Here is a 57,671-nt window from a genome sequence, read left to right as displayed (position 1 = left end):
ATCTCAGGCCTGGTGCTGGGCCAGCGCTTCCTCGATCTCTCACCGGAGTACCCCACATTCTCTGTGCTGGTTACCGAGGCCAACCGCAAGCAGCTGGTGGGCAACGCACTGCGCGCACTGGCCGGCGGCACTCGGACTAAGGATGCCGTAGCCATTCTGGATGCGCTGGAATTGCTTGATGGCGACCGCGTTGACACAGCCAACTCCCGCTACGCGCAAGAGGTATTAAACCGGCTCAAAGCCAAAGGCCATGGCCAAGTGCTCAATCGCAGCGAGTTGCTGGCTGGCTCTTCCGACGTCGAGTATTTCGCGCCCATCAAGTACCGGCTAGAGCCGGATCTGCTGGTCGTCGTTCTTGGTGGTTTGGTCTACTCCGGCGACATCGTGCTGTCGATTACCGGCGATAAGATCGATTCCGGCAAGCTAGCGCAACTGGCGGCATGCTCGCTGGAGGAACTCAAGCAGTTCAAGCACGTCGAGGCTCCCAAAGAGATCAATCTCGGCCTACTGCGCGCCCTGTTCGAGTTGTTCGATCTGCCGTCCGGCCTGGCTCAGAAGGCGAGCCAGGGTGACACCGAGCCGGTAATCAAACTGCAGGAGAAAGTCAGCGCGCTGGTGTCGCGTGTGCTCAAGGCCGGGTCCGACCTGCAGCAAGGCAAGCTGGGCTTTTGGGGCCAGAACCTGCTGCGTGAGGAAGAAGCCAAGGACTGGCACTCCCGGCTGGACTCGCTGAAGAAGTTCACCGAGTCGCTAATGCCGTACAACACTATTGGAAAACTCAAGCGCTTGGCTGTCACGCAGGAAGGCGTTGCGGCTCAGAAAAAAAATCTGGAGATCCTGGCGGCCGTCGAGCGTCTGCTGGAGGTGGTGGTGGAGCTGGGGAGCGAGGCATCCTATCTCTCACAGGCCGAGATGGTGCTACCTGCCGAGCATCCGTGGGTGAAGCAGGCCGAATCTGCGCGTAAGGCATTGCAGGAAAAGCTCAGCCAGGACCGCACGGCCGAGCACGCAGCCGAATATCGGCAGACGCTCAACCAGCTCAAGAAGGGCTACATCACCGCCTACATTGCCACCCATAGCAAGGCACGGCTGGGTGTAGCCGAGGACAAGACCCGCAACGCTCTGCGCAAAGACCCCCGCCTGCTAGCTCTGCGCGTGCTAGCAGGTGTATCGCTGATGCCCACCAGCCAGCTCACTGCCTTTGAGGAAGCACTCAACGGGCTGAAGAGCTGCTCTCTGCTGGATGAGCCCACGTTGGTAACCGCGCCCATCTGTCCGCACTGCCAGTTCCGTCCGTCTGCTGAACAACTGGAACTGATCCCGGCGGCCAACCGCCTGCACAAACTGGATGACAATCTGGATGAATTGTTGGCCAACTGGCAACAGAAGCTGCTGGAAAACCTGGAAGACCCGTTCACCCAGGAAAGCCTTAGACTGCTGCCAGTGATGAGCAAGAAACTGATCGACGCTTTCCTGATCGCACGAGAACTGCCGAGCCCGATGACCGCAGAGTTCGCCGCCGCCGCGCAGGAGGCACTGTCCGGGCTAGAGAAGGTCAGCTTGACCGGGGACGCCATCAAGGCCGCTCTGCTGCACGGTGGCTCGCCAGCCAAGCCCGAGGAGCTGCGTGAACGCTTTGAATCCTTCCTACGCGAACACAGCAAGGGCAAGGACGTTACCAAGCTACGGTTTGTTGTGGAGTAAGAGGGTGAGCGGCTCAAACTCAAATCGTCATCCCCCATGCTGGATTCCCCCCAGCTTTGCTTGGTCCACAGCTGTCGACATCTTTGGTGTCAAGGTGGCGGTCAGTGATCCCGATGTGGTCGAGTTCGTCGCCACGGGCGAGCGGTGCGTCAACCTGCATCGCACCCGGGCAAAGGCGAGGATTACGGCCATATCGCTGGGCGCTGAAACCCTATGCGTTCAGCTCGAAGCGGCGGCTTGGACCGTGCTGCGTCACACCGAAGACTGGAAGAAGGGATTGGCCAGGGCGAAGGTTCATTGCCTGGGCGCATACAGCCTCCCTGACGGCAAAGAGTTGCTTGTCTTGGTCGGCGGAAGCGCTGCTCCATCCTCCGGAATATGGCTGACCGACGTCGTTCAAAGGCGGGCGGCCGAACTGCTGAAGGAGCACGAGGCAGAAGTCGCTGCGTTCGATCAAGAACTGGAGCGCGAAACACAGCAACACGAGGAGTTCCACGCACGCCACCCCGAGACGGAGAAGTACCGGGGATGGGGAGAAGCGAACATCGCGATGAAGAGCGCGCATCAGCGTCCGGTTCTGATTGCGGAACGCCTGCTGCCACACCTGCTTAAGGCGATAGCTTTCCCAGTCGCCACGACGCCCCGCGCCAGTGCCGTCGAGCGGTCAGCCACCGAGGCCATCGCCGATTCCGGTTGGCCTCCCGCCCGCGATGGTACCTACACGGGTTTGCTTGGGTTCACGGTCGATGGGCGGCGCTTGGGCCTCGTTACATGGGAGCCCAACAGCGGCCCGTCGTCTTATCCCGAAGTGAGGTGGGCCGTTCAGCGCCGTCTGCCCCAGGCTTTGTGCAAACCAAGATCTGTGCACGTCGAGCGGCCTGAGTTCGACACCGGCATGCAATCCGCGGAGCACATCGTCATAGTCGACGGGCTCGACATGGTAGGGCAGGACTGGCCTGAGTTTCTGGAGGATCTCCAACTCGACCAGAGCGACTACCGCGAACGCGTCGATGACATTCGGCGCGACAGCCAAGCCCAAGGTTTCGAAGCGATCGCGTGGTTTCAGCCTTACCATTTCTACGCCGAAGAGACCTGGGGCATCTATTTCGATGCGCGCAAACTGGATGACTTGGCGCTGAGCTTATGGGACGACTTTAGGTTGCAGCGTGTCCACGGATCGCAGAGCAATGCGGCGCGTCTTGCCTTCGGTCTAACCTACGCACATGAGCTGTTCCATGCCAGGGTCGAGGCGGCACTGTCATGGCTGGAGGTCAACGCCTTGTTGCCTCGCCATCTGCGCTACAAGCAGCGGGTCTATGACACATTGCGCGAGACGCCTGATTGGCTTGAAGAGGCACTGGCGAACTGGTCCGCTTGGGACTGGTTTCAGTCCGAGTCGGTCCAGGCCCTGTTCGCACGCCGCATAGCAAACCCGGATGGCCTGCGAAGGATCGTCGAGTCGTCACTCGATCTATCTCCACCGGGGTACCACGATTGGCGCGTCGGCAATCAACCGATCACCTGGCGAACCTTCACCACCCAGCTGAGCACTGGGCAAGCCAAGCCGTCCGTGCAGCCCATCGGTTTGCCCTTGGAGAGCACGCTGCTGGGTCCGCTCCCCTACGACTTCCGAGCCAGCGATATCCCGCTGCGGTTTATTGGCTCCGGCGTGATCGCGAACTGTCTGTTGTCGCATCCGTCCACGTTCAACGTGCCGACGCGGCGCGAGATGAAAAAAGCGCTGAAGTTCTTCAAACACATCGACGATCCGGCGGGAGGCAAGGGTGGGCACCAGAAGTGGACAGGCCCTGACAACCGTGCCTTCATCCTTCCCACACGCGACCCCGTAAGCGTGGGCGTCTTCAAGACATTCCTACAATACCTGGGCGTTAACAAGTCCACTTATGTGCGCGAAGTGCGCCCGAACCTATGATTCCTGGAGCTGCTTCGATGAACGATCTACTACCAAACCAAAAACAAGACACCGGACCAGTCGAATGCCTTGGCCAGACATTCCCAAGCGAGCAAACCCGGCGGGAGCACTTCACCAAGCTGCTGGCCGAGAAGCTGAAAGATCCGGCGTTCCGCAAGATCGAAGGGTTCCCACAGGGTACGGACGAAGCCATCCTGGCGATGTCGGACCCGCCGTACTACACTGCGTGCCCAAATCCATTCCTCGAAGACTTCATGCGCCATTATGGCAAGCCTTACGACGCGAGCGCACAGTACAGCCGTGAACCGCAAACCATCGACGTCTCGGTGGGAAAAACGGACCAGATATACCGTGCCCATTCATACCACACGAAGGTACCGCACCTCGCGATAGTGCCATCTATCCTGCATTACACAGAGCCGGGCGACATCGTCTTGGATGGCTTTGGCGGCTCGGGAATGACGGGGGTAGCCGCTCAGTGGTGCGCTGTCGCGCCGCTCGTGTACCGCGACGAGCTAGAAACGGAATGGAGAAAGCAGGGAAAGGCAACGCCACGATGGGGAGCTCGAAGAGTAGTCATCAACGACCTATCTCCAGCAGCAACCTTTATTGCCGCCAATTACAACCTGCCTTTTGATGTTCACGGGTTCTCCAAAGCAGGTCTTCGGCTATTGAAGGAAGCAGAGGATGAACTTGGGTGGATGTATGAGACTTTGCATAGCGATGGCATCACTAAAGCAAGGATCGAGTACACGGTTTGGAGTGAGGTTCTGTCCTGCTCATCCTGCGCAGGTGAGCTTGTATTTACTGATGTCGCCCTAAATGAGGACACGCAGCGAGTTGATGATGTCATTACGTGCCCGCATTGTGGGGCGAAGGGCACTAAGGAGCAAATGGACCTTACGTTCGAGAGCTTTCTCGATCCTGCCACTAAGACCCCGGAGAAGCGACCGAAACGTGTTCCGGCATTCATACAGTATCGAATTGGCAAGACCAAGTATGAGAAAAAGCCAGATGCACAAGATTTAAGTGTGTTGCAGCGGATTCAATCGTTGCATATTCCTGACGACTTTCCGATAGACAGACTTCCAGATTGTCAGATGACCCGTGTTGGTCGAATGCGAACAACCAACACTGCTGCTCTTCACTTCATGTTCTTGGATAGGCCCGCACAATCTATGGCCTTCCTTTGGCGCAAAGCAAAGCAGCATCCAGACCATCGGGTACGGCAGATGCTCATGTTCTTTATTGAGCAAGGAATCCGAGGGATGTCCGTCCTGAACCGGTACAAGCCGATTCAGCATGGGCGCATTGGCGGCTCCCAGGTCGGACTTGATCTGCCAGGCGTCTTTTATGTTCCGTCAATTATTTCAGAAGTTAGTCCGTGGGCTCAATTTGAGGGCAAGCTGGACCGACTCGCAAAGGCTTTCTCTGCATTTAAAACCACGATTGGAAACTCAGTTATTGGAACGGGAAGCGCCCATGCCATATCTCTTCCGAAGGAATCGGTGGACTATATCTTTACCGACCCGCCCTTCGGCGAGAACATTTACTACTCAGACTTGAATTTCTTGGTCGAGTCTTGGCATGGCGTAACGACCTCTCCCGCATCTGAAGCCATTATTGATCGTGTCAAAAAGAAAGGCATCAACGAATATCAGCACCTAATGCAAAAATGCTTCGCAGAATACTTCCGTGTTCTCAAGCCGGGAAGATGGATGACAGTGGTGTTTTCGAACAGTCGCGCCTCCGTATGGAACGCAATTCAAGTCTCCTTGCAGCAAGTTGGATTCGTGGTTGCCGAGGTTACGGCACTAAATAAAGTCCAAGGAAGTTTTCAGCAAGTTGTCTCTCCGAATACTGTTAAGCAGGATCTTGTTATCTCGGCTTACAAGCCTAACGGTGGCCTGGAGGAGAGGTTTGTTCGAAACGGAGCAACTGCTGATACCGTTTGGGACTTTATTCAGACTCATTTAAAGCAGCTGCCGGCCGTCAAAGTCACGTCCGGCTATCCGCAGGAGCTGCTAAACATCGTCGAGCGTGATCCGCGCCGTATTTACGACCGCATGGCATCTTGGTTTATCCGCCACGGCACAATGGTGCCGATCTCGACCCCGGAGTTTCTGACCGAATTGCCTGTCCGTTTTCGTGAGATGGATGGCATGCTGTTTCTGCCCGATCAATTGGTCGAGTACGAAAAGGCACGGTCGCGCATTCCGCAGGTGAAACAGGCAGAATTGTTCGTTTCCGATGAACGCAGTGCCATTGACTGGCTGACCAACTTCCTACTCAAGCGGCCATCGACTCGATCGGAGATTCATCCCGAGTACATACCGCAGATCGGCTCGGCCAAGCGTAAGGGCGAGATCATTCCGGAATTGGATCAGCTGCTTGAGGACAACTTCTTGAAGTACGACGGAACTGGGGAGGTGCCGAGCCAAATCCACAGCTATCTTTCGACCAACCACAAGGATCTGCGAGGTTTAGAGAAAAACAGTCCAGCATTGGTGGTCAAGGCGAAAGATCGCTGGTACGTGCCCGACCCGAACAAGGCGCAGGACCTGGAGAAGAAGCGCGAGAAGGCGCTGCTCAAGGAGTTCGACGCGTATCGAACGTTCGCTGGTCGCAAGATCAAGGAGTCGCGTCTGGAGGTGCTTCGTGCAGGCTTCCGCGCGGCGTGGGCCAGCAAGGATTACGCGACGATCATCAGCATCGCCAACAAGCTGCCTGAGGAAACGCTGCAAGAGGATGAGAAGCTGCTCACCCTCTATGACTTGGCGCTGACGCGTACCGAGGACGGGATCTGAACGTGGCGGGTAGCAGGTTCACCATCGGGGATTGGTGCTGGTTCACCCGGCAGGCATCGCCCTGCCGCGTAATCGAGCGGCAGGACGTGTGGGGAGAGGTCGCCTACAGAGTCTGGCTACCGGCCAAGGACGCGGTGGTGCGTGCCCGAGCGGCGGACCTTGCTGTGCTGGAAAGCGTTCGCCCGAGCGTGGATCAGATTCTGCACACCACGTCCGCAGCCAAGCTGCTGGATGCGCTGGAAGACAATCTGTTGCTGGCTCCGATCCAGTCCAGCGTAGTGCCGCTGCCGCACCAGTTATATGCTTTGAACCGCGCGGTCAGCCGCGACCGCATTCGCTACCTGCTGGCCGATGAGGTGGGCCTCGGCAAGACCATCGAGGCCGGTTTGGTGCTGCGTGAATTGAAGTTGCGTGGCCGGGTGAAGCGTATCCTGGTGGTGGCGCCCAAGGGGCTGGTACGCCAGTGGCAGACGGAAATGCGCCTGCACTTCGGCGAGAAGTTTCAGTTCATCGAGCCATCCGAGCTGGCGGCCTTCCGCCAGTGGCGCAGCGGGGGCGCGGGCGAGGAAGAGAACCTGTGGCGCATGCACGACCAGGTGATCTGCTCGCTGGATTCAGTGAAGCCGCTGGAGGGCCGTCGCGGCTGGAGCCTGGAACAACTGAACACCTACAACCGCGAACGCTTTGAGGACCTGATCTCGGCGTCGTGGGATTTGGTCATCATCGACGAAGCGCACCGTATGGGCGGCAGCACCGAGCAGGTGGCCCGCTACAAACTCGGTGCCGCACTGGCGGAGGCATCGCCCTATCTCTTGTTGCTGTCGGCCACGCCGCACCAAGGCAAGACCGATCAGTTCATGCGGCTGATGCAGTTGCTGGACCGTGAAGCCTTCCCGGATGAGAGCAGCGTCAGCCGGGACCGGGTGCGGTCCTACGTGATTCGCACAGAAAAGCGTGTGTCCATCAACGCCGAAGGCCAGCCGCTGTTCAAACCGCGTGTCACCCGGTTGCAGGCCGTTGCCTGGCAGGCCCGACATGGCGCGCAACAACGCCTGTATGAGGCGGTGACCGACTATGTGCGCCACGGCTACAACCAGGCTATGGCGGCCAAACAGCGCCACATCGGCTTTTTGATGATTCTGATGCAGCGGTTGGTGACGTCCAGCACGGCGGCCATTCGCACTACGCTGGAAAAGCGCCAGGCCCTGCTCGATGCTCCGCAGCCGCAGGCCAACCTGTTCGAGAACACCAGCTTTGAAGAGTGGACGGATCTTGACGGCCAGTCCCAGGTGGATTTGGCCATGCAGTCCAGCGGCTGGGAGTTGGAGAAATCCGAAGTCGAGATGCTGCTGAACCTAGCGCGCGAAACTGAAGCCGCTGGCACCGATGCCAAGGCTGAGTCACTGCTGGAGCTGATCTACAAGCTGCAGCAGGAGGAAGGCGACCCGGCCCTGAAGATGCTGATCTTCACCGAGTTCGTACCCACGCAAATGATGCTGGCCGATTACCTGGAGAGCCGTGGTTTCTCGGTGACGACGCTTAACGGCAGCATGGATCTGGAAACCCGCACGCGAGCGCAGCAGGCGTTCTCCAAGGATGTGCGCGTGCTGATTTCGACGGATGCCGGCGGTGAAGGTTTGAACCTGCAGTTCTGCCACGTCATCGTCAACTTCGACATGCCATGGAACCCGATGCGGATTGAGCAGCGCATTGGCCGTGTGGACCGTATCGGGCAGAAGCACGTGGTGCGTGCCATCAACTTCGTGCTTGAAGACACGGTGGAGCACCGGGTGCGCCAGGTGCTGGAGGAAAAGCTGGAGGTCATCGCGCAGGAATTTGGTGTCGACAAGGCGGGCGACGTCATGGATTCGGTCGAGGCTGATCCGATCTTCGACGAACTGTTCGTGCATGGCCTGCAGAACCCGGACGCCATTGAGCAGGAGTGCGACTCAGTGGTTTCGCAACTGCGATCCACACTCGCGGAGTCGAAAAAGAACAGCGGCCTGCTCACCACCCAACACGATCTGAACGCCGACGATGCCCGCAAGTGGCGCGATCACCCGGCGCAGTTCTGGTTGGAGCGCGCCATCACCAGCGGGCTGGCCGCCCGTGGCGGCTCGGCCACCAAGGTGGGCAATGCATGGCGGATGAAATGGGCAGACGGCAGTGAGTCGGCGCAGGCCTGTTTTGACGCCCGCACTGCGGATGAAAACCCGGAGTTGGAATGGGTCACGATGGAAGACCCGCGCGCCCGAGCTGTGATCAGTGAGCTACCGCGTTTTGTTGCTGGCCAACCACTGCCGGTGATCCGCGTGACCGGTTTGCCGGATTCGGTGCGCGGCATCTGGTCGCTGTGGGAGATTAGCTTGGCGGCTGAGGGGCTGAGTCGAAAGCGCTTCCTGCCGGTGTTCGTCAACGATGAAGGACGCCCATTCGTGCCGACCGCCAAACGTGTATGGGATCTGCTGCTGACTGAAACCGTGGATGTGCACGACGTGACTGGTGCCGAGGAATCGATGAAGTGGTTCGAGGCATCACATGCGGCTGCCAGTACCCAAGGTGAACGGGTCTTCACCGAACTGCTGACTGACCACGGCGTCCGGTTGAAGGAAGAACGCGAACGTGCGGTGTATGCCTTTGAGGCCCGAGGTCAGGTGATCGGGCGAATCGGTTTGCCCTCCGTGCGTGAGCATCGGCGCAAGCGACTGCAACAGGAACACGATGCTCGCATGGTCGCTTTGGATGACATGGAGGCCAGCGGGCCGGATTTGAATGCCGTAATGATGGTGCGCGTCTCCCGCGGCGTGCCCGGAGGACAGTTGGGATGAGTTTGTGGACGGCACGCATTCTCAGTCACTTCACGGCCGACCTTACCCGGCTGTGGGTGGCGTGCGACCCCGACGAGGTGCTACTCGATGAGAAGCTGCTAACCGAGCTGCGCAGCCGTGGTTTCGAGCTGATGCTGTATGAAGACCCTTTCGCGTTTCGAGCGGAGTATGAAGAGCGATACCGAGCCGCGTGGGATCGCAGTGAGCAAGGACCCGCCCTCTCACTGGTGCTGCATCTACGCAGCGCCGACGCAAATGAGTTGCCGTGGGACATCGTGCACCACGGTCGGGTGGTACAGCTCAGCCTTGCAGAGCTATTCCCCAGGCTGGCTTACAGCGCGGTGCAGCAAGTCGAGCCGGAGCATTTCGCAGACATGTTTCATGCCCACCAGACCGAGTTGCAGTCGGCCCGTGGGGAGAACGAGTCGAAGGACTTTATTCTCGAACACGTCTATCAACTGACGCCGCGTTCCATTCGCAACCCGGTGGACTTCTGGCGCGAGCTGCTGCGGATGCACTTTGCCAACCGCTCGTTGCCGCCGCTGTTCGCCCAGCACGCGGCAGACATCATTCAAGGCAAGGGGCTATTCGCGGGCCTGCCCGTCGCAACGTGGCTGGCGTCCAAGAGTGCGATGCTGCGCGTGGTCCAGGATGCCTGGTACCGCTATCTGTCGAAATTGGGGCTGGACGGTACCCGTACTGAGGAACCACCGCCACCTGATTACGTCGCCAAGCTCGAGATTCCGTTCGACCACTCCGATGTGCGGGTGCTGGTCGATTCCATGTTCCTCGACGGCAGCTTGCATCCGCTGCCGGTCCACAGTGTACCGGCGGGGATGCCGAACTGGATCAAGGCCGGGATCGTCCAGGACCCGGCAGCATTGGAGGCCTTGGTGCTCAAAGGCATCGATGGTCTGATCAAGGCAACTCCGACGGCTGCCTCTTCGTACAAGGAGTGGAGCGAGTTCGCCAAGCGCTACGGCGAGATCCTCGCGCGCACCCATGGTCTGCCCAGCACGGAAGGTAGCGAACACCTGCCGGTGATTCGGGATCGCATCAAGACTTTGCAGACGCAGGCAGACGAGCAACTTCAGGCCTGGGTCGCAGTCAAGCAATATGCCAATCTGATCCTGCAGCCGGTGACCAAAGGGCCGGTGATGGTGCACCACGTGCCTCGCTTCTTGCGCCATCGGCGATCCGCAGGGGAAACCAAGGTGGCTCTGCTGGTATTCGACGGGCTGGCCTTCGACCAGTGGGTGCAAATCCGTGAACGCCTGATTGCCACCACGAAACGTTTCGCGTTCGATGAGGGAACCGCATTTGCATGGCTGCCCACCGTGACATCGGTGTCGCGCCAGGCGCTGTTCTCAGGCCTAAAGCCACGTGAGTTCGACGACTCCATTGACCGGACCGACAAGGAGGAATCCTTGTGGAAGACGTTCTGGCAGAACGAAGGCGTCCACTCGAATGAGGTAATGTACCGACGCGCGTTGCGCCAGACTGATCAACTGGACGCGCTTGAAGCGGACTTGATCGACCGGCGCCCGAAGGTGGTTGGCCTGGTGATTGATGAGGTGGATGACCGGCTCCACAAGGAGCGGTCCAAGAAAGACGTGGCGATGTGGATCGGGAACTGGTTGACGACCGGTTTCGTTGCCCGGCTGTTCTCGCTGCTGCTGGACAAGGGATACCACATCTACCTCACGGCGGACCACGGCAACGTTGAGTCCACTGGCGTCGGCAGGCCCAACCAGGGCGTCAGTGCAGAGACCCGCGGCGAGCGCGTGCGGGTCTATCGGAGCGAACCGTTGCTAGCCGATTCTGCTGCGGCCTATCCCACCACAGTTAGGTTGGACATCGCTGGACTACCCGCGAACTTCATGCCCCTATTCGCAGGCGGACGAACCGCCTTTGTGCCGGAGGGCGAGCAGGTGGTGGTCCACGGCGGGGTGTCGATCGAAGAGTTGATCGTGCCCTTTGTGAAAGTCAGTTATGTGATTGGTACCGAATGAATTTATCAGCCCCAAAGATAGGCTTTGATCGGTTCATTCAGCTTGATTGGGCGGCTGCGGCACTGAATATTCGTGCAGGCGTGGCTGGGCTAGATGATCTGAATGCACTGCTCGATGCAGCCGAACTTAGCGTGGAAGCCAAAAAGAAGACACGCACCGTATTGAATCGGCTGTGGCTAGAGCCGCGTGCCGAACTGGTTGATTACGCGGATCGCGGCGTGGCCATCCACAAGACTCAGCCGGACATACCGGTCGCGGCACTGTGCTGGAGCATGTCCGTGGCGACGTACCCGTTCTTTGGCAAGGTGGCCGAGCTGGTGGGCCGGCTGTCCGCCATCCAAGGCGACTGCGCAGCCGCTGAAGTGCATCGCCGCATGAGCGAAACCTACGGAGAGCGCGAAGGCACCCGGCGCATGACCAACATGGTCATCCAGAGCCAGGCGAGCTGGGGCGCCGTTGAGCGTGTGGAAAAAGGCAAGCGGGTTATCCGGCTTGCCCCAATAGTGATCGATAACGACGAACTCTCAGCATGGCTGATTGAAGCTGCTGTGCGCTACGCCAGCAAGCCCGTTTCCGTGCCCAACCTGCAGTCGCTGCCCGTGCTGTTTCCGTTCAACTTGACGCGACCACTGGCCTACGTAGTGTCGACCAGTCCGAATCTTGAGCTCAGATCGGAAGGCCCTAGTAACCAGTTTGTCGCTTTGCGGACCACCTTTTGAGGATTGCGTCCGCCCCTAAACTTTCGAGGTTTAAAAGACTGGCATGGGCGGAGGCGCACTCAAGCCGGTCGGACTTTTACATTTCCTCGGCCATTTTGCTCACGGTTGCCGCAAGCGTATCTGGATCGATTTCGCCGATGGCGGCACTTCCGAAGCACGTCACAAAAGGAACCTATTTACTGATGAGCACGGAACACGAAATCGCGGATTTCGGACAGCAGCGGGAAGGTGACAATTGGCAGGGGGATGTCAGTGCACTAGCACATTCGTACCAATCGAGTTGATGCTCAGCGAGACTTTGTAGGAGTGTTCGGTCAGTTTTACCTGCGCTAGGACGAGACCGAGATGTGACGCACATGCTGAGGACACCAAGGGACTTAGCATGGTAGCCATGCGAGCCATTACGAAGGATCGAACAGGTGAATTGCGAGCGGCACTCTCTTCTTTGGCACTCTCTTCTTTTTTTGGCGGCAATAGCGCGTTATTTTGGACATTGCATTCGTCAATCTGGCTGATCTTCAATCAGCCAAGTGGACACGCGATGATGAAGAAGTTAAACGATTTAGATTATGACAACTTTGCTGAACTGGAGACGTCGTGGCAGTATGTTTCTGAGGGTTGGGGCGAACAAGCTGACGATTGACGAGCGCTGTCGCACGATTTATTCCCTCAGACCTGTACCGTTGTTTAAGGTGGAGAATCGTATTACTGGGACTATAAAACCATCCATCAGATACTCTTATCTGAATATGGAAAATCTGTGCCTATCCTTCTATTGTCGTGGAGGATAAAGTAGCAATATGGTAGCAACGAAAGAAGAACGATAGCTAAATGCTAACCTAACTCCTTGATTGATAGGCCGTGGCAGATTCGAACTGCCGACCAACGGATTAAAAGTCCTATCACTATTTTCTTGAAACAGTCGATGCCAAGTCTTGAACCACCAGATAGACGAATGCTAGGAAAAAGAAATTGCAAAAAGCTATATTGGATACAAATGGAAATGAGGGGAAGCCAAGAACAAGACCGATCTTTGACTACCACAAGCGTTTCGATTTAATAGATGCCCTCTTTAAAACACCGTCCTCTCGCTCTTTAATTTTTTGCTGAATTAGCAGAACATAGAATACGAGACCGCTTCGAGTTATAACAGCTATTAGAACGGGTAAAAATACGGGTAAAAAATGTTTATGAAAAGTAGGAGACAATCTTCCCTACTAGCTTTCAGAAGATTTTTAGATTCCGGCTCGGGGATTAAAGTTTGCGGAAGCTCTTTGTGAAGACCTGATTGAAAAAACGCGATAATTCTTCGGTCAGCGGGAGGTTGTACCTCCACCGCAGTTCGCCACCTGTTCGATCAACCTTTCACTCATGCCATTAGAATTTCTGGTATCAGCTTAAGAGATAATTGAGATTCCTGGTCCCCTGGATTATGGGTATCACAGAGGCTCCCGCCTTCAACTGATCCAGATAGTCAGCCCATTGCTGCATCATCATTCTGCGTTCTTTGAGGAATTTTGTACGGTTGTAAGCCGTACCCAAAGTGTCAGGAACGCGATGAGCTAGTTGATGCTCGATTATTTCCGGTGCAAAGCCCATTTCCTGATGAAGGATTGTTCGCGCCATCGCCCTAAACCCGTGGCCTGTCATCTCATCTCGGGTGTCATACCCCATGCGTTTTAGAGCCGCATTAACTGCTCCATCACTCATCGCCCTCTCATTACTGCGTGCACCAGGAAAGACAAATTCAGTATGACCGGTGAGGGGGTACAATTCGTGTAGGATGTTCACGGCTTGTGACGCAAGTGGAACAATATGATCATTTTTCGTCTTGGTGACCCAAAATTTCCACTCAGCTTTGTCCAAGTCAAATTCTCGCCAGCGTGCGTGCCGAAGTTCACCCGGGCGAACGAAAAGCATGGGGGCCAGTTTCAAGGCGCATTGCACGATAAATGTACCTTTGAACGCGTCTATGGCGCGTAATAGGGCACCAACCTCAAGCGGTTCAGTGATGGCCGCAAAATGACCTCCTTTTGCTGGGGGCAGGGCGCCCCGCAAGTCCGGAGTGGGATCGCGTTCAGCGCGGCCAGTTGCAATTGCATAGCGGAACACTTGGCTACAATTCTGATGGGCGCGGTGTGCGGTATCCAACGTTCCTCGCCCTTCAATACGCCTTAGCAAAGCCAAAATTTCCGGTGCGGCAATTTCTGCTATCGGTCGCGTACCTATCCAAGGAAATACATCGTTCTCTAGACGCCTAAGCGTTCGATGAGCATGACTTTTTGACCAGCCTGGGCGGTATTTCGAGTGCCATTCACGCGCGATAACTTCAAAACTGTTTCCTGCCCGTTCCACTCGCGCTGTCTTCTGCGCTTTGCGGTTTACAGAAGGATCAACTCCTTGTGCATGCAGCTTGCGTGCTTCATCACGACGGGCGCGAGCGTCCTTTAGACCGACCTCAGGATAGGCGCCTAACGACAGCAACTTTTCTTTGCCATCAACGCGGTATTTTAAACGCCATAATTTACCACCCGCAGGGGTTATGTAAAGAAACATTCCCTTCTCGTCAGCCATCTTGTATGGCTTGTTACGCGGCTTCGCAGTTCGAATCGCAGTGTCTGTAAGGGGCATTGGGGGTATCCTTTTGCATTCTGGCAGGAATACCCCCAACTATACCCCCTTTCTGGCTAAGTTTGTAGTGAATATCTATGGAGTTCTTTGGACAAATTAAAAGCAAAGATCATTGTATTTATTGAATATATTGGATGTGTTTGGATTTTGCTGGACTATCTTTTGGTGGGCGGTACTGGGATCGAACCAGTGGCTTCCACCGTGTGAAGGTGGCACTCTACCGCTGAGTTAACCGCCCGTTACTTGACGTTATCCTGAAGTTGATAACGGTTGAGGGAGGCGCAATTAGAGCATAAATCGAGGATTTCGGTCAATTCGCATGTTCTGAGAACTGCCTCGAAATTATAGGAGGAGTTTTCCCGGACTTTGCTGTTGCGTCGAACATCAAAAGGTCTATGGGTTTCCCACTTTCGTGGGAACGACGAGACTCGAAGTCAAATAATCCGCGAAGGCAGCGTCACGACGAAGCGGTGAAGGCAACGTCAGGACGTAATCAGCGAAGCCAACGTTAAAAAGCTATAACTCGGCAACACGTCCATGGCTCGCGTAAAATAGCACTTTTCCAATTATACAGTCGGCATTTGAAGCCGGCATCCACTTCATGATTCGCACCCGTTTCGCTCCTAGTCCCACAGGTTATCTTCACATTGGCGGCGCTCGTACGGCGCTGTTTTCCTGGGCTTATGCCCGCAAGCATGGCGGCAAGTTCGTCCTTCGGATCGAGGATACGGATCTGGAGCGTTCCACCGCTCAATCAACTCAAGCGATTCTGGATGGTATGGCGTGGCTGGGGTTGGACTACGACGAGGGGCCGTTTTACCAGATGCAGCGGCTGGCGCGCTACCATGAAGTAGCGGAGCAGTTGTTGCGCACGGGCCATGCCTTTTACTGCTATTGCAGCAGGGAAGAGTTGGATGCAATGCGGGAGCAACAGCGCGCAGCGGGCTTGAAGCCCCGCTATGATGGTCGCTGGCGTGATTCCAGAGAAACGCCTCCTGCCGGTGTTAAGCCCGTCGTGCGGCTGAAGAATCCGCTGGATGGGGAGGTAACATTCAAGGACTTGATAAAGGGTGAAATCACCGTTGCCAATAGCGAGCTGGATGATCTCGTCCTGCTGCGCGGGGATGGAGTGCCGACTTATAACTTTGGCGTGGTGATAGACGATCTTGATATGAACATTACGCATGTGATTCGGGGTGACGATCACGTGAACAACACGCCGCGCCAGATCAATATACTGAAAGCGTTGGGTGCGCCTCTGCCGCAATACGCGCATGTGCCGATGATTCTCGGTGCGGATGGTGAACGCTTGTCGAAGCGGCATGGTGCGGTTTCGGTGATGCAATACCGTGAAGATGGTTACCTGCCAGAGGCGTTGGTGAATTATCTGGCCCGGTTGGGCTGGTCGCATGGCGATGAGGAAATATTCAGCCGGGAGCAGTTGGTGGAGTGGTTCGATTTATCCAATATCAATCGCTCACCGGGGAAGTTCAATCCGGAGAAGTTGCAATGGCTCAACCAGCAGTACCTGAAAACGGCGGATAACGAGCGGCTGGCGGAATTGGTAAAGCCTTTTCTTGCTGCGGATGGCTGTGACGTTACTGGCGGAAGTGTCCCCGATTTGCGCAAGGTCGTGAATCTGCTCAAGGAGCGCGTCAATACCGTTGCGGAACTGGCGGATGCAGCCGTTTATTTCTTCCACCCGCTGGAGCCTGCGGAGGAACTGAAGGCGCAGTACTTCACCGCCGAGGCTAAAGTTCCGATTCTCGATTTGCGGACAAAACTTGCAACGGTCGAATGGGAAGGCCATGCCATCAACGACGCAATCAAGGCCAGGGCTACGGCACACGGCGTGAAGATGCCGAAGGTGGCAATGCCGCTGCGTGTCATGGTTACAGGGGAGGCGCAGACCCCGGCGATCAATGTGGTGCTGGAATTGCTGGGCAGGGAGGAAACGCTGCGGAGAATGGACAAGCAACTTGAGTACTTCCCGAACTGATATATGACGCGGTTTCAGCTTAGCCAGGACCAAACGCCGGGAATATTCGATGAGCTCATCCTGCCCCGTCCCCTTCGACAAGGCCTAGGGCGAATGGGTGCCTGTCAGGGGATGATGAGGATGATATACTTCATCTGTACATTGACGGGAAAAATAGCGGTCAGTATAATTCGCCTTCTTTTGCCGGGGGTATAGCTCAGCTGGGAGAGCGCTTGCATGGCATGCAAGAGGTCAGCGGTTCGATCCCGCTTACCTCCACCAGTTTATGGCAATATCACAAACTGACGGCAAACGGCTTTTAAGCATTTCAAAGTCCTCTGGTCCCCATCGTCTAGAGGCCTAGGACATCACCCTTTCACGGTGAGTACGGGGGTTCGAATCCCCCTGGGGACGCCACTAATTTCCAAGGTGAAATCCCGGACTGTGTGATAAATACAACAGTCCGGGATTTGCCAGTTGAATCCGAATCAGCCTTGCTTCAGCTCTTTCTGACATAGGGGCTTCTTTCCTGAAGTCGTGGCAAGAAATCCGGAAACTGGAAAATAATAAATCCAAGTTGCTGATTGATAGGGAATTCTATTTCCTTTTCATGGTAATGGGTGACAAGGGAGATTTCGGATAATCGTGATTTCGTTGAAACGAGGGTTAAAATTTTTCCCCCAGGCCAGGAGTTGATGAGAAAGTGGCTCTTGACATTCAGCGTCATCCCATACAAAGTATTGGTTCCAGAAATGCCATTTAATTAAAACCAACTAAACTTTGAAAGGAAACTAATGATGAAAATAAACAAGGCAATGTTTGCAGGTCTGGCTTTTGGCATGCTGTTGACGGGTGCGGTGCACGCAGCAGAACAAAAATTCACGGTGGTTATCAATGCCTATGACACCACGATTCCTGAACTCAATGTTGAAGGTGTTACGGTCAAGAATATCCGGGCCTTTAATGTTCTCAACGAGCCGGAAGCACTGACGGTCAAGAAAGGTAATACCGTAAAGGTCACCATTGAGAACAAATCGCCCATCAGCGAAGGATTTTCCATTGACGCATTTAAAGTCTCCGAAGTAATCAAGGCAGGGGAAACCAAGACCATCAGCTTCAAAGCGGACAAGTCCGGCGCCTTCACCATCTGGTGCCAGCTTCATCCCAAGAACATCCACCTGCCCGGTTCTCTGAACGTCATCGATTAATTCGATTGATCTGATGCTGCTGAGGGAGCAGCATGGGCGGTGAAAGATAGTCAGTTGCAGTTAAATTAAAAACCCGCCATTTGGCGGGTTTTTAATTTATGCCTTTAACCCAAAATGAAGTGTTTTTGACGGTGGGTGCAAGTCAGTAAGACACATAGGGAAACGAAAAGCCGAAGTGCTTTCAGCCCGTCACGTTTCTCCAAATGTCTTCATTACTTGGCTACACATATCCCTTTGCAGTCAAGCCCATCCTTGGTGGGGTCGCAGTTATCCGATGGGTCGTCGATGCAAATCATGCCGCCTGCGCATTTGATTCTGCTGGGGCCAGCGCAAGGTTGCTTGACTGTTGATTCTTTCCCCCCACCCATTGCACACTTGCCCGGACAGTTCAGACCGTCTTTAGTGGGATCGCACTTGTCAGACGGATCATCTACACAGGACATACCCCTTGGGCATTTAATTACGCTAGGCCCGCCGCAAGGCAGCTCTTTTGGCAGTTCTTTTTTATCCATATGGTGGGATTCCGAATCGGATTTATGGCCTTCATGCATCCCATCCTGTGCCTGAACATTTCCTCCCAAACCCATAGCTAAGCCCAGAGTCAACGCAAGCAATGTTGTGAATCTGGCAGCCACGCTAAAAACAGAATAATTTTTCATGTCAACTCCCTTTGAAATGAAGAAAAAAAGCAAATGACCGAGAACTCCCTCTTGCTGATACTATTTATTGTTTATTAGTGGTGATCGGGTTTCTTATAAAAGAAATGAAGCACAAAAAATCACGACAATTTTAGGAGCGGAAAACTGTCGCGTTCTGTGCGGTGACGCACCTATTGCAGAGGTCGAATTTGCACAGGTGTGAGTGCCGCGTCATAATCCTGACTATGGCTCGTTAACTGGCAGAAAAGCATGGATGACGTTTCCTGGAGCGATGAAGAACTGAGGGCTTCCGTTGAAGCTTACGTTGAGATGCAGCGCAATGAGCGCACGGGACAACTCATTGTAAAGAAGCAGTATTACAGAAAGCTGGTGGAAATGTTCGGCCGCAGCGAAAAGGTTTTTGAATCCCGCATGCAGAACATTTCCTATGTCCTTTCGCTGATGGGACGCGGATGGATGTCCGGACTGAAGCCGGCAAAAGATATCGAGCCTCTGGTTGCTGCGCGGATCGAACAATTACTGGAGCAGACCAGCGGACAAAAGGGGACTCCAGTAGCCGCCTTTGAAATTGCAGTGCGCGAGGCAGCAGAACAGAAAGGTCTTCCCAAGCCCAGCGGTAATGCCCATCCTAAACGCAGACGCATATCTGTGGCGCAATTGCAGCGTGATCCCGGCGTGAAGGCATGGGTGTTGCAGCAGGCGGCAGGAACATGCGAATCATGCGAAAAACCCGCTCCATTCCAGGGGTTGGATGGATTACCTTATCTTGAATTGCATTACGTTCAGGGCTTGGCCGATGGAGGAGCCGATGCTGTTTCCAATGCAGTGGCGCTATGCCCCAATTGTCATCGCGAGATACATCATGGCGCCAATGCTCACGCGGTGGAGGCGTGGTTGTATGACACCGTCCAGAGACTGGAGCGGGATTAAATAAAGAAGGTCGGGTCGAAATCATGAATTCGGAGGATAGCTGATGCTCTGGCAGGCCATGACCGCAGCGCGCGATCTCGGACGCCTGCATGAGATTGCCTCAATCCTCATACGGCATGGTTTCGGGGATGTGGTGCGCCGGCTCGGGTTTGCCCATGTGCTGGAGCGTGCTGGACGCGCGTTGCACTGGAGTGAGGCCACCGAACTGGCGCAGCTTGAGCCTCAAGCGAGTGTGCGGCGGGCGATGGAGGAGATGGGACCCACCTTCGTCAAGCTTGGCCAGATTCTGGCAACACGCGTCGATCTTTTCGATCCCGAATGGATCGCTGAATTCAGCAAGCTGCAGGACAGTACACCTGCTTCCCCTTATTCCGAGGTCCATCAGCAGCTCACTGAAGATCTGGGGGCTCCCCCGGAGGAAATATTTGCCGCCTTTGAGCCGGAGCCGTTTGCCGCTGGCTCTATTGCTCAGGTGCATCTTGCACGCCTGGAAGATGGCACCGAAGTTGTGGTCAAGGTGCGGCGACCCGGCATTCGAGCGGTGGTTGAAGCTGACTTGCGCTGGCTCTCAAGGCTTGCCGAGCTCATCGAAACCAGCAACTCAGAACTGCGCCACTTCCACTGGCAGGAAGTGGTTGCGCAATTTACGCAGTCGCTCCGGCGTGAGCTCGATTTTGGCGCGGAGTGCCGCCATGCAGAACGTGTTGCTTCGAACTTCGCCGGCTACTCCGACGAGGCCTCACCCGTTTTGCCCCTGGCACATCCTTCTGCCGACGAGGATGAATCTTCTTCATTACTTCCCCTCATTGTCATTCCCAAGGTCTATTGGCAATGGACGGGTGAACGCGTGTGTGTGCAGGAGTATATTCGAGGCATCCCTGGTCGCGATGTTGCGGCGGTCGATCGGGCTGGCCTCGACCGCAAGGTCCTCGCCCGCCGCGGGGTGGGAGCGGTGATAAAAATGATCCTGGTGGATGGGTTGTTCCACGCGGACCCCCATCCCGGCAACCTGTTTTATCTTCCGGGCAACCGGATTGCCTTCATCGATTTTGGCATGATCGGCCTGCTGGGGGAGGCACGGCGCGGAGAACTGATCCATCTTTTACTCGGGTTGGTTCAGTCTGATTCCGCTGCGGTGGCCGATGTATTGCTCGACTGGACCGGGGAGGGTGATGTCAACGAAGAAGCGCTTAAGACTGAAATCCAGCTGTTTGTCGATCAATATCTGGGTGTCCCTCTAAAGCAGCTCAAGCTTGGCTCCATGCTTGCAGACCTTGTTGCCATCCTGCGCGCGCATCGGCTGCACCTGCCGCCTGATCTTGCGCTCTTTTTCAAGGCATTCATTACGCTTGAGGGTACGGGAAGAGAGCTCGATCCGGAGCTGGATATTGCAGGCGAAGCACTGCCCCTGTTGCGGGATGCAATGGCAATCCGTTACGCGCCGGCCGCAATGGCAAAGCGTGGATGGCGTACAGCCATCGAGCTGGCAAGTCTACTAAGCAATCTGCCTCGCGATCTCTCGCGATTGTTGCGTTCTGCCCGTCGGGGCAAAGTGGATATTCATATCGAGGTGGCGCATCTCAAGCACGTGGGTGATCAACTGGACGGCGCGGTCAATCGTCTGGTCGTGGGTATCGTGGTTGCCGCTGTCATTGTGGGTTCCTCGGTCGTGATGGCAGTCTCCACTGGGCCAACTCTATGGGGCCTTCCTTTTTTCAGTCTGCTGGGTTTTGCCTGTGCAACGATCGGCGCAATATGGCTGCTTTCGGCGATTTCCCGCGCCAACAAGGCCGATCGCGAGAGAAGGCCCCGCGGCGACTGATTGCGAACACAGGACTGTACTTCTTCCTTTGAGTGATTTTATTGCTTCCTTCCAGTTGCAGAAACCAGAATAGAACAATGAGAACAATCAATTTCTTACAAACCCTCACTTTGACAGCCGCCATCGTACTGGTGGGCGGTTGCTCGACAACGCAGCGCAACACTCAGTCATCAAGAACAGCTGTTGAACAGCTCCTCCTGAGTGAAGCAGTAAAAAGAAGCTTTCCCAATGATTCAGGTGAATTTCTGTCCATTCCCCGCGGAGCGAGCGTGTCGATCAATACGGTAGGGATGACGGGCGATCAGGCTTTTCTGCAGCAGGTTTTAGCCGGATGGCTTGGACAGCAAGGCTATCTGGTACAGAAGGACGGCAAGGATGCCACCCACCGGGTCGACGTGGTCGTGGAGGCCCTGGGAACAGAATTGTCCGGGACATTCATGGGAATGCCCCCGGTCCAGAGTCAGTTCATTCCATTTTCGCTGCCGGAATTGGCGCTCTATAAATCCCAGTATCAGACGGGATATGCGAAATTTCACCTGAATGTCTTTGGCTTGCCGACCGGGAATTTTCTTGGATCGACCTCTTTCGTGGCGGATGCCTATTACAATGACTACACGGTTCTCTTCGTGTTGTCGCATACCTTTACAGATCTTCCATCCGTTCCGGAATTCGGCTCCTTCAAGCGCAGACCTGCCCGTTCCCGGACGGAGAACTAGGCAGAGTAAGCAGGAGCATTGCGCGCAGTTCTTGTACAATCTCATGCAGCGCATTCCGGAAGTCGGCATCAAGCAGGTGGCGAATTTTCAACGCCACGATAAGCTTATGCCCGTTTCGCGTCCGGCTCCAGTTTTCCATCTGGAGGCTTTTTTCGATTGCTTCCGCCCGTCTGGCATCGGAAAGATAGAAAAAATCGCAGCAGCACCTTCGTTCTGAGCCTGGGGCGGGAGGCGTCCGGCAGGAAGCACAGGCGTTGAACAGCGCCGGTGGAGGTGTCAGGAGATATTCGAAGCCAAGCTGTTCGGTATTGGCAGCAGAATGTTCATTGGCCGGCTTTACTCCGGTGATCAACGCCGCAAAGCTTTTTGTGGTGGTGTCGTCCCCGCTTTTATCCGGAACCTGACCGAGTGTTGCAGCGCAAACTCTGATTTGCAAAAGGAGGATCTGCAACCCGTAGCCTCTCCATTCCTTCTTTACGTAACACATCCCCAGTTCTTTTTCGGCAGAGCCCGGCAGGTCGAACACACCAGCGCCTGCCATGAAACTACCCACGGCATTCTCTATGACAAAAAACAGACCGTTCTCGACTGCGGTCTTGAATTCATCATAAGGGCGCCACAGAAGGTTTGCGGATTCTTCCAGTGGCAGTTCTGCGACAGCTTGCCGATATTCCGCCAATATGTGCTCAACATCCCTAAGGCCTGCTGCCCGGATGGTTGCATGAGTAGTGCCTGACATCTCGCTCTCCTGTCGCGCTTGTCGAATTCCCGATGACAAAAAGGAAAAAAGGAGGAGTTACGGTAGACACCAACACACACCGGAACACCCCTCCTGGAATAGCGCTGTTAGATGGGATCTATTCCACAGAATTCAACCCCGATGGCCAAATCCGTGGACATCAGCCGATTTTTGAACAAGCCATTGCATGACTTGAGATAATGGTTTGACACAAAACAGAAAAGAATATATAAATAATTGCATGGGTGCATGTTGAGTGCTTTGGATTTTTGGCAATGGGGTATGGAAAGTAATGGTTACGGTAGAGCAGTATCGGCAGCTTTGCGCGGAATGGAGGGGGGATGCGGCGGAATTTTCCTGGCTGGTCCAGCATGGCGATATTGCGGGAGTCTCGCAGCGTGCCATTGCAGCCGAGTTCGAATTTGCTCCGTCCACGGTTTCGCGATGGGCAACGGGTGAGGCGCTTCCTCACAGGCGTGTCCAGAAGCTGGTAGTGGGCGCACTGGAAAAAAAGGCGCGGCGGCTCGAACAGGCTTGCGCCAGCGCGTTTCTTCCAGTTAAAAAAGAAGTAGACGCCGCGCAATCCCGGCCACGGGTATAAGACTCTTCAATCGACATAAGTACGTCCTGACACTCCATTTGCAAAGCGATGAACGCTTACGAAGTCAATTTTGACGGATTGGTAGGCCTTACGCACAATTATGGCGGACTGGCGGTAGGAAACATCGCCTCTGCGGAGAGTGCCCTGACAAGTTCCAATCCCCGCGAAGCCGCATTGCAGGGGCTGGAAAAAATGAAACGGCTTTCTGATCTCGGCATCAGGCAGGGCGTTCTGCCGCCACAAGACCGTCCAGCTGTCTCAGTGCTCCGAAAGCTGGGATTTGTCGGGGAGGACGCAGCCGTCATCCGGTGCGTGGCAACGGTTGCCCCTGGGCTTCTGCGCGCGTGCTCGTCGGCATCCAGCATGTGGGTGGCCAACGCCGCCACTGTTTCGCCAAGCGCCGATACCGAGGATGGCAAGGTACACCTTACGGCTGCCAATCTGCCCTCGCAACTTCATCGAAGCATCGAGGCGTCTGTTACCAGTGCCGTTTTGAAGCGGGTGTTCAGCGATGAGCGCTATTTCGTGCACCACGATCCCTTGCCATCCAATCTTTATTTTGGCGATGAGGGCGCCGCTAACCATATGCGCTTCTGCCCGAATCACGGTGAAGCCGGAGTGGAGGTTTTTGTCTTTGGCCGCTCTGCCAGCCGCGATATTCCCAAGCCTCTGCGATTTCCAGCACGCCAGTCGCTGGAGGCCAGCGAAGCGATTGCGAGGTTGCATCGAATCAAGCGTGGAAAGGAACTGTTTGTGCAGCAAAATCCTGCGGCCGTTGATGCAGGGGCGTTTCATAACGACGTGCTGGCGGTGACAAACTGCAATGTCCTGTTTTATCACCATGCGGCATACCCGGAGTGGGAGGAGACCGAAGCTAAAATTACAAAGGCATGCGGCTGGCCCGTTCACTTCATCAGGGCTGGGGAAGAAGATATTACGCTTGCGGAGGCGATCAGGACTTATCTCTTTAACAGCCAACTCCTTACTCTTCGTGGTAACGAAATGATGATCCTCGCGCCTGCGGAATGTCAGGAATCTGACTTCGCCAGAACCTTTCTCGAACGAATTGTGCAGGATGGGGCTAATCCCATTGCGCATGTCGAGTACGTAAATTTGCGCCAAAGCATGAAAAACGGGGGAGGGCCTGCCTGCCTGCGACTTCGTGTCGTGCTAACCGAACCGGAACTCGATGCTGTGCAAAAAAACAGCCGTGTGGTTTTTGACGAGTGCCTCTACAATGAACTCAAGGCATGGATCGAAAAGCATTACCGCGAGCGCCTCTCACCAACTGATCTGGATGATCCGGCTCTCCTGCGGGAAAGCCGCGCTGCACTGGATGAACTGACGACTATACTGGGACTTGGCTCGCTGTACGATTTCCAGAGGCCTTAAACCTTGTCAGCATTTTTAGCAGCAATCGGCATTGGAATTCGGAAGCGCTGCCAAATCTCAACAAACACCTCTGCCAACCATTCCCGGAGGAATTCATGGCAATTACGCTCAATCACACCATCGTACCGGCGCGCGACAAGGAGGAATCCGCGCAGTTCTATTCGAGAATATTCGGTTTCAGATATGTCGGCCCGTTTTCCCGCTTCATCGTGGTAAAAGTGAACGATACACTTTCTCTGGATTTCGATAGCCGGGAAAAATTCGATTCGAACCATTATGCATTCAAGGTAACAGAGCGGGAGTTCGACGAAATCTTCGCCAGGTTGAAAGCAGAGAATATCAAGTATGGCAGTGGCCCCTTCGATCCGGAAAACATGAGCATCAATCACAACGATGGTGGGCGTGGTGTCTATTTCTGGGACCCGGCAGGCCACCTGCTGGAAATGTTGACGGTTGATTACAAGATTTCTTGAAGCATAAGTTGTCCGGATATATTCCACCTTGCCGATATCTTTTGATGACAGAAGAAGCGGTCAATCTTCTATATTGATGAGCTTGCCAACGATGGCTTAGAATTCTATGCCAACCTTGCAGAATATCGCATGGGAAACAATAACCTGAAATTGGGGGGGTGCTATGAAAAAAAGCATCTGGTTGATGGTTGTTCCTCTGACCATCGGATTGGTCGGATGCAGCAGCGTACCGGAAAAGGGTACAAAAATTACTCATGCACCCAGAGTTACTCATGCACCCGGGGCCATGGTAAACCTGGAAAATACCTCGCTGGTGAAGAAAATGCTATATGAGCAGTACAATCAGTGGAAACATACCCGATATCGGATGGGTGGCATGAGCAGGAGTGGCGTCGACTGCTCCGGTTTTATTCAGGTGACATTCAAGACAAAGCTGGGTGTGGTATTGCCGCGCTCGACCGAGTTCCAGGCGCAACTGGGAGAGAGTGTCAGTAAAAGCGAACTGAGGGCGGGAGATCTTGTTTTTTTCAAGACCCGCTGGAGTGGCCGGCATGTAGGTGTCTATATCGAGGACGGCAGATTTCTCCATGCTTCGAGCACCTACGGCGTGACTATTTCAAAATTGAACGAGAGCTACTGGAAATCTGCCTACTGGAAAGCGAAGCGGCTGGATATGTAAGGAACTCTTCCTGTTGTTTCCGCTGTTATATTACGGTTTCATTATTGTCCCTGGAAAATCCAGGGCCTCGAGATAGAGGCAGGTGGAAGCACCGGCCTTATTTTTAATATTGATCCAGCCCAAACCAATAATGGCGTGCTTTGAACGTTACTGGATACCGGCTTCCGCCGGTGTGATGTCTGTACTGTCTGCTCGCCGAATTAATAACAAATCGTCAAAAGATTCTATCCGATGGTATTATTCAAGCAGGCAGTCTGATACGTGCCTGAGTTCTATCTGCACTTGAGCATTTTCTTAACAGTTCTCCTCCTGGGCATGAGGATACTGCCTATGCCCGATCCATCCGCATCTCATCTTGAGAACTTCCGGACAAGTCCTTACAGGGTGTTTGCCCAGAGGTTCCTGGCTGCTCGCGCTCTTGTATCCTTCTCCGGAAAGTGCCGATCGGCACGGGTGGGGCTTGTTCGCAGTAAATCATATCGATAGTTCATGTCGTTGATCTGGATAGTTATCCTGCCCTTCATCGGTAGCCTCTGTGCCGCATTTCTGCCATCCCACGCGCGCAACGTCGCCGCCTGGCTTGCGGGTACCGTTGCGGTAACGTGCGTCATTCTCACTGTCCGGTTGTATCCGCCAATAGCTGAAGGGGAGGTGATACGGGAAGCGGTGCACTGGATTCCACAATTGGGTCTCGACTTCACGTTTCGCCTGGATGGCTTTGCCTGGCTGTTCGCAATGCTGGTTACAGTGATGGGAGCCCTGGTTGTACTGTATGCGCGCTATTACATGGCAGCGCAAGACCCGGTTCCCCGTTTTTTCTCGTTCTTTCTCGCTTTCATGGGCGCGATGCTGGGTGTCGTGCTGTCCGGCAACCTGATTCAACTGGTGGTGTTCTGGGAATTGACCAGTTTGACGTCTTTCATGTTGATAGCATACTGGTATCACCGGCCGGATGCCCGCCATGGCGCGCGCATGGCATTGACCGTGACAGCGGCCGGTGGGCTTTGCCTGCTTGCCGGAGTCCTGATGCTCGGATGGGTAGCGGGGAGCTACGATCTGGATCGTGTGCTTGCCTCGGGCGATCTGATCCGCGCACACTCCTGGTATGTGCCCATGCTGATCCTGATCGGGCTGGGAGCATTGACTAAAAGCGCACAATTTCCATTTCATTTCTGGTTGCCGCATGCCATGGCGGCGCCTACACCCGTATCTGTCTATCTCCATTCGGCAACGATGGTCAAAGCCGGGGTTTTCCTGCTTGTCCGGCTCTGGCCTGTGCTTGCGGGTACCGACGAATGGTTCTGGATGATCGGCACGGCAGGTCTCCTGTCGCTCGTGCTGGGTGCATACGCGGCGGTATTTCAGCAGGATATGAAGGGTGTGCTGGCCTATTCCACCATCAGCCATCTGGGTCTGATTACGCTGCTGCTTGGGTTGAATAGTCCTCTCGCGTTGATAGCCGCAATTTTTCATATCATGAACCACGCTACATTCAAGGCATCGCTTTTCATGGCGGCAGGCATGGTCGACCATGAAACCGGCACGCGCGATTTATCGCGCTTGAGCGGTTTGCGGCGTGCCATGCCCATCACCGCTACGCTGGCCGGGGTGGGTGCTGCGTCGATGGCGGGTGTGCCATTGTTCAATGGTTTTCTTTCAAAAGAGATGTTTTTTACCGAGACTGTGTTTGTCATCGGGCACCCGATCACACGTATCGGCCTGCCGGCAATGGCTGTGGTGTGGGGAATACTCAGCGTTGCCTATTCGCTGCGTTTTATTCTGCAGGTGTTTTTCGGGCCTCCGGCGGAAGATCTGCCGAAAAAACCCCATGAGCCGCCACGCTGGATGCTGTTTCCCAGCGCGCTGCTTGTCACGGCCTGCCTTGTAGTTGGAATGTTCCCCGCCAGGACCGTGGGGTCGTATCTGAACATGGCTTCGCGGTCCGTACTTGGAGAAAACACCCCGTTCCATAGCCTCGCGGTGTGGCATGGCTTCAATCTCCCTCTCATGATGAGTCTGGCCGCGATGGTAGGCGGAATCCTCCTGTATCGGGCGCTAGGAGAATATCAGCAGGGCACGACAGTGGTACCGCTGATCGAGCGTTTCGACGGCAAGCGTATTTTCGAATTCATGCTCGAAAAGCTTGACAGGCTGGCAATGCGCCTTTTGCGATGGTTTTCCACCGAGCATCTGCAGGTCCAGATGCTGCTGCTTATCATCGCCGTGTTTGCCAGCGCGCTGATACCGCTCTCCAGCGGTGGCTTGCCCGAGGGCGATAAAACGCCGCTTCCGGTTGAACCGGCTTTTGCGGTGTTGTGGCTGATCGGTGCGGTCTGTGCAATCGCGGCTGCTGCACAGGCAAAATATCACCGGCTTGCTGCATTGACCCTGTCAGGCGTGGCGGGGCTCGCAACCTGCATGACCTTCGTCTGGTTTTCCGCGCCTGACCTGGCGCTGACGCAGCTTATCGTAGAGGTCGTCACACTTGTCCTGCTTCTGTTGGGTCTGCGCTGGCTGCCGCCGCGCGATAAATCGCTGGACCATGAAACAGTGCCGCTTCCGGTGCGTATGCGAGCCGAGGGTCGCCGGTCGCGGGATCTGGTGATCGCGATTTGTGCGGGTATCGGTATCACCGGATTGAGCTACGCAATTCTGACCCGGTCTGCCGGGGAAGGCATCTCGCCTTTTTTTATCGAAAACTCACTGCCTCTGGCAGGTGGATCGAACGTCATCAATGTGATACTGGTTGATTTCCGGGGCTTCGATACGATGGGTGAGATTACTGTGCTGGGCATCGTGGCATTGACTGTGTTCGCGCTGTTGCGGAGGTTCCGCCCTGCTGCCGAGGCCATGGCAGTGCCTGCAAAACAGCAGGAGCAGGATGCACAGAGCGGAGCATTGCCGTCAGATCCGCATGCGTTGTTGCCTGCTGGGCCAATGATGGTGCCGGCGGTGTTCGTGCAGTTGCTGCTGCCTGTTTCGGGCATGGTGGCAATTTATTTTTTATTGCGCGGGCACAACGAACCGGGCGGTGGCTTCGTGGCGGGGCTGATCGTTACGACAGCGGTCATTCTGCAATACCTCGTGGGAGGCACTGCCTGGGCGGAATCCCGTACCCGTATTTTCCCCCAATACTGGCTTGCAGCGGGGTTGTTGTGTGCTGCCGGCGCAGGTATGTCAGCGTGGCTGGCGGCGCGTCCATTTCTTTCTGCATTGGCGTGGCATGGCACTTTGCCAATAATCGGCGAAATGCACCTTTCAACGGTGTTGCTGTTCGATCTGGGAGTCTTTTTTCTGGTGATTGGCGCAGCGGTGTTGATCCTGGTGGCGCTTGCCCACCAGTCACGGCGCGCGCACCGCAAGCAGGAGGTTGCAGAAGTTGAGACGCCGGTGGAGGTGCCGGATTCGCCGGCAGGGCAAGGCGCTAGCGGTCATGCATCCGCCTCGCTATTTGCCCCCGTCGTTCCAATGGCTCCAACTGACTATCCGCCTGTGGAAGCCGAAAGGCAAAAGCTTCCCCATGTTTTGCCCCCGAAGGAAAGGGAGGATTGATGGAGGCAATCTATGCGCTTGCTATTGGTGTTCTGACGGCTTCGGGTGTCTGGCTGGTGCTGCGCCCCCGCACCTTCCAGGTCATCATGGGACTTTCTCTGCTGTCGTACGCGGTCAATCTGTTCATCTTCGGGATGGGGCGACTGATGATAGGAGGCGCGCCAATCATCGAAACCATGGCACAGGCAGATCCTTCCTTGTATGACGACCCCGTGCCACAGGCGCTTGTGCTCACCGCAATCGTCATTGGTTTTGCCATGACTGCGCTCTTTCTGGTTGTGTTGCTGGCTTCACGTGGTTTGACGGGCAATGATCACGTCGATGGGGATCCGGAAGCATGAATGGCTGGGTGAATCATCTTCCGATATTTCCGATAGTGATCCCATTGGTTGCGGGAGCAGTCATGCTGCTGTTCGCCGAAGCCCGGCGTGCCCCGCGTACCATTATCGCTCTTGTTGCCACCCTGGTGAATTTACTCGTGGCACTCGCGCTCGCCTATATTGCAAGCGATGCTGTTCCGAGCATCTGGCCGGATGGAATCGCGGTATATCTGCTCGGTGGGTGGCAGGCGCCCTTCGGCATCGTGCTGGTGCTGGATCGATTGTCTGCTCTGATGCTGGTGCTCAATGCGGTGCTGGCATTGACTTCCCTGATCTACGCGCTGGCGCGCTGGCGCAAGGCTGGTCCTCATTTCCAGTCGTTGTTCCAGTTCCTGATCATGGGGGTAAACGGCGCTTTTCTGACCGGCGATCTCTTCAACCTGTTTGTATTTGTGGAGGTGCTGCTGGCGGCGTCATACGGTCTCCTGCTGCACGGTCTGGGCGAACCTCGGGTCAAGGCCGGCCTGCACTACATCGCGATCAATCTTGCAGGTTCGTTTGTCTTTCTGATTGGTGTTTCGCTGATCTATGGAGTAACCGGAACGCTCAATATGGCAGATGTGGCTGCGCGAGCCTCACTGCTCACCGAGGACGAGCGCATACTTTTCGAAACCGGTATCGCCATTCTCGGCAGCGCTTTTCTGCTCAAGGCAGGAGCATGGCCTCTGAACTTCTGGTTGCCGTCTGCTTATGGTACGGCTGCCCCGCCAGTGGCAGCGGTTTTTTCGATTATGACCAAGGTGGGAATTTACGCGCTGCTGCGGCTGGGGTCACTGCTGTCCGGTGCTTCGGGGGCGAGTGTCCCGGCGCCATTCAATGACGGCTGGCTGTTCGGCATTGGCATCGTTACACTCGTGCTGGGGACAGCGGGCATACTCACTGCCAGCCAGCCACAGCGGCTGGTTGCCTATTGTGTCATCGCTTCCGCCGGCACGTTGCTTGCGGCGCTCGGATTTGGTGGTACGGCAATGAAAGGGGCGGCTCTGTATTACTTGACAAGCTCAGTGTTGGCGACAGGCGCTTTCTTCATGCTTTGTGAGATGATCGAACGCACACGGCAAGCCGGCGAGGACATGCCGCTGGAGATGATGGAGTCCGTCGGGCAGGAGCCGGTTGATGCCGATTTTACAGATGAAGTGGTAGGTATCGTCATTCCCGCGGCGATGGCATTTCTGGGCATGGGCTTTCTCGCATGCGCGCTGCTCGTGGCGGGATTGCCGCCACTATCGGGTTTTATCGCCAAATTTCTGATCCTCTCCGCCACACTGACCGATACTGCGCCGGGGCCAGGGCCGGTTACGGTCTGGGTACTGTGGGCGGGGATGCTGGGTTCGAGTCTGATTGCAATCATTGCTCTTTGCCGGATGGGGATACTTTTGTTCTGGACTTCCGAGGAGATCATGATCCCAAGGTTGCGCCTCGGGGAAGCGGCTCCAGTTGCGGTGCTGCTGCTGCTCAGCGTTGCACTCACGGTAGAGACGGGGCCCGCGATGGATTACCTGAGCCTTGCGGGTAATTCGCTATCTTCACCCCAGATTTATATCGATGCGGTATTGTCGGGCAGTCGGCCACCCGGGCCTTCGCCGGCGCCTTCAATCCCAATGGAGGGAATCAGGCAGTGAAACGCTGGCCGTCGCTGACTTTGTTTACTGTCATTCTGTTCGCCTTGTGGCTTCTGCTGAATGATTCCCTGGCGCCGGGCCAGCTTTTGCTGGGTCTGATCCTCACAGTGATTATTGCTGCCTCGACTGCGGCAATACGGCCACTGCGCGCACACCCGCACCATCTGCTCACTGCTGTCGGACTACTTTTTGTGGTGCTGATCGATATTATCCGCTCCAACATTGCCGTGGCCGGGATCATTCTCGGTCCGGCGAAGAGACGTTTCAGTTCAGGTTTCATGAAAATTCCGCTGGACCTGCGTGACCCGTATGGCCTTGCCGCGCTCGCCTGTATAATCACGGCCACGCCCGGTACCATCTGGGCCGGCCTTTCGGCTGATGGAGGCACGCTCACGATTCACGTCCTGGATCTGCAGGATGAGGAAGCGTGGGTTCGCACCATCAAGCAGCGTTACGAGCGGCGACTGATGGAGATATTCGAATGAATGGAATGCTGCCGTGGGCAATATCCTTTGTCCTGATTGCTGTCGCACTTGCCATGATCTTTGCGGTGATCCGTCTTCTGCGCGGGCCTGCCGCGGAAGACCGCGTACTGGCGTTGGATACCCTGTATGTAAATAGCATGATCCTGGTGCTCACGCTGGGAATTCAGTTCGGATCCCGGTTTTATTTCGACATCGCTCTGTTGATTGCGCTATTCGGGTTTGTCGGTTCAGCCGCAATGGCTAAATTCCTTTTGCGTGGCGAGGTGATCGAGCCATGACAATGGATGAGATTCCCTTCTGGGCTGATCTGCTCGGCTCGCTGCTGCTGATCTCAGGCGGTCTGCTGACGCTGATCGGATCCCTCGGCTTGCTTCGGCTGCCCAATCTGTTTGCGCGCATGCATGGCGTTACATTGGGAAATACACTCGGCCTTGGGTGTGTGCTGCTAGCGTCAATACTGATTGCTTCGATACACGCTGAGCGGTTCGTGTTTCAGGAAGTATTGATCACACTGTTCATGATATCGACCTCACCCGTCACCACGATCCTGCTCATGCGCTCAGGGATATACCGCAAGCGCGCGGATACCGAAAAAGAACCGGTGTCTGGCCAGGATACGAACTAAGCGTAATCCGCTCTCTCATCTGTCCATCTGTTTTACCACTTCCCCTTTTTCCATTGCAACTGAATAGGTGTCCGTCAATCATGCTGCCATCCATTGAACAACGTCTTTCCCTTGAACTCGGCGCGAAGCCTGTACAGGTTAACGCTGCCATTGCCTTGCTGGATGAAGGTGCCACCGTGCCCTTTATCGCACGTTACCGCAAGGAGGTGACTGGAGGGCTGGACGATACACAGTTGCGCCTGCTGGAAGAACGGCTGCGTTATCTGCGCGAACTGGAAGACAGGCGTGCCGCGATCATCGCATCGATAGAGGAGCAGGGGAAAATGACGCCCGCGCTGCTTGCTTCCATTCTGCAGGCCGAGGACAAGACACGCCTGGAAGATCTGTATCTCCCTTTCAAGAAAAAGCGGCGCACCAAGGCGCAGATCGCGCTGGAAGCGGGGCTGGAGCCACTGGCAGATGCGCTGCTTGCTGACCCGATGCTGCAACCCGAGGAAGAGGCTATCAAGTACTTGAAGCCAGCCTTCACCACCGAGCAGGGAGATAATCCCGGGGTGCCGGATGTGAAAGCTGCGCTCGAGGGAGCACGCCAGATACTGATGGAACGTTTCGCGGAAGATGCCGAGTTGCTTCAGTGGCTGCGCGAGTATCTGCTGGACCATGGGGTGGTGGAGTCGAAAGTCGCGAGCGACAAGAATGGTGGTAAGGGTAAGGAAGAGGAGGGCGCAAAATATTCCGATTATTTCGACTATTCCGAACCGCTCAGCACTATTCCTTCACACCGGGCGCTGGCCCTCTTTCGGGGGCGGCGTGAAGAAATTTTACGCGTTGTCCTGCGCCTGGATTCCGAGACGGAGAAACCGAAATGGGATGCGCCGCACAACCCGTGCGAAGCGCGCATTGCTGTCCGGTTCGGCATTGTGAACAAAGAGCGGCCTGCCGATGCGTGGCTGATGGATACGGTGCGCTGGACCTGGCGCGTAAAGAGTTTTCCGCATCTGGAAATCGATCTTATGGGCACGTTGCGCACGCGTGCCGAGACTGAAGCGATCCACGTCTTTGCCCGCAACCTGAAAGCCCTGCTCATGGCCGCTCCCGCGGGGCCTCGTGTGACGATAGGTCTCGACCCCGGCCTCCGTACCGGTGTAAAGGTCGCAGTAGTGGATGTGACTGGCAGAGTCATGGAAACGGCCACCATTTATCCACATCAGCCAAGGAATGATTGGGACGGGTCGCTTCATGTTGTAGGCGCGCTTGCGGAAAAATACCGGGTGTCGCTGATAGCGATAGGCAATGGCACCGCTTCGCGCGAGACCGACAAGCTGGCAAAAGACCTGATCAAGCGTCGCTCCGACCTCAAGCTCACCTCTATTGTGGTTTCGGAAGCGGGTGCTTCGGTTTACTCCGCCTCCGATCTGGCATCCAGAGAGTTCCCCGATATGGATGTGTCGCTGAGAGGCGCTGTTTCCATTGCGCGCCGTCTGCAGGACCCGCTGGCGGAACTGGTCAAAGTCGATCCGAAATCGATTGGCGTAGGTCAATACCAGCATGATGTCGGGCAAACCCAGCTTGCGCGCTCGCTCGATGCCGTAGTCGAAGACTGCGTGAACGCGGTAGGCGTGGATGTCAATACGGCCTCTGCGCCGCTGCTCGAACGCGTTTCGGGGCTTAACGCGGCTGTCGCGCAAAGCATTGTTGTCTATCGTGAGGCAAACGGAACGTTCACCTCGCGCGAAGCTTTACACCAGGTGCCGCGCCTGGGTGAAAAAACCTTCGAGCAGGCGGCAGGTTTCCTGCGCGTGATGAATGGCGAGAACCCGCTCGACGCCTCGGCAGTACATCCCGAATCGTATCCTATAGTGCAAAGAATACTTTCCGACCTGAAGCAGGAAATCAGGTCTGTCATCGGCAATAACAAATTATTGAAATCGCTCAATCCAGCAAGGTATGCGGATGAGCGATTCGGCGTGCCGACCGTAACCGATATCGTGAAGGAGCTGGAAAAGCCAGGCCGTGATCCCCGGCCGGAATTCATCACTGCCGCATTCAAGGAAGGCGTGAACCAGATTTCCGATCTGCAACCGGGAATGCTGCTGGAAGGCGTGGTAACTAACGTGGCCGCCTTCGGCGCATTCATCGATATCGGAGTGCATCAGGATGGACTGGTGCACATCTCCGCGCTCGCTGACAAATTCGTCAAAGACCCGCACACCGTGGTCAAGGTGGGGCAGGTGGTCAAGGTCAAGGTGCTGGAAGTCGATGAAAAGCGCAAGCGCATTGCCCTTACGATGAGACTGACAGATGCGCCAGCACAACAAACACAGGAGGCCCGAGGGACCGGCAAGCGTGAGCAGCAAAGGGATAGGAAGGATCGCTCAGCCAAGCCCCAGCAGAAACGGGAAGTCAAGCCGGATACCGCAATGGCAGCGGCGTTTGCGAGGTTGAGGAGCTGAATGACGTTTTGACGTTCAATGTAAAGCGCTCGCCTCCGTCAACTCTGAGCATTAATTTTGTTTCTGGAACAACCTCTACTGGATCTGCCCCTCAGGCAAGGAAAACCCTTGCCCGGAAAGGCAGCATGCAGCCCAACTCCCTTCCATAGCAGTCGCCGTGACATTGGGAAGGAAAGTCAGGAGAGGGTTTCGCACGAAGAGTAGACTAGTCTCATTTCTTGCAACGAGTAATGGAGCCTGCCAAAAGACCAAGCCCTAGAAGAGCCAGTGTCCCCGGTTCGGGAATCTCCTGGCTTGGAGTTCCTGTGTTAGCCAAGGCCACGTTATCGAATTCAAAGGAATATTGCGAGCTTGAGGCTATCACCCTGTCAAACTTCACATCCGAAGTAATGTTTACATAAAAAGTGCCGTTTACCCCCTGATCGCCATTTGCCAGACGGGTGACATCCAGGCCGGTGAAGTCGAAAAGGAGTGTATTGCCGTCGTAGAAAGACAAGGTGTTGTAGCTGTCTACTGACCCCCACAGAAGGCCAAAATATTGATGATATGAGTTTAGGTCGAGCGTAACCGAACCGATACCGGTGACCAGATATTGTGTAAGATTTGGTCCGTCTTCCTGGGGAATATCATTAAACAGATGATCGCTAGCACTGATCACATAAGGGGCGGCGTATTTTCCGGAAACGTCTGGAAGGGCTGCCGTACCCGAGTCTATTCCACTGAACGTAACGTAAATACCCTTACTGGAAAGTCCCCCCGAGGAGGAGAGGTTGTTGAAATTTTCATAAACTGCATCACTGATAGGAATTCCCCCGACGGAAGCGCTGATAAGAGCCGCAACGCTGGTGGAAGAGGTCAGGCTCATGGCAGTGAGAAAAACTCCTGTCGTTACATGGATTATGGCTTTTTTTGTTGGCATTTTTTGCTTCCTCTTGTATGTTCATTAAAAATATAAGTGAGCTGATTGATAACGGCCTCACAGCTCTATTTAATGAAAAGCAAAAACCATGCCTTTTTTAAAAAAACCGAATTTTCACCTACTTGCCAGATGAGCTTCTTTCTTCATTCGATCATCTGAAAAGTCTTCCGACATCGAGGGAAAACAACCATCTCCTTCTAAAACGACATCTCCGCATTTTTGACAAGTTTGTGAAAGACCCACACACGGTAGGCAAAGTGGGGCAGGTGCCCAAGGTCAAGGTGCTGGAAGTCGATGAAAAGCGTAAGCGAATTGCGCTGACCATGAGACTGACAGATGCCCCAGCATCCCAAATACAGGAGGCGCGGGGGATCGGCAAGCGTGAGCAGTCAAGGGATAGGAAGGATCGCTCAGCAGATTCCAGCAGAAACGGGAAGCCGGACCTGATACAGCGATGGGGCGCGTTTGCGAGGTTAGGAAGGGAATAGGGGACTGACTACGGTGACTACAGTTTTTGTTAGATTCTATTCGAGTGTATTACGGAAGATTCGAAAACTATAGCCTATTCTTATTCTTGTCTTATTCTTGAATAGCTTAATCTTTTATATTAGCCTACTCCTTTCTTGTTAAGAAAGGAGTAGGCAATGCAGCTCATCGAAGTCGACAACGACGTTTTTGCATATTTGCAGAAACATGCGCAACCCTTTATTGATACACCCAGTTCGACTCTTCGCCGTTTATTGGGTATCGATAGTATTAATCCGCAGATCGCTATTACTCTCACAACTCACAAAGAGTTTGAAGATACTGATTCCAAAGTAAAACAAAAGCTGACCGAGTTTTCTGATGCTAGAGGAACATCAGGCAAGTTTAAGGAATCGTTGACGGAAAACTCTCGAACTGCTTGGCGTCTAAAAGAACCGAAGACCGATTTAAGTAAATTGATTCAAGCGAATTTTCTTCGGGACGGGCAGAAGCTATATCTAGTCGACTACCAAGGAAATCGAGTTCAGCAATTCTCTGCCACTCTTTCTGTTAATAGTTTGATCTACAACAATCGCAAGTATTCCATGAGCAATCTTGCTCAGAAGCTACTTACTGAGGTGGGCTTTCAGAGCTCTTCCGTACGTGGTCCAGCTCGTTGGGTAACGGAGGAGGGAAAGTCTATCCAAGACCTTTGGAAACGATATCTTGAGGTAAATCAGCCAAATTGAGACTTATGATGGCAATGGTTAAATGTTAAAGAGATAAATGTCTAATTGGTGCAATCATCATCGAATTATTCAGGGCAGATTAAGTGGGATTTAACGAATCGATAGGGTAAATTTCGGTTGATCATCAAAAAGAGCTGGAAGGACCATTTTGATCAATCGAGTCTGACCCTATTGGTTCCTACGGCCTGCCCATTATATTACTGAACCACTGGAACCGCGACCGTGCTACCTGCTGCCCCGCCTCATCATCCGGGGTAAGCCGATCCATTGCGATACGAAGCCCGGCAAGATTATCCCGGGTTATCCGCGAGGTAGGATGGTCGGCGCCCAGAGACTTTTCACAGATTGCCAATGCCCGTTTGTAAAGGGGTTCCGCCTGTGCATACTGCCCCTGCTTGTGATGGATGAACGCGAGGTTGTTCAGGATAGTGGCGATATCAAGATGATACTTTCCGGCAACTTTTTCAAGGATTGCCAGGGAACGTTCATAAAGGGGTTGAGCCAGTGCATAGCGGCCTTGCATGCGATAAAGTTCTGCAAGAATGCTCAAATCCTGCGCCACGTCGGGATGATTCCGGCCCAAGGCCTTCTCCCGGATCGCCAGCACGCGTTTGTAGAGCGGTTCGGCCTGGGCATGTCGGCCTTCGTTCTCGTGGATCAATGCAAGATTGTGCAGACCTGCTGCCAGACCAGGGTGGTCGGAACCGAGCGCTTTTTCCCGTATTGGAAGCAAGCGCTCGTAAAGCGCTTTAGCCGGCGCGTACCGTTCGTGGACGCAATACAGTTCCGCGAGATTGCTCAGCGTCTGGGCTATATCCGGATGATCAGGGCGATGGGATTTTTCCCGGATGGCCAGCGCCCGCTTGTAAAGCGGCTCGGCGTCCCCGAAACGGTTCTGGGCGCGGTAGAGCTCAGCCTGTCCATTCAGGGTTCTTGCAACCAGGGAATGGTTTGGTCCAAAGTGCTTTTCCCGGATTGCCGCAGCCCGCTTATAGAGCGGCTCCGCCTGGGCAAACTTTTTATGGTCGCGGTACAGTTCCGCCAGGTTGTTCAGACTGGTGGCAGTATCGGGATGGTTAGGGCCATATTCTTTTTCCGCAACCGCGAGCGATTTCTTGACGGCTTCTACCGCTTTGTCATATTCGCCCTTCTTGTAAAGTGATATCGCCTCTTCGCTGAACATCCGCCACTTTGTCTCCTGGGCATAAGCAACGTGCACTGTGCCCAACAAGAGGGATAAAAAGAAAGCGGTAGAGAGCGTTTTCATTCAGTTTCCTCTCATATTTAGCGGCGGGCACCAGGTTAAGGGTTAGGAGATGGGAAAGAGCAGATGTTAAACCGATATCGTCTTTAAGATTCAAACATTTTTTCACGACTTTTAAACGATCTGAGGTGGAGACTGTTTCGCCATCCCTTGGCACATACCATCTGACACCAGCATCCGGCATATTAAGGATAAATACCGTAAGACTAGCGCAATCTCGCCGGGCAGAGCTTCTGCTGTTAAATATAGCCCTCATTCCGAAAACTACAAGAAAAATACGGGGAAATACAGGTAGACTCGACTGCGTCATTCATTAAACGGGAGGAATGTGGCGAGGATTTGCAATCGACTGAATTAACCATTGGCAACACTTCTTCTATCAATATTCGGTTGAACCTTGCCGGTTCCTCGAAGGGCGGATTATGCGCAGAGTTTTCAAACCACACCAGCCGCTTGCAGGGTGCCTCGATGGTTTCGAAATATCGCTCTGCCAAGGTCGCAGGAACATGCTTGTCATAACGCCCAAGCAGGAAGAATATGGGTACCTTGAATGAGCGGTAGGGCTCGCTCAGATTGAGCTGAGAGATTTCATTCTCCAGCTGCACGAGAGAAAAGCGATTGCCTTGACCAAACCTGATAAGGTCAATCAGGTTCGCCTCATCGGTATTAAGTGCTGTCCATATCAGCTTACCTGTCGACAGATTGGTATGGAATATGCCGCCGAACCGCTCCACCCATCTGGCAGTTATCAATCTTTCATCGACAGAGGCGTAGGGCGGGGGGCCGATGGCTTCCAGCTCCGAGACCGCCTTGGCATTTCCCCTATTTTTCGCTTCGGACAGGGCAAAACCGTAGGATAAGCGGCGACCTTCCGGCACATTGGCCACTTGGGCAATGCCTACATAAGCGGAGACTTTTTCGGGATGCTGCGAAGCATAGATTATTCCCGGCACCGTACCCCACGAGTGGCCGGCCAATACGACTTTTTTCTTGTGGAACCGTTGCCTTACGTATTCCACGACCTCGTCCAGATCGCGCACGAACTGTGCAATGGACATGGATTCAGGAGGTATATCGGAATGGAATGATCGGCCTGTTCCTCGCTGCTCCCAATACACGACGGTGAAATGCTGTTCAAGCGGGGAATCATAGTGGCGAAAGAGCGTCGACTCGCTGGCGCCCGGACCGCCGTGCAGGAGAATCAGGGGAGGATTGGAAGTGGATATTCCGCGAAACCAGATGCTTTGAGGAATGCCGCCAATGGTAATCGTTTCCATGCTGGCGATACTGCCGGAAATGATATTTCCGGTTGCGTCCCGGAATGGCACGGTATGAACGCAACCGCTGCATAGGAGGAGCAACACTGCTGTAGCAGTATGACGAAGAAAAGCGGAGCCCGGCACCGATGTCTCTGCTCAGAACATTATTCTGTCGATATGATGTGGCATATGTTAGCTTAAAAACGACCGGTATTCGGCCGCGGTGAAACCTGCCCGAAAAAAGGGTGACAAACCCGCCAGAGCCGGACGAAAAACAGGAGAGAGGATAATCATGCCAAAAGTATACAACTCCATTGTCGTTGATGCTCCAATCGAGCGGGTCTGGTCCAGGATACGGAACTTCCACGACTTCTCCTGGGCGCCTTCGCTGATCAGGTCATGCAAAAAGGTGGGTGGGGGCGGTGGATATTCGGTGGGGGCAAGGCGGCTGTTAAACGGGGAATTCCTGGATACGCTGATCGCCTACAGCGAGATCGAGCGTCGGATGATGTATTCCATGGACGAAGGGCCTTCTCCGGTTTCATCAGGGGAGATTCGCGATTACGTGGGCAGCCTGCATCTGCTCCCGGTGACGACGGATGACAGGACCTTCGTGGAATGGTCCGGCTCATGGGAATCCGCGAACACAGAAGCAGTGGAATACATGAACAAGGTTTACCGTTCACTTCTTGCCGATCTGGCGGGCGAGTTTCGCCGGCGACTTCAGCCACGATAGAACGAGCAGGCCAAGGTGGGGGAGTTACACTTTCCTCACAGTTCGGGAGGCGCGCAATGAAGAATTCGTGCTACCGGAAGTGTCGGCGCGGCCAAGTTATGCATACCAGCGCAAGAATGCGGCGGCGGACAGCGCCGTTACACCCAGCAGGCTGAGCAGCCCCCAGGCACTACGGCGTCGTTTAGGCGTCCATGCGGCTGACTGACGCAAATACTTCGCTGCAATGACTACTCCGCCTGCGGCACAGAGAATCTTGACCAGCAATGCAGCAAAGGCGACGCCGTGCAGATCGGGGAATGTCTGATAATAGTAGTAACTCACTGCACCAAACCCTGCACCGCTCATCGCCTGAACTGCCCAACTCAACCCGACTATCCAGGCAAACTTACGTAGCACAGGGCTGGCCTGCCCCGAAATGTACCACCCAAGGACTGGAAAACCCACCACGGCAGCGGCGCCGAAATTATGCACCAACTGCACTATGGCATAGTTGAGATTTTCAAACACTTATGCTTCTACATTGACGTTGACGCACTTTTGCGGGCCGATGGGCGTATGCGCCTTGTTTACCACCTTGACGCATATTTCGTGTTTTCCCGCTGCAAGCGTTCCCAGGGATTGGCTTCCCTTCAGATTACGCAGCGTCAGGATTTCCTTTTCATCGATATAGAGATGGGTGTGGTCGCCCTTATCTCCCAGAGAGATGTCATAGACCAGCTCGATGTCCGTCTTCGGGCTGAATTTGGCGCCTTCCGCAGGTGAAGAAATTGCAACGGTTCCTTCGGCGGCAAGTGCCAGCGGAATGGAGCAGGTGAAAGCGAGTGAAGCTGCAAGGGCCTGGAATTTACGCATAATCATTTTCCTTGAAATGTTGGTATCGATATTTGTATAGGACTTGAAGAAGCGACTGAGTCATGTCACTCGGTAGACTGCAAAACCTGGTATAGCCAGTCTTCCGGATTCTACCATCCGAAATTATACAACAGCTTCGCCTCATCTCTGACTCATGGGAAATGGAACAAAGCTGTTATCCGCTTTCTTGAGGAGTTGAGGCCGCCTGAATCGCACCGGTTGCCGCAGCCTGGTTTTCCTTTCCGCAGTTCCGCACCCTTTATACGGACAAACACGGAAGAAAAGGGCCGATGTTTTCGCTATTGTCGCGCTATAGTTTGATATGATAGCGCGTTTGTTCAAATCGAATGGATCAGCTGAAGATGGAGTTCAATCAGAATAAAAGAGCCATTTCCTGGGCTCATCTCATGCCGCTTGCATTGGCGTTGAGCGTCGCCGCCTGCGGTAATGGAAGCGGACCGGCAACAGGCGGCAGCAGCAGCAACGGTGGGGGGAAAACCGGAACAGGCCCGACTACCGGCAGGCTGCTGGACACTGCGGTAAGCGGCGTGGGTTATGCCGCGTCTTCGGGTGCTGCCGCCAATACGGATGAAAACGGAATCTTCAAATACAGCCATGGTGATACGGTGGAGTTCAAGCTGGGTGGTCTGGCTCTGGGGAAAGTAAAGGGAGCAGGTATCATCACTCCCATGGAACTGGCGGGAGAAAGCGCGAATAAACTGCAAAACCTGCTTATTCTGCTGCAATCGCTCGATATCGATGGCGATCCCGATAATGGTATCTCCATTCCTCCCAGTGCCGCGGCTGCTGTCACGGCTTCCATCAATCTGGATAGCGATCCGGCTGCGTTTGCAGCTTCTGCTGAATTGCAGAAGGCCAGGGAGGCGGGGGGCGTGAGCGGTACCGTGAAGACAGCGGAGCAGGCCAGGGCACATTTTCTTTCACAGGGCATTCCCATGCTGAGTTCCAACATCTGGATCAAGCATGATGATACGTCCGCCTCTGTAATCCGTATTTCCACCAGCGGAGGGGGTGAGTACCTGAACGGTGAAGCCACGCCGGATGATTCCTGCGATGCCAACCGCGTTTGTGGCGGTAAACTGGTCAGCAAGGCCGGTGTGGAGTACGGTGTGGCAGGTGTATCAGAATTTGATACCAGGGGATTCAAATTCGTGAGCAAACCGGTGATCGATACCAACCTTCAGGCTGGTTTATCCAATCCCCGGCCGACAGTGCGGGTACGCACGGACGGTTCCGACCTGATTAATTCGGATATCGTGACGGTTCAAAGAGAGAAGAAACAGGCGAGTCTGTTTGGAGAGCTTTTCCACATCGCGGGAACTCTGGAGATCAGTTCGGACAAAGAGCCGATCAAGACGGAAATCAAGGAGAGCCGCTATTCAGCCATGGAAAATGAACCGAAGGGCATCGTGGGGACGTGGGCGGCGGACCGGACGAATATCAAGACCCAGACTTACTTTTTCTTTTCCAACGGAAAGTTCATGATGGTTGATCCGATCGGCAACCCGGAGCACGCTGAAAATTGCGGACCTGGTGTCGAGTTCGCCTCGTACACGTACGATGCCGGGAGCAAGGCTTTGAGCATCAAAGGGTTTACCTATGACACCAATGGGTGTGCCGGCTTTTCGGAAACCGGTGCTAGCTCCTTTAGCCTGAATGCCGATGGCGACACGGCTATCTTGGAAAAACAGGATAAAAGCAAGATTTCCCTATACCGCGTATCGAAATAGCGAGACTCGATAGGGGAGATAGGAAAGCGATTTCCCGGATGATGGTTGAGTTCCGCAAACCGGGAGATCGACCGCCGGACAGAAGCGCGTCTCGCCGGTTACGCCCTTGGCTATTGGACGAGCTTTGCTTCCCGCTCGCAGGCAAAAAAGTGAGCCATGTGAACTGCGTTCTCAAACCGCTTTGATGCCATGCCGCGCTGCATCGCGCAGATGACGGACGCGATCATGATTTCTTTTAACACCTTCGTATTGCCTGTCAAGCAGCGCACGCAGATCGAACGGCATTTCTTCTCTGAGCGCGTTGTCATAGGCCATCACGGCAGCGGCTTCGCCCCGCTCGCATTCTTCAAGCACTGCCAGATTATCGTTGCTGGTGACTGCCGTCTTCAAGTCAACCCACATGCGATGCAATGTGCCGGTAGCGGTGCCGCTTGTATCGGGATCTCCACCGTAACGTCTGACTTCTACACTTAAATCACGCACCGCCTCCTCGCAGCTCTGTGCCCTGTTTCGAAGATACATCTTCAACTCGGGATCGTTGATATCATCCGCGCACGTTTTGAAGCCTTCTGCGCCATCACGCGAAATCTCGATGAGACCGTTCAACATGCTTATGATTCGCTCGTTATCCATCTTTATCTCCTGATGAAAACCTGAATATTGCCTTTAAAAACAGAATAGAGAAATCCTTCCTGCCGTTCTGTACGCTGAGGCACATTCGATCATTTACAGGCGGCTCGAATGAAGGGAAACGAAGATTTACAGCGCTTCGATAGTTATTGATCCGGCCAGAAATACTATGAATCCCGTCATTCCGGGCTTGATCCCGAATCCAGCGCGGGATTCGGGGATTGTGGGAGATGGTCGGTGTTTACAGTTGCAGCCAGTAAATCACACTGGCGAAATCGACCGGGGCGAAGCGGGCCGCTTCCGTATTTGTCGCTTCCAGCACTTTTCTATAATCTTCGAAGTAGCTGCTGCGAATGAGGTTCGACCCTTTGTCGTAGGTTGAAACGGAGGCAGCGGCATCAACGTTTTTGGCAAATGCCTGCAACGTCTTCAGTTCTTCAGAGTATGCATCGGAGCATCGGTAATTGAGTTCCTGCTCGAGCCAGTTGATGCGGGTGAATAAATCTTTCGAGCTAATTATGTTGATCGTATTGCTGATCGGTTTTGAGTCCATGAATTATTCCCTTGTTCATTAGAAGAAACGGGCTCGGCACTTAGTAATCGTAAGAAAACCGGAATCTCTGTGGCGAAGAAACTCTGGCTACAATAGGGTGTTAATGGTTATTTTGTCCGGAATCAAGTATATATACTAAACATTCTTTTGGACTCAACCAACGCACGTTTCGAATGAGAGGCAAGCGATGACCAACAAGGCAATCTATGTGCAACCGGGCGGTGGATTTGATCGTGTAACGCTGGGCACATGCGAATCAATGGCGCCGGAAGCAGGCGAGATTACCGTCAGGATTCGAGCAAGCTCATTGAACTACCATGATTACGCAGTGGTAAGCGGGAGGTGGCCACCTGCAGTGCCGCGTATTCCAATGTCCGACGGAGCGGGAGAGGTTGTTGCCATGGGGGAAGGCGTTAACGAATTTGCAATAGGTGACCATGTTGTCAGTACCTTCTTTCCAGGTTGGCAGGAAGGACAACCCGAGATTGATGACATGGGCACCGTTCCGGGGGATGGCGTCGATGGTTTTGCGTGCCAGCAGGTGACAATGGCCGCTATCGGTTTTACTCACGCCCCGAAGGGTTATAGCCATGCGGAGGCAGCTACTCTTACATGCGCGGGTTTAACAGCGTGGCGGGCACTAATGGTAGACGGTCCATTGAAGCCAGGCGAAACGGTACTGATACAGGGAACCGGCGGAGTTTCAGTATTCGCCTTGCAATTCGCGAAAGTAGCGGGAGCAACGGTAATAGCCACCTCTTCCAGTGATGCGAAACTTGCCCGCCTGGAAACGCTTGGCGCAGACCACCTCATCAATTACCGGAAACATGAAAACTGGGGTGATCTGGTACGTGAATTGACAGCGGGACGCGGGTCGACCATGTGATTGAAGTGGGAGGACCTGCCACGCTGGCTCAGTCGATGGTGGCGGCGCGCATCGGCGGCCACATCGCCGTAGTCGGCATTCTCTCGGGTATGACTGGAACGCTGCCGTTGCTCTCTGTGTTGACACGGCAATTGCGCCTTCAGGGGCTGGTCGTTGGCAGCCGCCGTCACCAGATCGAGATGATCCGGGCAATCGAAGCTACCGGACTGCGGCCGATAATCGATCGTCACTTCCCGCTGGAAGAGCTTGTGGAGGCTTTTCGCTATCAGGAAACCAACCGGCACTTTGGCAAGATATGTCTCGATATCTGAATGTAACCATCATTCCCGGTAAGGAATGAAAAAGGAAACTGCCATAATCAGGCGGCGTGCCTTTTCACCCAATCGACATAGCGGTTCATCCAGTTCTGCAGGAATTTCCTGCTGTCTTCATTGCCGATGTTCCCATCCTTGTCAAACAGCCCTTCTTTTACATGTATGAACGCTTCTGGCTGGCCCAGAGCGGGAACGTCCAGGTAAGCCAGGGAGTTGCGCAAGTGCTGCTGCGCTATGGCTGTGCCGATAGAGCCAATGGAAGCGCCGATCACTCCCCCTGGTTTGCCTGCCCAGGCATTCTGCCCATACGGACGGGAGGCATGATCGAGTGCGTTCTTGAGCACGCCCGGCATGGACCGGTTGTATTCGGGTGTGACGAATAGCAGGCCTTGGGCTCCGGCAATTTCAGCCTTCAACCGTTTGACCGACTCGGCCTGATTTTCGTCGTCATCCTGGTTGTATAGCGGCAGGTCGCCGATGTTCAGGTATTTGAATGTAAAGTCAGGCGGGGCCAGCTTTATCAGGGCATCAGCCAGTTTGCGGTTGAATGAGTCGCGGCGGAGACTGCCCACCACTACAGCAATTTGATACTGGCCCATGTCATATCTCCTTATAAAAGATCGTAATGTGACGGGTTTGGTTACTCGTATAGCCGAGCAGGCTGAAGATCATGCCGTTTTGATTAAGTGCCCGCAAATTACGGTCTCATAACTAAAAAACAGGCAGGCCCTAAAAATATCGTCTATATCGATAAATATAGCAGCAAAAGTCCACACGTTTCGAGCCCCGGAGATAAGGAGCTTGAAGAGTTCAGGCGGCCATCAGTATTATCAGGAGGGGAAACATGCTCGGTGACGGAAAACGGATAGCCCTTTCTTTTGACGATGGGCCGGGGCCTGTGAGTGAGCTGGAAAGCATTCTGGAAACGCTGCGCGAAAATGATATCAAGGCAGAGTTTTACGTTCTTGGCGATGAAGTCAGGCAATTTCCAGAGGCAACAAGGATGATCGTAGGTCAGGGGCACGATATCCAGAATCACTCCTGGAGCCATCCCAATCTCGCGCAGGAGACGGAGGAGGAAGTGCGTCGCGAACTTGAACGAACACAGGATATTATCGAAGAAGTCAGTGGGCTCCGGCCTACCAAAATCCGGCCACCTTATGGTGCGGGCGGTTTTCGTGGTCACCTCGATCCGGAGCTTGTCCGGGTTGCCGAGGGGTTGTCACTCACTATCGTCACCTGGGATATCGATACAGAGGACTGGAAAGCTCCCCAGGGATTGGGTGAGGAAAAAATAGCCTACATCGAGGAGCAGTTTACCCAGATGCCCCGCAAGGTTTCATTCAATGTCCTCATGCATGTACTTGCCGGAACCGCGAGAGACCTGCCATTTTTTATCTCCCAGTTGCGGGAATGGGGATTCGCCATTGCAGAGCCGTGATTGCTGCTCCCATTCCTGCGCCAGGTATCTTGCACCGTTTGCGTGCTCGACGCTGCTGGTATCGTTGCTGTTCTCTCCGGGGATTTTAGCCCAGCAAAAGGGAGAGTTCGATTGCAGAGCGAGTGTCAAGTATGAATGTACCGCGGATCAGTGCGAGCCGGTGACGGAGGATTTTCAGCACGAGGAGTCGTTTCTTTATAACGCAAAAACCAGTGAGTTGTCCGCCTGTCTCTGGACCAACTGCTACTCGGCCAAAACGAAAGCTTTTACCGTGAAAGCGGGGGGCGCGATTACTGCTATCGGCAGGCTGGTCCCGGTCGTTCATCCGAAAAACAAACCGCTTGTCGTCTCCCTGACCATCAAAACCAGCGCAATAGAGGGTAGCGCAGATGAAGAGAAGGCCCCCTTTACCGCTATCTGGAATTACGGGGGTGACAGGCTCACTTTCGATATGGGCGAGTGTGTACTCAAACTTCCCGTCAAGGGAGCAGGGGATAGATCGGGATAAACCGGGGAAAGGAGGATTGTCATGACTATGGGCGCCAGGACCAATTGTGAGATCAAGAGCAGCGGCCAGCAGAGATTCATCTCTTCATCGGTTGTCCGAACGGGTGCAACCAGCATTTTACTTGCCCTTGCAACGCCAGTATTTTCGGATACCGACGTGTCTTTAACCGGCAGTGTCACCCAGACCGACATTTCCGGTTTTGCGGGCACGCCGTTCACTGTGGGCCATTCAGAGGGCACCCAGGCTGTTTATGGCATCTGGTCAGTGGAGCGGAACGACAAGCCCTGCTATGTGGGTGCGTTGACGGAAAATGTCAACAATTCCAAGGATATTACCGGTGAGATCAAAACCCTGTGCGGCAACAATCCAACCAGCAAGGAGATGAAGGTGCAATTCGGCGGAATAAAATTTGCCGAACGCACTTTTGTGCGTGCATTACGTGTCTGCATGAATAAAGACAACACGCGCATCAAGGGGCTGCAGATTCGCGGCCGCATGATCGACGAGAACGGGAATGTAGCCGATCTGCCTGCCAGGTATCCGGATTCCTCCAGTTCGTCCGGTCTTACCCCATTGGTGGATTTAAACGCACCCAGCGATCAACGTCCCAATTGCGATGGCTGGAAAAAATGGGTGGAATGCTCTCAGAATCAGATTGCAACTGCGATCACTGCTCATTTCAGTGCCGGATCGAATCCCCGCAGTGTTACGGGTATCGCCCTGCAATGCCGTGCAGCGAGTAAAGGGGGGTGAAGGAAAGCCATTTCTTGCGAGTCTTCGTAATCCCGTTCATCCTTTGATCCTTCGGCAGGGATCAGGGGCGAACAGAGTGTGCTTACGCCAGAGCAAATGGATAAGCTGGATAAAAAAATGCGTGAGCAAGCTCGTAAAAATGGTGCGCCGAAAAAGTAGACATTCCCATGCGGGCAACAGGATCAGCTCAGATAAAGGCCGATTTCTATTCCCGTCAAGCCGTAGGCCGGTAACTTTGCCAGGAGCGGTATCCGCTGAAGATAGCGGCGCGAGAGGATCAGCAACGCTTCCCGTATCATCTGATTAGAGCTATCAAAGCTACTGTTCTCCCGCCGCTTTCTTGGCGAGATAGGCTGCCTGACCCTCGCGCAGCACCATCCAGTCGTTGATCCACACCGTCCCGGCCTGAATTGAGCGTGCTATTCGCAAGGGGCGGTCGGCATCGCGTGACCAAACGCTGGCGGCGAGACCGTATTCGCTGTCGTTTGCGAGCGCGACCGCCTGGGTCTCGGTGTCGAACACCTACAGTGTTAGCACTGGTCCGAAAACCTCCTCCTGGACGATTACCCTCTTTAGATTTGAGGCCTCGAGGAGTGTTTGACAGCTATGGTCCCTATCTACCCGTAGTTTCATTGCCTGCATAGCAGCCAAGAATAGGTAGATAGCTTCTATAGGCCGCCCGCCAAACTTCGATTCCCTGATCCTGTAAGCCTGAAATCCCTCCTGTTTCTTCGCTGTTGTTGGAAATGTCATGCAGTAAATGAAAAGCGGGAGGAAGGCCTCTCTTTCGCTCGCTTTGCACGTTCTGCCAGGGCTGTAGCATGCAGTCCTTCTTTTCCTCGGGTATGGGCGAGCCTGATATGGGCGAGCCTGTGTCCGCATTGCTTCAAATACCGGCTGGAGCGTTTATGCGATTCGCCTCAGACAGTGGAACAGCTTCAGGAGAATGAGTTTCAGGGTACATCATCTATAGGGCATTATGAAAAAAAAACCAGGCTTCACGTTATTCGATTTGCAGCTCGTGATTTTAGGCACTGCGCTATCAGCTGTTTCTCCACAACCATACGCGCAGACGCTACCATGGGACCCAAACAGCAATCTCGTATTTAATGGTTCCCTCGGCAGTGGTGAGGTCGTCGAACTCACCAGTGTTACCGGCGATTTTACCGGCAGTCTCGGCACAGGTCCGGGACAAGTGCAATGGACCGGCAGTGGAGGGTTTCTTTCGAATGGCTCGAATCGTATTGTCAATATCGGCGGCAGCGGCGGCACTCTGACCTGGGGGAGCGGAAACTTTGTCCCCAGCGGAGAGGCCCTCATTCTCGGCACATCCAGCGCAAATATGCTGGATTTCCAGAATGGAATCGACCTCGGCGGGATAACCCCTGTCATTCGAGTCCAGGGGGGCTCCATTGGCGGACATGCACGGATTAACGGTATTTTGTCCGGCATGGGAGGGCTTCAGGTGATTGGTACCGGGAACGACATGCTGGAGCTGACAGGGGCCAATACATACTTGGGTGCTACCTTCATCAGCTCCAGCACCCTGGTTGTAAATGCCGACAACAACATGGGGACTTCCACGGGGCCGCTTATACTCTTTAATGGCACGCTGCGAAATACCGCAAGCTTTGCCATGACACGGAACATTTTCCTTAATTTTGGTTCGGGTACATTCCATACCGATGCGAATCTTGAAGTGGCTGGTATCATCAACGGCATAGGTGGCAGCCTCATCAAAACCGGCTCCGCGCAGCTGACCCTGACTAATACTTATTTCGGTGACACCGTGATCAGTGCCGGAACACTCCAGGTTGGCAACGGCGGCACCACGGGCAGTATCACCGGGAACGTGATCAACAATGGCACGCTCGCGTTCAACCGCTCCGATGACACGAGCTATGGCGGTGCGGTTTCCGGAGCTGGGGGGTTAACCAAGCTGGGCCCGGGAAGATTGACATTGACCGGGGAAAACACCTATATCGGCGGCACGACCATTACTGCCGGCGCCCTGCAAATCGGCAACGGCGGCACCACGGGCAGCATAGCCGGGAACGTGACCAATAACGGCACGCTCGCGTTCAACCGCTCCGATGACATGAGCTATGGCGGCGTGGTCTCCGGAACTGGCGCGCTGAACAAGCTGGGGGCGGGAAGGCTGACATTGACAGGGGAAAACACCTATACCGGCGGCACGACAATTGATGCCGGGGCCCTGCAAATCGGCAACGGCGGTACCACGGGCAGTATCACCGGGAACGTGACCAATAACGGCACGCTCGCGTTCAACCGCTCCGATGACATTGGCTACGCGGGAGTGATTTCCGGAACCGGCGGCCTGGATAAGCAGGGTGCCGGAAGGCTAATATTGGCCGGGGAGAACGCCTACACGGGCCCCACTCATATCTATAGTGGAACCCTGCAAATCGGCAATGGCGGCACCACCGGCAGTATGGTCGGAGATGTGAGTAATTTCGGCGGCACGCTCGCGTTCAACCGTTCGAATGACCTGGGCTATTCAGGAGCGATTTCGGGTTTTGGCACGATCGTCAAAGATGGGACAGGGACGCTGGCACTGACAGGGAATTCAGGAGGGTTTGTGGGCTCGATTCTCGTCAATTCCGGCACGCTTGCCGTCAATGGCGTCCTGGGTGGCGTGGTGAATGTGGATGCGGATGCCCGCCTTCAGGGCAACGGGATGATCGGTACGGGAATTGTTGCTGGCACGATTGCGCCTGGAAATTCCATCGGCACGCTTGGAGTAAGCGGCAATTACACGCAGCTTCCCGGCTCCGTCTATGAGGTTGAAATCGACCCTGCCGGAAACAGCGACCGGATCGCTGTCGCGGGCACGGCGAACCTCCACGGCGGCACGGTCGCGGTCACTCCAGGGACGGGTACTTATTCCGCCGGCACGCGCTACACTATCCTGACAGCGGCAGGTGGACGGACAGGAGCATTCGATGCGCTCAACCTTACCCGGACGCTGCCCTTTCTGGATGTGGTATTGAGCTACGACCCGAACAATGTTTACCTCGATGCCAACCCCCTCGCATTTTGCGCTGTCACTGTTACAGCCAACCAGTGTGCGGCGGGCCAGGCCGTGGAGAGCCTGGGCTCCGGGCGTTCACTGTATGACATAATCACGGGTCTTCCTGATCGGGATGCCGCGCGGCGGGCTTTCGACAGCCTTTCAGGGGAACTTCATGCCAGCGCAAAGGGCGTCATGATCGAGGATAGCCGTTTCCTGCGCGAAGCGGTCAATGATCGCTTGCGCCAGTCCTTTAGCGGGTCTGGCATCCCTGTTTCCCGGGCATCGGGGCAAACACTGCAAGAAAACAGAGCGGCCGGCCATGCATTCTGGACTCGCGCATTCGGTTCTTTCGGGCACCGTGGCGGAGACATGAACGCGGCGCGCATCAATCGGAACATCGGGGGCTTTTTCATGGGGGGCGACACCCTTATTGCCGATCTCCTGCGTCTGGGGATCGCCGGGGGGTACAGCAATTCGTCCTTCAATGTGAACGACCGTTTTTCAACAGGTTCAAGCGACAATTATCACGTGACGGCTTATGGGGGCACTCGCTGGCACGCGCTCGCCCTGCGTTTTGGCGGCGGTTATACCTGGCATGACTTCGAAACGAACCGCAATATTCTTTTCCCGGGTTTCAACAACCAGGTGAAAGGGGATTATCGCGGCCGCACAGGGCAGGTGTTTGGCGAACTGGGCTACGAGCTGCCGTTCAAGAACGTTTCACTGGAGCCCTTCGCGGGAGTGGCGTATGTCAATCTCGCCACCAAGGGCTTCCAGGAGCGGGGGAGCATCGCAGCGTTGAGTAGCTCCAGGGATAACGAAGGGGTCACCTACAGCACGGTGGGCATGAATGCGGCGAGCATGTTTTCCACAGCAGGGGGAACGACCACAAGGCTGCGGGGCAGTCTGGGATGGCGTCATGCCTTTGACAGCGTTCCAACCCGCTCGGCCCTGGCTTTCAGTGGAGGCTCGACATTTGGCATTGCAGGCACCCCCATCGCGAAAGAGGCAATGATCATGGCAGCGGGTCTCGACGCAAACGTTGGCAAGAACGCGATCCTGGGCATTGCCTATACCGGACAAGTATTTGGCAACGTCGTGGATAACGGTGTCCGGGCAAATCTCGACTGGAGGTTTTAGCCCGCGTTTCTCACAAATGGCAGGTGCATCGCGGCCGAAATCATGAGTAAGTTGTTTTACGAGAACGACTTGAATCATGAAAAGGAAGGGCCGCGATGCAGCACCGTGTAGCGCAAAAGCAATCCGCGCAGGACGTATTATTGAGCCGGCGAGCAAAAAGTACAAACGTCATACCCGCGGAAGCCGGTATCCAGTGACGTGCAAAGTGCGCCATTATTGGTTTGGGCTGGATTCCGAGTCAGGTCAGAATGACCAATTCATAGTATTTTCTGACCGGATCAATAGGGCTATCAAGCTACTGTTCGCCGGCTGCTTTCTTGCCGAGATAGGCTGCCTGGCCCAAGCCGAATATTGACAGCAGGGTGGCATCGACATCCGGCATGGTAACCACCCGGCGAAATTCGATGTTCTCCATGAATTCGACTGCGGATATGGCATAAATGATTACCGTGAGGATGGTGATCGCCACCATCTGGAAATCCCCAAGATCCGGCTTATTGTTGTCGTCGCAGATGAGGTCAATCGCTCTTGGTTTGGAGGCAGGTGGTTTCAGGTCAGGTTTTTCATCCACTTTGCCCGTTGTAATCGCTTTTGCTCCGGCAAATGTCAGGACGCTGATCCCGGAAAGAATGAGCAGGTGTGGCGGAATATCCACGCCGCCTACATAGCTCCAGCCTGCCGCTGTAATTCTGTGAGATACGATGGCGATATAGGCGCTGATGACCAGCCAGAACCAGAGGAAGGTCTGGAACTTGGAGCTGCTGTAGCGGTTATCACGCCCGAGGTAAAGGTAAGTGGGGTGTCCGCGGGTGAAAATGTACGCAAGGATGAAAAGCACAAAGATCGCAATGAGTAGCGATGCCCAGCGAGCAACGCGCCCGACGGGCTCACTCTGCCATTCGAGCGATCTGACGTGATTGATTTTAACCTGAGCAGTTTCGTCGGATGAGTTTATGCCGCCTTCGAGTACGTACGTGGCCCTGATTCCATCGCCCTGCCGCATGGCGGACACCAGAGGCTTGAAATCGGCGCCTGTCTGGAGCGGTATGTTCACCTCGTACTCCCGCTTCTCCGGCAGTTGCGTGCGTACAACGATCCAGGAGTCATCCTCCGCGATTTCCTTGATTGTGCCGACAATGGTTTTACCCACTATCTCGATATCGGTGAGCGCATGGCCTCTCGCACGCGGTACGTAGGTAAGTAAAACCAGGTCGCCTGGATTGGGCCAGGCAGCCCGGAGCTCAGCCGACGCTTCCTGGCGCGACGGAATAAATGTCTGCACATCCCCGTTAACCGATTTCACCGCCAACGGGTCGGCCTGAACGACAATGCCCTCGAACTTTACAGGAACGGGGTTGAGCGGAGGCTCCTCTTGCCTCCTTGCCGGTTGAGCCTGGGCTTGATTCAGGAACTGGCGCTGGGGCTGAGGGTGTAGTTGAGGATGAGTCTGTGCTTTTGGATCGGCATTGGCGTTCATGCTTTGGTTCTGGCCAATGCTGGAGGGTGGAACAGCCTCCTGACCATGAACTAGCGGCGTAAGCAGAAGAAGAGCGAGGATAAGCAAGAGTTTTTTGTTATTCAAATTGTTAACCATTTTGTCGCTGCGAAAGTGGATTCTATTTTCCCGGCAGTTCCGGTAATGTTGCCGTGGAATCTCATCTCATCCCTCCCACTCTCGGGGCTATTACTGCCCGGTCGCAAAATATTCCAGCAGGAGTAGAAGTCCGTAGCCGCCGGACGGCAATGCGATTGCCGCCCCGAATATCGGGTGCTGGGTGAAGGGGAGGAAGGCTCCTCTTTTGTTATTTTTGATCGTGTGAGTTGCCCATTCGATCTGCTGCCTCTGCTTTATTTCTTCCGGTGTCTGGCCAGATAGCTGGATCAGCCTGCTCTCCAGACGCCTGATGGCCTCGTGCCGGGCTTTTTCGGCCGATCTTCGCAACGCCAGCGCATTCCCGACAACGAGTATCGCATTGAGGGAGAAGATAATGACCAGCGAGGCGGGAAAACTCCAGTTATCGATATAGCCATGGCGTCCGATGATTAGCAGAACAATGATGATAAATGGGAAATAGATGAAATTGCCGATGACAGTCGTACGCTCGGCAATCAGTTCGATGCCCAGCCATTCATCCAGGTTCTCCTTGTTGATGCCGCTCTTGCTGGCTATTCTCCCGAGCGTGCCGGCAGGCCAATGGATTTTATTCATGGCAATGCAATTGACCCAGCGCCGGCACAACCTTGTGGCATCCACCACATAAAATATCAGTATCATCATCGCCGTGCCGCTCATGATGATGAGGCTATTGCTTATCAGGAAGCAGCCGGAACCCCGGCAGGGCGTATTTGGAAAGCCGAACAGCATCATCATCAGCCAGGCGAAACTTAATGCGACTGCCAGTTGCGGCAGGCCGCGGATTGCGAAATTTTTCAGGGCTCCAAGGGAGATGTACTCCCGCCAGAGGCGAACAGCATCGATCTCTTCAGTGCTTTGTGGACGCCAGACATGCAGCCCCAGGATACGCCGAATGGCGTGGGAAAAGATTCTGAATGGAAGCCTCTTGTGACTGACGTCTTTTTCGGGATCACATAGGGAAGTATCGGTAAAACTTGTACCTTTATCTTCGAGATCCAGTTCGTGCGTCAGGACGTTTTCGTTATTTTTCATCTTCCGCCACGAATACCATAAAAAGAGCAGGCTCATGAGCAGTGCAAGCAGGCGGATCGCTGCTGTTGGCCATGCGCTGATCCCTTCGGTGAACACGAAGGGCTCGCTTCCTGCGACATCCAGCGCCTTCCAGGGTACCCATTTGACCAGACCGTAGCATGCACCGACTGCGACAATCAAACTTGCCCAGAACAATTTAGTCATGGCAAGGTTGTAAAAAAAATCGGCTAACCTAGTACTGATCAGTATGATGCCCAGAACGAGAATGATGATGGCGGCGAATGCTTCCGCCATCCACCTGAGGTTTCGTTGCGTGTCGGAATAGGCGTCCAGGTCCGGGCGGGTCGGATGGATGCTCGCATAATGCGGCGACTCCAGGCGAGGATCGATGCTGATATCGAAAGCTCCGGTCCTTCCGATCTCGTACAACCTCGTTCCGGTATTTGCAAAAAAATTATCCGGCTTGCTATCCCAGTTCCCTTTATTCATTTCTGTGTTCAGTCTGACGCAATCGGAGCAGTTCGTTTCATCTGCATCAACAGGGGCGAGATGTCCGAGCGCCATCAAAGCTGCATAGAACAGGGATGTCTGGTAGCTATCTCTAAACGGGGGAATGGGTATTTGCAGCCCGGGTTGCAGTTCCAGCCCGAAGTGTGAGGCGATGACAAGATTGTGGGTAAATTCCCACTGGGCAGGATAGGCGAGCCTGGCATTGAGGTCGGTCGTGAAAAATATGGCGCTTGGAAACTGCTGGCGAAGCGCTTGAAGAATCAGAAGCTTGTCATAGACATCACTTCCCAGCACCCCAATTGCCTTGAATTTCCCATCCCTCATTTCCTCCTGTTTCAGCGCTGCCGCCAGTCTGACGAGGTAATCGATCTGGCTGCGGCCCTCAGGTCTTTGGCTCGCATCTCCCTTGCTCGGCGCCGATCGTCCTTCGTACCATGCCTTGCCCTTGGCCAGAATACCCTCGGTATCTTTATCGCTGCTCCTGCCTTCCGTTTTGCTGCTTTGCGTTGCCGGCAGTTCACCGTCAAGCCCTGCAAGATACGAGTGGTGCGACACCCATTCTGGCCATTCGTCTCTACGCAGCTTGTTCATTTCCGCCTCCAGCTCAGGGCCGGACTTGCCAGAGCCGGTTTCACTTGACGCTACTGCCACAAAGGTGCGTGGAAGGGCCCGTCCATACAGGGTATCCCACTCTGAAATCAGCGCCACCTTGAATTCGCAGGATTCTTTTGTATCTTTCCCGAATTTGCTTCCCGAACAATTCTTCAACCTGAGCTGGCGGCGGTTCAGTTCCTGAACCAGGTGCTCGGCCAGTACTGCGTCTGTACCGATCGTCCTGCGAAAGTTTTTAATACCTGCGCACGAAAACAGGCGCTCCACTATCGGGGGATTCTCCACGGCTTCCGTTCGTTCGCCACCGCCATTGCCGGCGAGTGTTCTGCCGGGACAGCTGCAGAGCTTGTCGATTGCTTCCGCTGCTTCTTTTTCCGCTTTGCTTTTATCTGGGTAGGGCGAATCATCAAGCAGAAACGTGTCTTCCGCCGTCGCCCAGGGTGAATAAAACTGAACGTTCCTCAATGCATCGAGTGGTGGATGGGAGGAAGGGCATTGCCCCCCGGATTGCCTTGTCTCCTCGCCTAATTTGTCTTTTACCTCCTGCACCATTGCGCGCAGGGCAGTGGAGAATCTGGGACCTAAAACGTCATATGTCAGATTTATTCGATATTTACCGAATTTGCTGTCGAGGTGCGTCATCAACTCGCTCAAGGAGGTGAACGGATTGCGGCCGAAATCCTGCGCCTTCAGCCATATGACGAATACATGTTTTTTGTTTTCCAGTTTTTCCCTGGGAATGAATAGCTCGGCAGGAATTACGACAGCCCTGGTTGCTGCCATCTCTTGCTGACCGTTCTGCTTTTTCTCTTCTGCGCGATTCCAGATGAAAAAGCGGATGTATTCACCCGATTCCGGCGTATACCCCGCCGCGCCCAAGGCCGATATCATCGCGTAACGATCGTTGAGCCTGGTTTCCGCGCCACTAGAGTACGGGCTTCCATCCACGAACACCGGCAGGACCCGGAGTTGGGAGGAGACGCCGGATTTTGCGAGAACTTCGACAAGCGGGGCTAGTTGATGCGCGCCATCGGTTTCTTCGCCCGTCTCCTTCGGTATTTTCGTTTCACCGGACTGATATGCTTCTACCGCCTCGAATGGGTCCTGCCAGAGCCGCGACTGGACAATTCCCTCTTCCACGAAAACATGGGAACTGACTCCCTTGCTGATGGGCCGGGAGGTCTGGAGTGAGATTTCCTGGTAGATGAGAAAACTGCTGACCATCGCCAGTAGCGCAAAGATTCCGGCGAGTGGCAGTTTTGGCTTCTCATCCTGTTGTTCCGCCATGTGATGAGCCTTTCAGTTGGCGGGGCAAGCGGCGGTTGGCCGGTTTCAAGGCTTGCGGGAGTCGGCAGTTGCAATTATGTATAGCACAAATGCCCGTAAATGCTGAATGTATGCAGCCATCCAGCTATCGATGCCTGGGCTTGGAACGTTGCGGCCCGAATATATAAACGTGGCTATATCCCCGGGTTGTACTTTGGTCCAATAGGCAAAGCTGTTCAAGCTGGTAGTATGCAAACCGGGGAAGCAAGGGTGGATCGGAATCAGACAGCTTCTCCAGTAGCAGTAAACGAGGTAGAAGTAAAAGTCATGTACATGTAATTAGTAGTAGAAGCAAACGCCACCGCGCCCGGCAGCAGGCCTCCTGCGCCGGGCTTTTTTGGACAACTTTATCA

The 57,671-nt window shown here is 54.6% G+C and carries 44 protein-coding genes, 3 tRNA genes and 2 pseudogenes (1 of these 49 cut by a window edge); 34 read left to right on the top strand and 15 right to left on the bottom strand.

Annotated features, from left to right (window positions below; genetic code table 11):
* From AC52W5_RS15010 to AC52W5_RS14980, 7 genes are all read left to right on the top strand, one after another.
* A protein-coding gene (locus tag AC52W5_RS15010; protein WP_495671587.1) for a DUF6079 family protein crosses the window boundary here: on the top strand, positions 1 to 1,704 show its end. Its footprint begins 2,031 nt before the window's first position; only the last 1,704 of its 3,735 coding nucleotides appear in the window; its start codon lies off the left edge, out of view; it ends in the stop codon at positions 1,702 to 1,704.
* A 94-nt stretch (positions 1,705 to 1,798) separates the two neighbouring features.
* A complete protein-coding gene (locus AC52W5_RS15005) occupies positions 1,799 to 3,637 on the top strand; it encodes a hypothetical protein (RefSeq protein ID WP_495671586.1) in 1,839 nt (612 codons plus the stop codon).
* A gap of 17 nt (positions 3,638 to 3,654) precedes the next feature.
* Positions 3,655 to 6,444 (top strand): DNA methyltransferase, encoded by a 2,790-nt coding sequence (locus tag AC52W5_RS15000; protein ID WP_495671585.1) that lies wholly within the window; start codon positions 3,655 to 3,657, stop codon positions 6,442 to 6,444.
* 2 nt (positions 6,445 to 6,446) lie between these two features.
* The gene (locus tag AC52W5_RS14995; protein WP_495671584.1) at positions 6,447 to 9,272 is read left to right on the top strand and encodes a DEAD/DEAH box helicase; all 2,826 of its coding nucleotides are present in this window, start codon (positions 6,447 to 6,449) and stop codon (positions 9,270 to 9,272) included.
* Entirely contained in the window at positions 9,269 to 11,284 is a 2,016-nt protein-coding gene (gene pglZ, locus AC52W5_RS14990; protein WP_495671583.1) for a BREX-3 system phosphatase PglZ, read from the top strand. The genes AC52W5_RS14995 and pglZ overlap by 4 nt, the downstream gene beginning before the upstream one ends.
* Entirely contained in the window at positions 11,281 to 12,003 is a 723-nt protein-coding gene (locus tag AC52W5_RS14985; RefSeq protein WP_495671582.1) for a hypothetical protein, read from the top strand. Before pglZ ends, AC52W5_RS14985 begins: the two co-directional genes overlap by 4 nt.
* Before the next feature lie 382 nt (positions 12,004 to 12,385).
* The gene (locus AC52W5_RS14980) at positions 12,386 to 12,646 is read left to right on the top strand and encodes a hypothetical protein (RefSeq protein WP_495671581.1); all 261 of its coding nucleotides are present in this window, start codon (positions 12,386 to 12,388) and stop codon (positions 12,644 to 12,646) included.
* Positions 12,647 to 13,395: 749 nt separating this feature from the next.
* Here the strand turns inward: AC52W5_RS14980 and AC52W5_RS14975 are convergent.
* Positions 13,396 to 14,634, bottom strand: a complete 1,239-nt coding sequence (locus tag AC52W5_RS14975; RefSeq protein WP_495671580.1) for a tyrosine-type recombinase/integrase — start codon at positions 14,632 to 14,634, stop codon at positions 13,396 to 13,398.
* Positions 14,635 to 14,797: 163 nt separating this feature from the next.
* Positions 14,798 to 14,872 (bottom strand) — tRNA-Val (locus AC52W5_RS14970).
* Positions 14,873 to 15,235: 363 nt separating this feature from the next.
* On the opposite strand from AC52W5_RS14970, the gene gltX reads away from it, so the two are divergent.
* From gltX to AC52W5_RS14950, 4 genes are all read left to right on the top strand, one after another.
* Complete coding sequence (gene gltX / locus AC52W5_RS14965; protein ID WP_495671579.1) at positions 15,236 to 16,633, top strand: glutamate--tRNA ligase; 1,398 nt, start codon at positions 15,236 to 15,238, stop codon at positions 16,631 to 16,633.
* A gap of 185 nt (positions 16,634 to 16,818) precedes the next feature.
* Positions 16,819 to 16,894 (top strand) — tRNA-Ala (locus tag AC52W5_RS14960).
* A 59-nt stretch (positions 16,895 to 16,953) separates the two neighbouring features.
* Positions 16,954 to 17,029, top strand: a tRNA-Glu gene (locus AC52W5_RS14955).
* A gap of 377 nt (positions 17,030 to 17,406) precedes the next feature.
* Positions 17,407 to 17,820, top strand: a complete 414-nt coding sequence (locus AC52W5_RS14950) for a nitrosocyanin (protein WP_256210409.1) — start codon at positions 17,407 to 17,409, stop codon at positions 17,818 to 17,820.
* A gap of 212 nt (positions 17,821 to 18,032) precedes the next feature.
* On the opposite strand, the gene AC52W5_RS14945 is transcribed toward AC52W5_RS14950, so the two are convergent.
* On the bottom strand, positions 18,033 to 18,479 hold the full coding sequence (locus tag AC52W5_RS14945) for a hypothetical protein (protein WP_495671578.1): 447 nt from the start codon (positions 18,477 to 18,479) through the stop codon (positions 18,033 to 18,035).
* A gap of 249 nt (positions 18,480 to 18,728) precedes the next feature.
* On the opposite strand from AC52W5_RS14945, the gene AC52W5_RS14940 reads away from it, so the two are divergent.
* The 3 genes from AC52W5_RS14940 to AC52W5_RS14930 all read left to right on the top strand — a co-directional run bounded on the left by AC52W5_RS14940 (position 18,729) and on the right by AC52W5_RS14930 (position 21,947).
* Positions 18,729 to 19,409: an HNH endonuclease gene (locus AC52W5_RS14940; RefSeq protein WP_495671577.1), complete on the top strand. Its 681-nt coding sequence runs from the start codon at positions 18,729 to 18,731 to the stop codon at positions 19,407 to 19,409.
* A gap of 43 nt (positions 19,410 to 19,452) precedes the next feature.
* Positions 19,453 to 21,231 carry an ABC1 kinase family protein gene (locus AC52W5_RS14935; RefSeq protein ID WP_495671576.1) on the top strand — a complete coding sequence of 593 codons (1,779 nt, stop codon included), beginning with the start codon at positions 19,453 to 19,455 and terminating at the stop codon, positions 21,229 to 21,231.
* Positions 21,232 to 21,308: 77 nt separating this feature from the next.
* Complete coding sequence (locus tag AC52W5_RS14930; RefSeq protein ID WP_495671575.1) at positions 21,309 to 21,947, top strand: hypothetical protein; 639 nt, start codon at positions 21,309 to 21,311, stop codon at positions 21,945 to 21,947.
* On the opposite strand, the gene AC52W5_RS14925 is transcribed toward AC52W5_RS14930, so the two are convergent.
* A complete protein-coding gene (locus tag AC52W5_RS14925; protein ID WP_495671574.1) occupies positions 21,910 to 22,686 on the bottom strand; it encodes a hypothetical protein in 777 nt (258 codons plus the stop codon). The genes AC52W5_RS14930 and AC52W5_RS14925 overlap by 38 nt on opposite strands.
* A 256-nt stretch (positions 22,687 to 22,942) precedes the next feature.
* On the opposite strand from AC52W5_RS14925, the gene AC52W5_RS14920 reads away from it, so the two are divergent.
* From AC52W5_RS14920 to AC52W5_RS14870, 11 genes are all read left to right on the top strand, one after another.
* Positions 22,943 to 23,287 (top strand): hypothetical protein, encoded by a 345-nt coding sequence (locus AC52W5_RS14920; RefSeq protein WP_495671573.1) that lies wholly within the window; start codon positions 22,943 to 22,945, stop codon positions 23,285 to 23,287.
* A gap of 48 nt (positions 23,288 to 23,335) precedes the next feature.
* Positions 23,336 to 24,679 (top strand): N-succinylarginine dihydrolase, encoded by a 1,344-nt coding sequence (gene astB, locus AC52W5_RS14915; RefSeq protein WP_495671572.1) that lies wholly within the window; start codon positions 23,336 to 23,338, stop codon positions 24,677 to 24,679.
* Positions 24,680 to 24,774: 95 nt separating this feature from the next.
* Positions 24,775 to 25,152, top strand: a complete 378-nt coding sequence (locus AC52W5_RS14910) for a VOC family protein (RefSeq protein ID WP_495671571.1) — start codon at positions 24,775 to 24,777, stop codon at positions 25,150 to 25,152.
* 163 nt (positions 25,153 to 25,315) lie between these two features.
* On the top strand, positions 25,316 to 25,831 hold the full coding sequence (locus AC52W5_RS14905) for an NlpC/P60 family protein (RefSeq protein WP_074974496.1): 516 nt from the start codon (positions 25,316 to 25,318) through the stop codon (positions 25,829 to 25,831).
* Between the two features lie 489 nt (positions 25,832 to 26,320).
* A complete protein-coding gene (locus tag AC52W5_RS14900) occupies positions 26,321 to 29,383 on the top strand; it encodes a monovalent cation/H+ antiporter subunit A (protein ID WP_495671570.1) in 3,063 nt (1,020 codons plus the stop codon).
* Positions 29,383 to 29,724: a Na+/H+ antiporter subunit C gene (locus AC52W5_RS14895; RefSeq protein ID WP_074974498.1), complete on the top strand. Its 342-nt coding sequence runs from the start codon at positions 29,383 to 29,385 to the stop codon at positions 29,722 to 29,724. The genes AC52W5_RS14900 and AC52W5_RS14895 overlap by 1 nt, the downstream gene beginning before the upstream one ends.
* A complete protein-coding gene (locus AC52W5_RS14890) occupies positions 29,721 to 31,385 on the top strand; it encodes a monovalent cation/H+ antiporter subunit D (protein ID WP_495671569.1) in 1,665 nt (554 codons plus the stop codon). The genes AC52W5_RS14895 and AC52W5_RS14890 overlap by 4 nt, the downstream gene beginning before the upstream one ends.
* On the top strand, positions 31,382 to 31,870 hold the full coding sequence (locus AC52W5_RS14885) for a Na+/H+ antiporter subunit E (protein WP_495671568.1): 489 nt from the start codon (positions 31,382 to 31,384) through the stop codon (positions 31,868 to 31,870). Before AC52W5_RS14890 ends, AC52W5_RS14885 begins: the two co-directional genes overlap by 4 nt.
* Positions 31,867 to 32,148: a K+/H+ antiporter subunit F gene (locus AC52W5_RS14880; RefSeq protein ID WP_495671567.1), complete on the top strand. Its 282-nt coding sequence runs from the start codon at positions 31,867 to 31,869 to the stop codon at positions 32,146 to 32,148. The genes AC52W5_RS14885 and AC52W5_RS14880 overlap by 4 nt, the downstream gene beginning before the upstream one ends.
* On the top strand, positions 32,145 to 32,495 hold the full coding sequence (mnhG, locus tag AC52W5_RS14875; RefSeq protein WP_074974502.1) for a monovalent cation/H(+) antiporter subunit G: 351 nt from the start codon (positions 32,145 to 32,147) through the stop codon (positions 32,493 to 32,495). Before AC52W5_RS14880 ends, mnhG begins: the two co-directional genes overlap by 4 nt.
* An 80-nt stretch (positions 32,496 to 32,575) precedes the next feature.
* Entirely contained in the window at positions 32,576 to 34,948 is a 2,373-nt protein-coding gene (locus AC52W5_RS14870) for a Tex family protein (protein WP_495671566.1), read from the top strand.
* A gap of 211 nt (positions 34,949 to 35,159) precedes the next feature.
* Here AC52W5_RS14870 and AC52W5_RS14865 read toward each other — a convergent pair whose 3' ends face one another.
* Complete coding sequence (locus tag AC52W5_RS14865) at positions 35,160 to 35,813, bottom strand: Npun_F0296 family exosortase-dependent surface protein (RefSeq protein WP_495671565.1); 654 nt, start codon at positions 35,811 to 35,813, stop codon at positions 35,160 to 35,162.
* Between the two features lie 275 nt (positions 35,814 to 36,088).
* Here AC52W5_RS14865 and AC52W5_RS14860 point away from each other — a divergent pair.
* Positions 36,089 to 36,355, top strand: a pseudogene (locus AC52W5_RS14860) (S1 RNA-binding domain-containing protein); the annotation flags it as partial.
* 156 nt (positions 36,356 to 36,511) lie between these two features.
* The gene (locus AC52W5_RS14855) at positions 36,512 to 37,081 is read left to right on the top strand and encodes a hypothetical protein (protein WP_495671564.1); all 570 of its coding nucleotides are present in this window, start codon (positions 36,512 to 36,514) and stop codon (positions 37,079 to 37,081) included.
* Between the two features lie 178 nt (positions 37,082 to 37,259).
* Here the strand turns inward: AC52W5_RS14855 and AC52W5_RS14850 are convergent, their stop codons facing one another.
* Together AC52W5_RS14850 and AC52W5_RS14845 are read right to left on the bottom strand one after the other, a co-directional pair.
* Positions 37,260 to 38,348: a tetratricopeptide repeat protein gene (locus tag AC52W5_RS14850; protein ID WP_495671563.1), complete on the bottom strand. Its 1,089-nt coding sequence runs from the start codon at positions 38,346 to 38,348 to the stop codon at positions 37,260 to 37,262.
* 236 nt (positions 38,349 to 38,584) lie between these two features.
* A complete protein-coding gene (locus AC52W5_RS14845; protein ID WP_495671562.1) occupies positions 38,585 to 39,748 on the bottom strand; it encodes an alpha/beta fold hydrolase in 1,164 nt (387 codons plus the stop codon).
* Between the two features lie 148 nt (positions 39,749 to 39,896).
* On the opposite strand from AC52W5_RS14845, the gene AC52W5_RS14840 reads away from it, so the two are divergent.
* A complete protein-coding gene (locus tag AC52W5_RS14840; protein WP_074974507.1) occupies positions 39,897 to 40,340 on the top strand; it encodes an SRPBCC family protein in 444 nt (147 codons plus the stop codon).
* Between the two features lie 96 nt (positions 40,341 to 40,436).
* On the opposite strand, the gene AC52W5_RS14835 is transcribed toward AC52W5_RS14840, so the two are convergent.
* Positions 40,437 to 40,847, bottom strand: a complete 411-nt coding sequence (locus AC52W5_RS14835; RefSeq protein ID WP_074974508.1) for a hypothetical protein — start codon at positions 40,845 to 40,847, stop codon at positions 40,437 to 40,439.
* Positions 40,848 to 41,192: a hypothetical protein gene (locus AC52W5_RS14830; RefSeq protein WP_074974509.1), complete on the bottom strand. Its 345-nt coding sequence runs from the start codon at positions 41,190 to 41,192 to the stop codon at positions 40,848 to 40,850. It abuts the gene before it with no gap.
* A gap of 347 nt (positions 41,193 to 41,539) precedes the next feature.
* Here AC52W5_RS14830 and AC52W5_RS14825 point away from each other — a divergent pair, with 347 nt between their 5' ends.
* Positions 41,540 to 42,943, top strand: a complete 1,404-nt coding sequence (locus tag AC52W5_RS14825; protein WP_495671561.1) for an adhesin — start codon at positions 41,540 to 41,542, stop codon at positions 42,941 to 42,943.
* Positions 42,944 to 43,114: 171 nt separating this feature from the next.
* Here the strand turns inward: AC52W5_RS14825 and AC52W5_RS14820 are convergent, their stop codons facing one another.
* Entirely contained in the window at positions 43,115 to 43,576 is a 462-nt protein-coding gene (locus tag AC52W5_RS14820; protein ID WP_495671560.1) for a ferritin-like domain-containing protein, read from the bottom strand.
* 238 nt (positions 43,577 to 43,814) lie between these two features.
* Complete coding sequence (locus AC52W5_RS14815) at positions 43,815 to 44,126, bottom strand: hypothetical protein (RefSeq protein ID WP_495671559.1); 312 nt, start codon at positions 44,124 to 44,126, stop codon at positions 43,815 to 43,817.
* Between the two features lie 187 nt (positions 44,127 to 44,313).
* On the opposite strand from AC52W5_RS14815, the pseudogene AC52W5_RS14810 reads away from it, so the two are divergent.
* A pseudogene (locus AC52W5_RS14810) lies at positions 44,314 to 45,323 on the top strand (zinc-dependent alcohol dehydrogenase family protein).
* A gap of 47 nt (positions 45,324 to 45,370) precedes the next feature.
* On the opposite strand, the gene AC52W5_RS14805 reads toward AC52W5_RS14810, so the two are convergent.
* Entirely contained in the window at positions 45,371 to 45,925 is a 555-nt protein-coding gene (locus tag AC52W5_RS14805; protein ID WP_495671558.1) for an NADPH-dependent FMN reductase, read from the bottom strand.
* A 245-nt stretch (positions 45,926 to 46,170) separates the two neighbouring features.
* Here AC52W5_RS14805 and AC52W5_RS14800 point away from each other — a divergent pair, with 245 nt between their 5' ends.
* From AC52W5_RS14800 to AC52W5_RS14790, 3 genes are read left to right on the top strand one after another with little or no spacing between them, the layout of a single operon-like run.
* Positions 46,171 to 46,767, top strand: a complete 597-nt coding sequence (locus AC52W5_RS14800; protein WP_495671557.1) for a polysaccharide deacetylase family protein — start codon at positions 46,171 to 46,173, stop codon at positions 46,765 to 46,767.
* Entirely contained in the window at positions 46,754 to 47,275 is a 522-nt protein-coding gene (locus AC52W5_RS14795; protein WP_143104305.1) for a hypothetical protein, read from the top strand. Before AC52W5_RS14800 ends, AC52W5_RS14795 begins: the two co-directional genes overlap by 14 nt.
* Positions 47,276 to 47,296: 21 nt before the next feature.
* On the top strand, positions 47,297 to 48,028 hold the full coding sequence (locus tag AC52W5_RS14790; RefSeq protein ID WP_495671556.1) for a hypothetical protein: 732 nt from the start codon (positions 47,297 to 47,299) through the stop codon (positions 48,026 to 48,028).
* A 318-nt stretch (positions 48,029 to 48,346) separates the two neighbouring features.
* Here AC52W5_RS14790 and AC52W5_RS14785 read toward each other — a convergent pair whose 3' ends face one another.
* Positions 48,347 to 48,550 (bottom strand): aldehyde dehydrogenase family protein, encoded by a 204-nt coding sequence (locus AC52W5_RS14785; RefSeq protein WP_218155123.1) that lies wholly within the window; start codon positions 48,548 to 48,550, stop codon positions 48,347 to 48,349.
* A 457-nt stretch (positions 48,551 to 49,007) separates the two neighbouring features.
* Between AC52W5_RS14785 and AC52W5_RS14780 the strand changes: the two genes are divergently transcribed.
* On the top strand, positions 49,008 to 52,202 hold the full coding sequence (locus AC52W5_RS14780; protein WP_495671555.1) for an autotransporter outer membrane beta-barrel domain-containing protein: 3,195 nt from the start codon (positions 49,008 to 49,010) through the stop codon (positions 52,200 to 52,202).
* Between the two features lie 295 nt (positions 52,203 to 52,497).
* Here the strand turns inward: AC52W5_RS14780 and AC52W5_RS14775 are convergent, their stop codons facing one another.
* Positions 52,498 to 53,784, bottom strand: coding sequence for a hypothetical protein (locus AC52W5_RS14775; protein WP_495671554.1), 1,287 nt, complete (start codon positions 53,782 to 53,784; stop codon positions 52,498 to 52,500).
* A gap of 102 nt (positions 53,785 to 53,886) precedes the next feature.
* The gene (locus AC52W5_RS14770; protein WP_495671553.1) at positions 53,887 to 57,279 is read right to left on the bottom strand and encodes a hypothetical protein; all 3,393 of its coding nucleotides are present in this window, start codon (positions 57,277 to 57,279) and stop codon (positions 53,887 to 53,889) included.
* Positions 57,280 to 57,671 lie beyond the last annotated feature (392 nt).

It is taken from the genome of Nitrosospira sp. CT (assembly GCF_059489795.1).
Note: the sequence above shows the minus strand (reverse complement) of the source record. Positions and strands in the feature narration are given on the sequence as shown.

Excerpts from the sequence above, each read along its gene's own strand:
- AC52W5_RS15000 (WP_495671585.1), top strand. The coding sequence starts at position 3,655 with ATGAACGATCTACTACCAAACCAAAAACAAGACACCGGACCAGTCGAA.
- pglZ (WP_495671583.1), top strand. The coding sequence starts at position 9,269 with ATGAGTTTGTGGACGGCACGCATTCTCAGTCACTTCACGGCCGACCTT.
- AC52W5_RS14985 (WP_495671582.1), top strand. The coding sequence starts at position 11,281 with ATGAATTTATCAGCCCCAAAGATAGGCTTTGATCGGTTCATTCAGCTT.
- AC52W5_RS14980 (WP_495671581.1), top strand. The coding sequence starts at position 12,386 with ATGGTAGCCATGCGAGCCATTACGAAGGATCGAACAGGTGAATTGCGA.
- AC52W5_RS14975 (WP_495671580.1), bottom strand. The coding sequence starts at position 14,634 with ATGCCCCTTACAGACACTGCGATTCGAACTGCGAAGCCGCGTAACAAG.
- gltX (WP_495671579.1), top strand. The coding sequence starts at position 15,236 with ATGATTCGCACCCGTTTCGCTCCTAGTCCCACAGGTTATCTTCACATT.
- AC52W5_RS14950 (WP_256210409.1), top strand. The coding sequence starts at position 17,407 with ATGATGAAAATAAACAAGGCAATGTTTGCAGGTCTGGCTTTTGGCATG.
- AC52W5_RS14945 (WP_495671578.1), bottom strand. The coding sequence starts at position 18,479 with ATGAAAAATTATTCTGTTTTTAGCGTGGCTGCCAGATTCACAACATTG.
- AC52W5_RS14940 (WP_495671577.1), top strand. The coding sequence starts at position 18,729 with ATGGATGACGTTTCCTGGAGCGATGAAGAACTGAGGGCTTCCGTTGAA.
- AC52W5_RS14935 (WP_495671576.1), top strand. The coding sequence starts at position 19,453 with ATGCTCTGGCAGGCCATGACCGCAGCGCGCGATCTCGGACGCCTGCAT.
- AC52W5_RS14930 (WP_495671575.1), top strand. The coding sequence starts at position 21,309 with ATGAGAACAATCAATTTCTTACAAACCCTCACTTTGACAGCCGCCATC.
- AC52W5_RS14925 (WP_495671574.1), bottom strand. The coding sequence starts at position 22,686 with ATGTCAGGCACTACTCATGCAACCATCCGGGCAGCAGGCCTTAGGGAT.
- astB (WP_495671572.1), top strand. The coding sequence starts at position 23,336 with ATGAACGCTTACGAAGTCAATTTTGACGGATTGGTAGGCCTTACGCAC.
- AC52W5_RS14910 (WP_495671571.1), top strand. The coding sequence starts at position 24,775 with ATGGCAATTACGCTCAATCACACCATCGTACCGGCGCGCGACAAGGAG.
- AC52W5_RS14905 (WP_074974496.1), top strand. The coding sequence starts at position 25,316 with ATGAAAAAAAGCATCTGGTTGATGGTTGTTCCTCTGACCATCGGATTG.
- AC52W5_RS14900 (WP_495671570.1), top strand. The coding sequence starts at position 26,321 with ATGTCGTTGATCTGGATAGTTATCCTGCCCTTCATCGGTAGCCTCTGT.
- AC52W5_RS14895 (WP_074974498.1), top strand. The coding sequence starts at position 29,383 with ATGGAGGCAATCTATGCGCTTGCTATTGGTGTTCTGACGGCTTCGGGT.
- AC52W5_RS14890 (WP_495671569.1), top strand. The coding sequence starts at position 29,721 with ATGAATGGCTGGGTGAATCATCTTCCGATATTTCCGATAGTGATCCCA.
- AC52W5_RS14880 (WP_495671567.1), top strand. The coding sequence starts at position 31,867 with ATGAATGGAATGCTGCCGTGGGCAATATCCTTTGTCCTGATTGCTGTC.
- mnhG (WP_074974502.1), top strand. The coding sequence starts at position 32,145 with ATGACAATGGATGAGATTCCCTTCTGGGCTGATCTGCTCGGCTCGCTG.
- AC52W5_RS14870 (WP_495671566.1), top strand. The coding sequence starts at position 32,576 with ATGCTGCCATCCATTGAACAACGTCTTTCCCTTGAACTCGGCGCGAAG.
- AC52W5_RS14865 (WP_495671565.1), bottom strand. The coding sequence starts at position 35,813 with ATGAGCCTGACCTCTTCCACCAGCGTTGCGGCTCTTATCAGCGCTTCC.
- AC52W5_RS14855 (WP_495671564.1), top strand. The coding sequence starts at position 36,512 with ATGCAGCTCATCGAAGTCGACAACGACGTTTTTGCATATTTGCAGAAA.
- AC52W5_RS14850 (WP_495671563.1), bottom strand. The coding sequence starts at position 38,348 with ATGAAAACGCTCTCTACCGCTTTCTTTTTATCCCTCTTGTTGGGCACA.
- AC52W5_RS14840 (WP_074974507.1), top strand. The coding sequence starts at position 39,897 with ATGCCAAAAGTATACAACTCCATTGTCGTTGATGCTCCAATCGAGCGG.
- AC52W5_RS14830 (WP_074974509.1), bottom strand. The coding sequence starts at position 41,192 with ATGCGTAAATTCCAGGCCCTTGCAGCTTCACTCGCTTTCACCTGCTCC.
- AC52W5_RS14825 (WP_495671561.1), top strand. The coding sequence starts at position 41,540 with ATGGATCAGCTGAAGATGGAGTTCAATCAGAATAAAAGAGCCATTTCC.
- AC52W5_RS14820 (WP_495671560.1), bottom strand. The coding sequence starts at position 43,576 with ATGGATAACGAGCGAATCATAAGCATGTTGAACGGTCTCATCGAGATT.
- AC52W5_RS14815 (WP_495671559.1), bottom strand. The coding sequence starts at position 44,126 with ATGGACTCAAAACCGATCAGCAATACGATCAACATAATTAGCTCGAAA.
- AC52W5_RS14805 (WP_495671558.1), bottom strand. The coding sequence starts at position 45,925 with ATGGGCCAGTATCAAATTGCTGTAGTGGTGGGCAGTCTCCGCCGCGAC.
- AC52W5_RS14800 (WP_495671557.1), top strand. The coding sequence starts at position 46,171 with ATGCTCGGTGACGGAAAACGGATAGCCCTTTCTTTTGACGATGGGCCG.
- AC52W5_RS14790 (WP_495671556.1), top strand. The coding sequence starts at position 47,297 with ATGACTATGGGCGCCAGGACCAATTGTGAGATCAAGAGCAGCGGCCAG.
- AC52W5_RS14780 (WP_495671555.1), top strand. The coding sequence starts at position 49,008 with ATGAAAAAAAAACCAGGCTTCACGTTATTCGATTTGCAGCTCGTGATT.
- AC52W5_RS14770 (WP_495671553.1), bottom strand. The coding sequence starts at position 57,279 with ATGGCGGAACAACAGGATGAGAAGCCAAAACTGCCACTCGCCGGAATC.